General features: G+C 38.3%; 44 protein-coding genes (1 of these 44 only partly in view). 10 read left to right on the plus strand and 34 right to left on the minus strand.

What is annotated here, in order from left to right:
- Nucleotides 1–767: 767 nt before the first annotated feature.
- Nucleotides 768–2,132 (minus strand): formimidoylglutamate deiminase, encoded by a 1,365-nt coding sequence (locus V5N67_RS00220; protein ID WP_332059700.1) that lies wholly within the window; start codon nucleotides 2,130–2,132, stop codon nucleotides 768–770.
- A gap of 92 nt (nucleotides 2,133–2,224) precedes the next feature.
- Here V5N67_RS00220 and hutC point away from each other — a divergent pair, with 92 nt between their 5' ends.
- The 6 genes from hutC (at nucleotide 2,225) to hutG (ending at nucleotide 10,969) form a co-directional block, all read left to right on the plus strand.
- A complete protein-coding gene (gene hutC / locus V5N67_RS00225; RefSeq protein ID WP_332059701.1) occupies nucleotides 2,225–2,986 on the plus strand; it encodes a histidine utilization transcriptional repressor HutC in 762 nt (253 codons plus the stop codon).
- Between the two features lie 8 nt (nucleotides 2,987–2,994).
- Nucleotides 2,995–3,549 carry a HutD/Ves family protein gene (locus V5N67_RS00230; RefSeq protein WP_332060281.1) on the plus strand — a complete coding sequence of 185 codons (555 nt, stop codon included), beginning with the start codon at nucleotides 2,995–2,997 and terminating at the stop codon, nucleotides 3,547–3,549.
- Nucleotides 3,550–5,817: 2,268 nt separating this feature from the next.
- Nucleotides 5,818–7,494 carry a urocanate hydratase gene (hutU, locus tag V5N67_RS00235; protein ID WP_332059702.1) on the plus strand — a complete coding sequence of 559 codons (1,677 nt, stop codon included), beginning with the start codon at nucleotides 5,818–5,820 and terminating at the stop codon, nucleotides 7,492–7,494.
- Nucleotides 7,495–7,567: 73 nt separating this feature from the next.
- Nucleotides 7,568–8,935 carry a purine-cytosine permease family protein gene (locus V5N67_RS00240; RefSeq protein WP_332059704.1) on the plus strand — a complete coding sequence of 456 codons (1,368 nt, stop codon included), beginning with the start codon at nucleotides 7,568–7,570 and terminating at the stop codon, nucleotides 8,933–8,935.
- An 11-nt stretch (nucleotides 8,936–8,946) separates the two neighbouring features.
- Nucleotides 8,947–10,155 (plus strand): imidazolonepropionase, encoded by a 1,209-nt coding sequence (gene hutI, locus V5N67_RS00245; protein ID WP_332059706.1) that lies wholly within the window; start codon nucleotides 8,947–8,949, stop codon nucleotides 10,153–10,155.
- Entirely contained in the window at nucleotides 10,148–10,969 is an 822-nt protein-coding gene (gene hutG, locus V5N67_RS00250) for an N-formylglutamate deformylase (protein WP_332059707.1), read from the plus strand. Before hutI ends, hutG begins: the two co-directional genes overlap by 8 nt.
- Nucleotides 10,970–13,415: 2,446 nt before the next feature.
- On the opposite strand, the gene V5N67_RS00255 is transcribed toward hutG, so the two are convergent.
- The 4 genes from V5N67_RS00255 to V5N67_RS00270 form a co-directional block, all read right to left on the minus strand.
- A complete protein-coding gene (locus tag V5N67_RS00255) occupies nucleotides 13,416–14,174 on the minus strand; it encodes a BID domain-containing T4SS effector (protein ID WP_332059709.1) in 759 nt (252 codons plus the stop codon).
- A gap of 604 nt (nucleotides 14,175–14,778) precedes the next feature.
- A complete protein-coding gene (locus V5N67_RS00260) occupies nucleotides 14,779–14,901 on the minus strand; it encodes a hypothetical protein (protein ID WP_332059710.1) in 123 nt (40 codons plus the stop codon).
- A 197-nt stretch (nucleotides 14,902–15,098) separates the two neighbouring features.
- Nucleotides 15,099–16,250 carry an FMN-dependent L-lactate dehydrogenase LldD gene (gene lldD / locus V5N67_RS00265; protein WP_332059711.1) on the minus strand — a complete coding sequence of 384 codons (1,152 nt, stop codon included), beginning with the start codon at nucleotides 16,248–16,250 and terminating at the stop codon, nucleotides 15,099–15,101.
- Nucleotides 16,251–16,631: 381 nt separating this feature from the next.
- Complete coding sequence (locus V5N67_RS00270) at nucleotides 16,632–17,726, minus strand: 2'-deoxycytidine 5'-triphosphate deaminase (protein ID WP_332059712.1); 1,095 nt, start codon at nucleotides 17,724–17,726, stop codon at nucleotides 16,632–16,634.
- A 288-nt stretch (nucleotides 17,727–18,014) separates the two neighbouring features.
- Between V5N67_RS00270 and mutL the strand changes: the two genes are divergently transcribed.
- Entirely contained in the window at nucleotides 18,015–19,859 is a 1,845-nt protein-coding gene (gene mutL, locus V5N67_RS00275) for a DNA mismatch repair endonuclease MutL (protein WP_332059714.1), read from the plus strand.
- Nucleotides 19,860–19,990: 131 nt separating this feature from the next.
- The gene (locus V5N67_RS00280; protein WP_332059715.1) at nucleotides 19,991–20,227 is read left to right on the plus strand and encodes a DUF2093 domain-containing protein; all 237 of its coding nucleotides are present in this window, start codon (nucleotides 19,991–19,993) and stop codon (nucleotides 20,225–20,227) included.
- 36 nt (nucleotides 20,228–20,263) lie between these two features.
- Here V5N67_RS00280 and lpxK read toward each other — a convergent pair whose 3' ends face one another.
- The 7 genes from lpxK to V5N67_RS00315 all read right to left on the minus strand — a co-directional run bounded on the left by lpxK (nucleotide 20,264) and on the right by V5N67_RS00315 (nucleotide 28,448).
- The gene (lpxK, locus tag V5N67_RS00285; RefSeq protein ID WP_332059717.1) at nucleotides 20,264–21,286 is read right to left on the minus strand and encodes a tetraacyldisaccharide 4'-kinase; all 1,023 of its coding nucleotides are present in this window, start codon (nucleotides 21,284–21,286) and stop codon (nucleotides 20,264–20,266) included.
- Nucleotides 21,276–22,598, minus strand: a complete 1,323-nt coding sequence (gene waaA, locus V5N67_RS00290; RefSeq protein WP_332059719.1) for a lipid IV(A) 3-deoxy-D-manno-octulosonic acid transferase — start codon at nucleotides 22,596–22,598, stop codon at nucleotides 21,276–21,278. The genes lpxK and waaA overlap by 11 nt, the downstream gene beginning before the upstream one ends.
- Before the next feature lie 773 nt (nucleotides 22,599–23,371).
- Entirely contained in the window at nucleotides 23,372–23,614 is a 243-nt protein-coding gene (locus V5N67_RS00295; protein WP_332059720.1) for a DUF4170 domain-containing protein, read from the minus strand.
- A 45-nt stretch (nucleotides 23,615–23,659) separates the two neighbouring features.
- Nucleotides 23,660–24,463, minus strand: coding sequence for a 3'(2'),5'-bisphosphate nucleotidase CysQ (locus V5N67_RS00300; protein ID WP_332059721.1), 804 nt, complete (start codon nucleotides 24,461–24,463; stop codon nucleotides 23,660–23,662).
- Nucleotides 24,450–25,781 (minus strand): TldD/PmbA family protein, encoded by a 1,332-nt coding sequence (locus V5N67_RS00305; RefSeq protein WP_332059722.1) that lies wholly within the window; start codon nucleotides 25,779–25,781, stop codon nucleotides 24,450–24,452. The genes V5N67_RS00300 and V5N67_RS00305 overlap by 14 nt, the downstream gene beginning before the upstream one ends.
- Before the next feature lie 713 nt (nucleotides 25,782–26,494).
- Nucleotides 26,495–27,064, minus strand: coding sequence for a 16S rRNA (guanine(966)-N(2))-methyltransferase RsmD (gene rsmD, locus V5N67_RS00310; protein WP_332059724.1), 570 nt, complete (start codon nucleotides 27,062–27,064; stop codon nucleotides 26,495–26,497).
- Entirely contained in the window at nucleotides 27,045–28,448 is a 1,404-nt protein-coding gene (locus tag V5N67_RS00315; RefSeq protein WP_332059725.1) for a pseudouridine synthase, read from the minus strand. Before V5N67_RS00315 ends, rsmD begins: the two co-directional genes overlap by 20 nt.
- A gap of 271 nt (nucleotides 28,449–28,719) precedes the next feature.
- On the opposite strand from V5N67_RS00315, the gene V5N67_RS00320 reads away from it, so the two are divergent.
- Nucleotides 28,720–29,163, plus strand: coding sequence for a nucleoside deaminase (locus V5N67_RS00320; protein ID WP_332059727.1), 444 nt, complete (start codon nucleotides 28,720–28,722; stop codon nucleotides 29,161–29,163).
- Between the two features lie 403 nt (nucleotides 29,164–29,566).
- Here the strand turns inward: V5N67_RS00320 and V5N67_RS00325 are convergent, their stop codons facing one another.
- From V5N67_RS00325 to gshB, 19 genes are all read right to left on the minus strand, one after another.
- Complete coding sequence (locus V5N67_RS00325) at nucleotides 29,567–29,737, minus strand: hypothetical protein (RefSeq protein ID WP_332059729.1); 171 nt, start codon at nucleotides 29,735–29,737, stop codon at nucleotides 29,567–29,569.
- Nucleotides 29,738–30,017: 280 nt separating this feature from the next.
- Nucleotides 30,018–32,933, minus strand: coding sequence for an isoleucine--tRNA ligase (ileS, locus tag V5N67_RS00330; RefSeq protein WP_332059731.1), 2,916 nt, complete (start codon nucleotides 32,931–32,933; stop codon nucleotides 30,018–30,020).
- A 251-nt stretch (nucleotides 32,934–33,184) separates the two neighbouring features.
- Nucleotides 33,185–34,642, minus strand: a complete 1,458-nt coding sequence (locus tag V5N67_RS00335; protein WP_332059732.1) for an outer membrane protein — start codon at nucleotides 34,640–34,642, stop codon at nucleotides 33,185–33,187.
- A gap of 140 nt (nucleotides 34,643–34,782) precedes the next feature.
- Nucleotides 34,783–35,709 carry an outer membrane protein gene (locus tag V5N67_RS00340; RefSeq protein WP_332059734.1) on the minus strand — a complete coding sequence of 309 codons (927 nt, stop codon included), beginning with the start codon at nucleotides 35,707–35,709 and terminating at the stop codon, nucleotides 34,783–34,785.
- A gap of 230 nt (nucleotides 35,710–35,939) precedes the next feature.
- A complete protein-coding gene (locus tag V5N67_RS00345; RefSeq protein WP_332059736.1) occupies nucleotides 35,940–36,788 on the minus strand; it encodes an outer membrane protein in 849 nt (282 codons plus the stop codon).
- Nucleotides 36,789–37,100: 312 nt separating this feature from the next.
- Entirely contained in the window at nucleotides 37,101–37,937 is an 837-nt protein-coding gene (locus tag V5N67_RS00350) for an outer membrane protein (RefSeq protein ID WP_332059737.1), read from the minus strand.
- 252 nt (nucleotides 37,938–38,189) lie between these two features.
- Entirely contained in the window at nucleotides 38,190–39,023 is an 834-nt protein-coding gene (locus V5N67_RS00355; protein ID WP_332059739.1) for an outer membrane protein, read from the minus strand.
- A gap of 1,105 nt (nucleotides 39,024–40,128) precedes the next feature.
- On the minus strand, nucleotides 40,129–40,455 hold the full coding sequence (locus tag V5N67_RS00360) for a hypothetical protein (RefSeq protein ID WP_332059740.1): 327 nt from the start codon (nucleotides 40,453–40,455) through the stop codon (nucleotides 40,129–40,131).
- Nucleotides 40,456–41,032: 577 nt separating this feature from the next.
- Nucleotides 41,033–41,653: a ribonuclease D gene (locus V5N67_RS00365; RefSeq protein ID WP_332059742.1), complete on the minus strand. Its 621-nt coding sequence runs from the start codon at nucleotides 41,651–41,653 to the stop codon at nucleotides 41,033–41,035.
- Nucleotides 41,650–43,041, minus strand: a complete 1,392-nt coding sequence (locus tag V5N67_RS00370) for a dipeptidase (protein ID WP_332059743.1) — start codon at nucleotides 43,039–43,041, stop codon at nucleotides 41,650–41,652. Before V5N67_RS00370 ends, V5N67_RS00365 begins: the two co-directional genes overlap by 4 nt.
- Before the next feature lie 73 nt (nucleotides 43,042–43,114).
- A complete protein-coding gene (gene mutM / locus V5N67_RS00375; RefSeq protein WP_332059745.1) occupies nucleotides 43,115–43,990 on the minus strand; it encodes a bifunctional DNA-formamidopyrimidine glycosylase/DNA-(apurinic or apyrimidinic site) lyase in 876 nt (291 codons plus the stop codon).
- 57 nt (nucleotides 43,991–44,047) lie between these two features.
- Complete coding sequence (locus V5N67_RS00380; protein WP_332059746.1) at nucleotides 44,048–45,295, minus strand: aminopeptidase; 1,248 nt, start codon at nucleotides 45,293–45,295, stop codon at nucleotides 44,048–44,050.
- A gap of 32 nt (nucleotides 45,296–45,327) precedes the next feature.
- A complete protein-coding gene (locus V5N67_RS00385) occupies nucleotides 45,328–46,179 on the minus strand; it encodes a cell wall hydrolase (RefSeq protein WP_332059748.1) in 852 nt (283 codons plus the stop codon).
- 729 nt (nucleotides 46,180–46,908) lie between these two features.
- On the minus strand, nucleotides 46,909–47,631 hold the full coding sequence (phoU, locus tag V5N67_RS00390; protein WP_332059749.1) for a phosphate signaling complex protein PhoU: 723 nt from the start codon (nucleotides 47,629–47,631) through the stop codon (nucleotides 46,909–46,911).
- Between the two features lie 19 nt (nucleotides 47,632–47,650).
- Complete coding sequence (pstB, locus tag V5N67_RS00395) at nucleotides 47,651–48,409, minus strand: phosphate ABC transporter ATP-binding protein PstB (RefSeq protein ID WP_332059751.1); 759 nt, start codon at nucleotides 48,407–48,409, stop codon at nucleotides 47,651–47,653.
- Between the two features lie 42 nt (nucleotides 48,410–48,451).
- The gene (gene pstA, locus V5N67_RS00400; RefSeq protein WP_332059752.1) at nucleotides 48,452–49,744 is read right to left on the minus strand and encodes a phosphate ABC transporter permease PstA; all 1,293 of its coding nucleotides are present in this window, start codon (nucleotides 49,742–49,744) and stop codon (nucleotides 48,452–48,454) included.
- Entirely contained in the window at nucleotides 49,741–51,201 is a 1,461-nt protein-coding gene (gene pstC / locus V5N67_RS00405; RefSeq protein ID WP_332059754.1) for a phosphate ABC transporter permease subunit PstC, read from the minus strand. The genes pstA and pstC overlap by 4 nt, the downstream gene beginning before the upstream one ends.
- Before the next feature lie 62 nt (nucleotides 51,202–51,263).
- Entirely contained in the window at nucleotides 51,264–52,310 is a 1,047-nt protein-coding gene (locus tag V5N67_RS00410) for a substrate-binding domain-containing protein (protein ID WP_332059755.1), read from the minus strand.
- 140 nt (nucleotides 52,311–52,450) lie between these two features.
- A complete protein-coding gene (gshB, locus tag V5N67_RS00415; protein ID WP_332059756.1) occupies nucleotides 52,451–53,389 on the minus strand; it encodes a glutathione synthase in 939 nt (312 codons plus the stop codon).
- Nucleotides 53,390–53,477: 88 nt separating this feature from the next.
- On the opposite strand from gshB, the gene V5N67_RS00420 reads away from it, so the two are divergent.
- Nucleotides 53,478–54,266, plus strand: a complete 789-nt coding sequence (locus V5N67_RS00420) for a molybdopterin-synthase adenylyltransferase MoeB (protein ID WP_332059758.1) — start codon at nucleotides 53,478–53,480, stop codon at nucleotides 54,264–54,266.
- On the opposite strand, the gene V5N67_RS00425 is transcribed toward V5N67_RS00420, so the two are convergent.
- The 3 genes in view from V5N67_RS00425 to V5N67_RS00435 are tightly spaced (each overlapping or abutting the next) and all read right to left on the minus strand, a layout consistent with a single transcriptional unit that may run on beyond the window.
- Complete coding sequence (locus V5N67_RS00425; protein ID WP_332059759.1) at nucleotides 54,212–55,822, minus strand: ABC transporter ATP-binding protein; 1,611 nt, start codon at nucleotides 55,820–55,822, stop codon at nucleotides 54,212–54,214. The two genes, V5N67_RS00420 and V5N67_RS00425, sit on opposite strands and share 55 nt — an antisense overlap.
- Nucleotides 55,819–56,961, minus strand: coding sequence for an ABC transporter permease (locus tag V5N67_RS00430; protein WP_332060282.1), 1,143 nt, complete (start codon nucleotides 56,959–56,961; stop codon nucleotides 55,819–55,821). Before V5N67_RS00430 ends, V5N67_RS00425 begins: the two co-directional genes overlap by 4 nt.
- On the minus strand, nucleotides 56,961–57,671 hold the 3' portion of the coding sequence (locus tag V5N67_RS00435) for a microcin C ABC transporter permease YejB (RefSeq protein WP_332059760.1). Its footprint extends 408 nt past the window's final position; the window shows 711 of its 1,119 coding nt (coding positions 409–1,119); its start codon lies off the right edge, out of view; it ends in the stop codon at nucleotides 56,961–56,963. The genes V5N67_RS00430 and V5N67_RS00435 overlap by 1 nt, the downstream gene beginning before the upstream one ends.

Here is a 57,671-nt window from a genome sequence, read left to right on the forward strand (position 1 = left end):
GAAAGTTTGCTTATTACGACGCTAGATATTTATCCCCATTTATTTTTTTAAAAAGCTTTCGAAGGCAATTTTCTGAGCTTTCAAAAGCTTTTCATCCCCTCTCTCCTTTTTTGTATCCAATTTTGATTTTTACAATTTTTTGGCGTCAGAATCTAATTAATAAATAGTGCATTGAATAATAAAAATCATGCGTAAAACAATGAATTATTATTAATTCTTATCTAACCCTTACCTTTTTACACTTAGCGTAAAATCTCATATTAAATCACCTCCAATAAATCGGTAATAGGCTCTGCGATTTACACCGAGCAAATGACACAACATGGTGATGAATCATTTTGATTTAAGCTACGCAATTAACGAGAGCATTTTCTAAGATTCTTACTCATTAACACGGCAGTTTGCCTCACATCTCTTTTTTTGTTTCAAAATGCTTAATTTGGTGTTCTTATCTTTTAAATTTTGCATCGTCTAGCAGCAAAATAGCATCATCGAAAAACTCCAGTCTCTGAAATTCTCGTTTATATAACCCACTTCACTTATGAAAATGATCAAACTTAAGCCCTTGAGATACTTCATGCACATTGCATTAATATTTAATAATTTTCTCCATCACTTCCAATCAAACTTTAGGAAAAAAGCCTGTTTAATTTTACCAGTTTTAATTATGGTCCATCTGATTAAGATATTAACTTTAACAAAATTGGAATATCCAGAATTACTGAGCTACTATAGTCACAACCCTTATGTCTTTATTTCATAAACCACTACACGCGAGCTAACTGCATCATTACCTGAATAAAAGCTTGACGAAGTTGTTCTTCATCATGATGTTTACCATCCTTAATAACCCAATGCCCGCCAGTAATAACATGGCAAATAGGATTATGAGAGCAAGCAAAAATCCAGCGGTTAAGAATCATATCTTCAGAAGCTGTCGCAATAAAAGGATCCTCATCATTTAGAACCAATAAATCAGCGCGGTAACTAGGCTGAATCCGACCAATATTTTGCCCAAGAGCTTGTGCTCCACCACGCAATGCACTCTGATATAACACGTTTCCAATATTCGTTTCTCTAGGAAGAACTAGCCGGTTACGGCGCTGATCCTTAAGCCGTTGACCGTATTCAAACCAACGTAAATCTTCCGTTACGCTAACAGTGATATGGCTGTCTGAACCAATTCCCCAAATACCTCCTCTAGAAAGGAAACGCTGAGCTGGGAAAAGACCATCACCAAGATTAGCTTCCGTTGTCAGACAAAGACCGACAACAGCTCCAGAATCTGCAATACGATCCGTTTCCTGATCTGTAAGATGCGTTGCGTGAATCAAACACCAATTATGATCAACTGCCACATGATCGTACAACCATTCTACAGGGCGCTGACCACTCCAGACAAGACAGTCATCCACCTCTTTTTTTTGTTCTGCAATATGGATATGTATTGGCTGTGGTTCAGTATTATAATCCATTACCTGTTGAATTTGTTGTGGAGTAACCGCACGTAGTGAATGAAAACATAGACCCGTACGTTGCATGGGTTCATGAACTAATTTGCTGGTTATTTGCTCGTGGAGAACTAAGTAAGATTCTGTATCATTAATGAAACGCCTCTGACCTTGTGCAGGCTGTTGTCCTCCAAACCCAGCATGACTATAGAGCACTGGCAAAAGTGTCAATCCGATACCAGATTGACGAGCTGCTCTAGAAATCCGCAGTGCTAGTTCATCACAGTGGGGATAGGGATTACCGCTAGCATCGTGGTGCAAGTAATGAAATTCGGCTACGCAGGTGTACCCAGCTTTGAGCATTTCGACATATAAATATCGGGCGATAATTTCTAGCTGATCTGGAGTTATCTTACCAACCATGCGGTACATCAAATCCCGCCAACTCCAGAAACTATCACTTGGATCTGTAGCTACTTCCGTTAATCCAGCCATTGCACGTTGAAAAGCATGAGAATGCAAATTTGGCATACCAGGGACAACAATACCATTCAGGTGTTCTCCATCAGGTTTTGCATTAGGAACTACATCGATAATTTCCCCGTTATCAGATACATTAATTCTGACATTATCAGCCCAACCCTCAGGTAACAGTGCTTTTTTTGCAAACCAGACAGCCATATCATCACCTTATTACAATTATATATATATGTATATATACATATAATTAAACATAGAGTAAACTGAGACTATTATCCGAATGAGGATTGATTATGGTACAGAATGGCCAAGAAAAACTTATTGTTACAGATGATTCACTGAACAATCCGACTCCATTTTATGAACGAGTGAAGGCGATGATCAAAACTAAAATTCATAGCAATGTTTGGCCTGTAAATTTTCGACTTCCTTCAGAAAGTGAGCTAGTAAAGCTTTTTGGCTATAGCCGGATGACAGTAAACCGAGCCTTGCGTGAGCTGACTGCAGAAGGGTTACTTGTTCGGATGCAAGGAGTTGGTACCTTTGTAGCAGAAATACGCGGTCAGTCAGCATTACTAGAAATAAATAATATTGCTGATGAAATCGCCAGTCGTGGTCACCGACACCATGCTCGGGTATTCAGGCTTACAGAAATTAACGCAGATATTCAGCAAGCCTTCATTTTTGGAATACAGAAAGGGAGTAGCCTTTACAATTCTCTGATTTGCCATTATGGAAATGGTATCCCAGTGATGCTGGAAGATAGGCTAGTAAATACTCAGGTAGTACCTGACTATTTACAACAAGATTTTACCCGTATTACCCCTAATGCCTATCTCTCTTCTATTATTCCGATTGTTGAAGGGGAGCACATCATTGAAGCAGTAAATGTAAGCCGAGCTGAGAGTATTTATCTGGAAATCGATGAATTGACTCCCTGTTTGCTGGTCAATCGTCGAACTTGGATTGGTCATAAAGAAAAGAAAATTGTTACCAGTGTACGTCTTATCTACCCTGGTTCCCGTTATCGGCTAGAAGGAAGTATTCGTAAATGATTCGATTGATGCGTTATCAGGATTACCCTGCCATGTCATGGAAAAATGGTCAGGGAGTGACTCGAGAAGTTTATCGTTTCCCTGAAGGAATGAAAGAATATGAATGGCGTATCTCGATAGCTACTATTGCTAATTCTGGACCATTTTCCCGTTTTGATGGCTATCTTCGTAACATTAGTGTGCTGGAAGGTGGAGGGATGTACCTTATTATTAATGGTGAAAAGAGCCAACTAATCAACAGTTTTCAAGCCACAAATTTTAACGGTGAAGCCGTGGTTGATTGTCAAGTAGTAAACGGTCCACTTCTGGATTTTAATGTGATTTATCGAGCTGATCGCGTACAAGCATCTGTAGTCTGGGAAGGTGGAGGATGCTGGGACTATGAACGTGGTATACGGTTATTATTTAATGCAGGAGATAATCTGAGAGTCCAGATTGAAGGGAAAATGTTTGTATTGCAACGTTACGATTGCCTCGTAGTGGATAGTCAAGAATCACTGATGATTAGCGAATACTCTGACAAAAATGTTGCCAGAGTAACACTATTTAGCCATCCCACTTAATGAATATTCCTACGTAAAATAAGTATTAATGGCAACTCAGCGTTATTTAGAAGATTGCTCAGCGCTCCACTATGGATCAAATCGCGCACAGTATACAGACCTAGGTATAAAATTAAGTTTTGCTCTCTGAATGATGCTACTTTACATACGATCCTTAAAATGGACTCTGAAAATAATGAAACTCTAACGTTTAATAATCATAAAGCAATTCCACCTACGATATCTTAGACATTTTTCACTGCTTTCATGGCTTTACGAGCTGCAGATACACCCATACTGATATGGTTTCCTGTCCTGCATAAGTGGACACAGTATATACTGGTAGAACCTGCGAGATTACAGTCATAAGATATGATCACCATACCTAATCTGGCACTACAAAGCACAACAAAGCAGTTTGTAAAGCCATTAAATAATCATTGGTGAATCTATTAGGTCGTTCCTGTGGCGGCATTGAACTGACAATGACTATGCCAAAGCATCCAAAAACAAAAAAACTGAAGTACTATGACCATTGCCTCTTGGTAAAATAACTAGTTAATCGTTCTCCACTAAGAATAATGGATGACCTGCACACTATTAAGTTCTCTGGTAATAGTTTTTCACTGCAGTTATCAAATTAGCTAATCACGCACTACTCCATGAATTTTTAGTATACATCTACCGTAAGCTAAGAGTATACATACCAGACTTCGACAATATTTTTAGGTATCAAGAATTTCATTATCGCAAAATAGAGCACGCATTATACGAGCTGTTTCCCGTTTGCCAAAATGAGAAACATTGATGACAACGAATATCATAGCCACGAGTAATGAGCAGAGCGACATTAACCGAAGTAAATATTTCGGTATTAAATAAAGAAAAAAACAATACGAAAAGAGCAAATAATGAAATAACGTAGATCAAAATCAAACAGATTGATAATGATAGGATTCACCTTGGGTAGATTGCAGACCACTTGTCCCATCAAAAACGCCAGTAACAGCTCTATGGCTATTGATAAAGCGGCAAAGAACTATTCAAAGTAGCACTCAGTAAATAACACGAAGCGGTACCATCTTAGTAATAATGCTAATAATAATGAAACTTGCATCTCAATTTATATTGCGGTTCATTAATGCTTATCACCTGTTGAAGAATATTCAAAAACCAGTCTAAATTTTCCTACATGAATCATCAACAACCTAGCCAATCAATGGCTATTTGTTGCACCTAAAAGAAACCACAGCCTAGCCTCTGCATTCAGTTTTGTCGTAAAGAGTTATTTAACATCAATCTCTCGAAAACTAAGTTTACAATACCCTCAACCTTCATCAATAAAATCTGCCAATAAAAAGCATTTACGGTATATTCAGCAGTTCCTCAATGGCAATATGTGAGCCCAAACGTCCCTATGTTGCAATACAGTAGTGATCTAATTTCATCCAGTTTTATTGCCTCATTGATCGTAAGATACCATAAGATGACTTTGCTCATTGCCCACTAGATACGTGAAACTCATTTTAGAGCTATGAAAAACATCTGGCTATTGATTACATCAAGACAAGTTATCTCCAATAATGCTCCAGAACATTGGCAAGTCCTCGACTTAGGAACACCATTAAATATAACTGTCATAATAGCAATATTATAAAAGACGTTGCTATGGGAAATAATTTGATGCTCTAAGTTATATAACCAATGCAGCTGCGTAATTGCACGATATCTATTTGATGGATTGCTTCTTCAAGCAAACTCTATCCTGCTACAAATTTTACTAGACCATTGATTATCCCCAGTGGGATCTTTTTTTTCACAGCCATTATAGACAGACTAACAGTATATTTTCCCCCTTTGTGTTTTTAAATTCAAGCCATTTACTCCTTACCCCCACTGCAACCACAATGCTGGTTACATTTTAGAAAGTAATCATTTTCATGTACTATACGTTTGATGGATATTCCTCACTGAACAACAAGATAGCGTATAAAATATATATATGTAATATTATCAAATGCGCAACGTGCACTATCTGTACCGTTTATCACTCATTTCTGTTTTGTTTTTGACTTAAATTATTATTTAGATGATTTTTGTTTTCTATCTAAATGGAGGCAATCATGCTTTTTTAGCATTTTAAATTGTAGAAAAACAAAAGCAGTGAATATTTTTTAAAAAATTTTTTGCAACAAAATAATATTATATGTATATACAAGTACAGCTTATAGCATAAAATAAGTATTAACGTAACAAGTAACAATCCATATTTAAGGAGGTAAGGTGGTCATGAACAAGCAAACAAACCGTTTTCGTGATGTTGAGATCCGCTCCCCACACGGTTCTACACTGAATGCCAAAAGTTGGCTGACAGAAGCTCCACTACGTATGTTGATGAATAACCTCGACCCAGATGTAGCCGAAAACCCGAAAGAACTGGTAGTATACGGTGGCATAGGTAAAGCTGCTAGAAATTGGGACTGTTACGACAAAATTGTAGAGACTCTCAAACAACTTGAAGATGATGAAACGCTACTGATTCAGTCAGGTAAACCAGTGGGAGTATTCAAAACACATCGTGATGCACCGCGGGTATTAATTGCTAACTCCAATCTGGTGCCTCACTGGGCAAATTGGAAACATTTTAACGAGCTGGATGCTAAAGGGCTGGCAATGTATGGCCAAATGACTGCTGGTTCATGGATCTATATCGGAAGTCAAGGAATTGTGCAAGGAACCTATGAAACCTTTGTGGAGGCTGGTCGTCAGCACTATAACGGTAGCCTGCGTGGACGCTGGGTACTAACAGCAGGTCTAGGTGGTATGGGCGGAGCACAGCCTTTGGCTGCAACCTTAGCTGGTGCCAGCTCACTAAATATTGAATGTCAGCAATCGCGCATCGATTTTCGCCTGCGCACAAGATATGTTGATGAACAGGCTAAAGATCTAAACGATGCACTAGAACGATTAAAACGCTATACTGCTAAGGGAGAAGCAAGATCTATTGCCTTGCACGGTAATGCATCTGAAATATTACCTGAGCTAGTTCGTCGTGGTATACGACCTGATTTGGTAACTGATCAGACCAGTGCCCATGATCCACTAAATGGTTATTTGCCAGCAGGCTGGGATTGGGAAACTTACCGCGCCAAGGCTAAATTAGAACCAAATGAGGTAATCCAAGCTGCTAAGGAATCAATGGCTCTACATGTGAAAGCTATGCTTGATTTCCATGCTCAGGGAATTCCAGTATTTGATTACGGTAATAATATTCGCCAAATGGCCAAAGAGATGGGAATCGAAAATGCCTTTGATTTTCCAGGTTTTGTGCCTGCTTATATTCGTCCGCTGTTCTGTCGTGGCATAGGCCCATTCCGTTGGGCCGCTCTTTCTGGAGATCCGGAAGATATTTACCGTACCGATGCTAAAGTTAAAGAACTGATTCCTGACGATAAGCATTTGCATCATTGGCTGGATATGGCTCGAGAACGTATCAGCTTCCAAGGGTTACCAGCGCGCATTTGTTGGGTAGGACTTGGTCAGCGTGCTCGTCTAGGTCTAGCGTTTAACGAAATGGTACGTACTGGAGAACTTTCAGCACCTATTGTTATTGGCCGTGACCATTTAGATTCTGGCTCTGTTGCCAGTCCGAACCGTGAAACTGAATCTATGCGAGACGGCTCTGATGCAGTCTCTGACTGGCCACTGTTGAATGCGTTGCTGAACACTGCTAGTGGGGCTACATGGGTCTCTTTGCACCACGGTGGTGGAGTTGGTATGGGCTTCTCCCAACACTCAGGGGTGGTTATTGTCTGCGATGGTACTGATGAAGCTGCTGAACGTATTGCTCGGGTGCTGAGTAACGATCCTGCTACTGGAGTAATGCGCCATGCAGATGCTGGTTACGACATCGCTATCAAATGCGCCCAAGAAAAAGGTCTAAATCTGCCAATGATTACTGGCTAATGTAGATTATTGAATTTTTCCGTCAATCAACGTGTGGTTAAAACCACACGTTTAACGGTAGCGGAGTACCATTATGAGTAATAACAGCTATATAGAAACCCATTCTATTGAGCCGATTCCAGACAGCAAGCGCTATGGTAACATCTTCAGTCAGTTCACTTTGTGGATGGGGGTTAACTTGCAAATTACCGCCGTTATTACAGGTGCTTTAGCGATTGTCTTTGGTGGTGATGTTTTCTGGTCTCTGATAGGACTAGCTATCGGTCAGGTAACTGGTGGGGTAGTTATGGCACTTCATGCAGTGCAAGGGCCAAAATTAGGTATTCCACAAATGATAAGCAGTCAAGCACAGTTTGGTGTCTACGGTGCCTGTCTACCTGTTTTGCTGGTATGCTTGATGTATCTGGGCTTTATTGCAACTGGAGTCATACTCTCTGGACAAGCAATCTCTACACTATTTGGTATTTCGGAAAACAGCGGTATTCTGCTCTTCACTGTTGCAACATTAATTGTTGCTTATGTAGGCTACCGTCTTATTCATGTATTGGGAAAGCTTGCTAGCCTGATCGGTATTATCGCCTTTGTCTATCTGTTTTGGAAAATTAGTACTCTCCACCCTCTTACTGAATTGATAACCGTACAACCTTTTCGCTGGAGTACATTTTTAACAGCTGTTGGGTTATCTGCTTCATGGCAAATTACTTTTGGTCCTTATGTCGCTGATTATTCAAGATATTTGCCTCGTAATACATCACCATACAAAGTCTTTTATGCAGTGGGTGGTGGTTCGGTGATTGGCGCTCAGACTGCAATGACTATGGGAGTGTTGGCAGCAACAATTTTCCAAAACAAATTTATGGGACACGAAGTGGACTATATTGTAAGTCTAGGTGGAACTGGAGCGGTGGCTATCGTGCTCTACTTAAGTATCGTTTTCGGAAAACTGACCGTCAACACGCTGAATGCATACAGCGGCCTGATGTGCCTAACAATAGTGTACAGTTATATTAGCAGAAAGGGAAAAGTCAGCCAGTGGGAGCGGTTTATGATGCTAGTAGCGATTATTGTCGTAGCCACTGGAGCAGCGCTCCTTGGACAACATACCTTTTTAATCGCATTCAAATCTTTCCTGTTCTTTCTGCTTACATTTTTAACTCCTTGGAGCGCCATAAACCTAGTGGATTACTATTTTTTTAACCACCGAGCTATCGATATTGCTGCTCTTAATGATCCCAAAGGAAAATACCGAGCTTGGAATTTTACTGGTTTCGGAGTTTATATTCTAGGAGTAATCGTACAGATCCCGTTTATCAATAATGTTTTTTACAGTGGCCCAATGGTGGAAATCCTTGGTAATGTAGATATTTCGTGGATTATCGGACTGGTAATCCCTGCAGTTATCTATTACAACTTACGCAAACACCAATCCACTAACTATTAAAGAGGTTTTTCATGTATACAATTTGGCAACATTGCCAGATAGCTACTATGGTTGGTGGTCATTACAACCTGATTCAAAATGGCGCAATGCTAACTCAGGATTCTACTATTATGTGGGTGGGGGAGGCAAATGCCGTACCAGATTTCCCCGTTTCACGACAGATAGATCTCCATGGGAATCTGGTTACTCCAGGGCTAGTGGATTGCCATACCCATGCAGTATTTGGTGGCAACCGTGGAAAAGAATTTGAGCAGCGCTTACAAGGGGTAAGTTATGCAGATATTGCCGCTGCAGGTGGCGGAATTGCTAGTACAGTACGTGCTACTCGTGCTGCCAATGAACAACAATTACAGAATAGTGCTAGTCGGCGAATCAATGCCCTGCGTCAAGATGGTATTACAGCACTGGAAATTAAATCTGGATATGGTCTTGATCTTGAGAGTGAGCGCAAAATGCTGCGCGTGATTCGTCAGATTGGTGATACAATGCCATTAACTGTGCGTAGTACCTGTCTTGCTGCCCATGCTGTGCCACCAGAATATCAACAACGAACAGACGATTGGATTGACTATATTTGTCAAAAATTATTACCGGAGTTACATAAAGAAGGACTGATAGATGCAGTGGATGCCTTCTGTGAACATCTAGCATTTACAACAGCTCAGGTTGAAAGGGTATTTCAGGCTGCACAATCACTGGGATTACCAGTAAAACTTCATGCAGAGCAACTCTCATTACAGCACGGCGCCGCTCTTGCAGCACAATATCACGCTTTATCTGCTGATCATCTTGAATATCTTTGTGAGCAAGATATTGCTCTGATGGCAAAACATGGCACTGTAGCCGTATTGCTGCCAGGAGCATATTACTTTTTGCAAGAAACTCAAAAGCCACCACTGGATTTATTAAGACAATACCATATCCCCATAGCGATCTCCACGGATATGAACCCTGGAACCTCTCCCGTGCTTTCGTTGCGTCTGATAATGAATATGGCATGTACCTTATTCAGGATGACACCAGAAGAAGCTCTAGCTGGAGTAACTCTATTTGCAGCTCAGGCTCTGGGTTTAGAAGCAGTGTGTGGCTCACTGGAAAAAGGCAAAGAAGCTAACTTTGTTGTCTGGGATGCAGAACATCCAGCAGAATTAAGTTACTGGCTCGGAGGTACATTATCAAAACAGGTTATTTATCGAGGGAAGGAAGTTTATCATGACTGAACCATATAAATTATCCCAAGGAACAATTCCACTTTTGGTGAGTATGCCTCATCCTGGTACAGAGTTAACCTCGCATGTTGCGGCAGGACTAACCCCACGGGGTCAGCGTTTAGAGGATACTGATTGGCATATTCCTCAGCTTTATCAGGTTGTTGCAGATATGGGAGCCAGCATGCTGAGTGCTAATTATTCTCGCTACGTAGTGGATCTTAATCGTCCTTCAGATGATAAGCCGCTTTATAGCACTGCTACTACAGGATTATTTACTGATATTTTTTTTGATGGAGAACCACTATTTACCCCACAAGGTAAGCCAGATCAGCTTGCAAAAGAAAAGATTCTAAAAACAATTTGGCAGCCTTATCATGATGCACTAGCCAATGAATTAGCGCGATTACGGGATAAATTTGGCTATGTACTGTTGTGGGATGCACATTCAATAAAATCAGTGGTGCCGCGGTTATTTGAGGGGCGACTGCCAGATCTTAATTTTGGTACTGCGGATGGAACCAGTTGTGACCCTACTCTGAGTCAAATATTGCTGAATCTTTGTAAAAATCTCCCTCTAGGTATCCCACAATACAGTTATGTATTGAATGGGCGCTTCAAAGGAGGATATATCACACGCCATTATGGTAATCCTGAACGGCATATTCATGCAGTTCAATTAGAAATGGCTCAGTGTATTTACATGGATGAAACAACCTTTTCTTGGCTTCCTACACCAGCAGCTCAGGTACAAAAATTACTTAAGGTTCTCATTACAGCAGCACTCGACTGGGGGAAACAACGTTATCATGACTCTATTGAATAAATTTCATTTTTTGAAATTTAGACATTAATGCCTATTAGATAGATGTGTTTTACTTAAAGAAAAGAACCGTTACACAAAGAACCATATCTAAGAGATTGAAATTAGCTTAGACGTGAAGTGAAGAAGCTGAAAGAATACTATAAAAGTCCCAATTTTTATGCTGAAAAAATTTAAATTATTACCCTAACTTTCACAGCTAGATACATAAAAAACTTGTAGTTGATAAAAGAAAGTTTACGACTAATTTTTTTCATTGTGTAAAATTATAAGCAACATCTTCTAAAATTTCTAGCTATGCGAAAAAATAATTAGCTGGCTCCTCGTACAAATAATAAAGTTTATTGTCTATAAAATTGATAAAAGCTGAAAAAATAATAATGACTAATCCAGTTTATAACTATTTTGTACTATTTTATAGAGATACGATACAAAGTGACAATGTTGCATCAATTTATAATTACTCTGCCTGCCTACACAAATTGTGAGATAAAAAAAGCTATTAATTTTACAAAATCGCTGCTTGCTCAATAAATCCAATTATACTTGGTATATTGGATTTTTTATGACTAAATCTGAGCTACCACTATATCAAAAAAGTAGTGGTGGATTCGCTGTATTTTAAAAGACCAAATATGATGTAAATATCCTCCCTAAAAAAGGTACTTCATCAATCTTTATCTATATTTAGAGCAGTATACTAGATTTAACTACCTGAACACAGAGTGATACACTTATTCCAAGGGAATACAGATGATCTGATAAAAAGAAAAGGTTTCAGCGCAAAGCTCAAATGTGAATCAGCCCAGCTGACAAATTATACTGTTATTGAGTTACCAGAATCATGACTACTAGGCTTTTTATGATAATACGCTAGATAAACTAGCAACATGATGAATATTAGAACAAAACACCAGCAGCATTCCATTATATACAAACAGACTAAAATATGTGAACTGAGAAAAAACTTTAACATCATATTGAAATAGAAAATGAAATATTGGTATTTTTGATGTCAGAGTTTCTGAACAATTCTCCTTAATCACAAAAACTTAGGATACTAGCCTTCTCTCATGCTGATGAATGAGCTGAAGCTCATCAATTGTTAGCAACCTGTGTACCATTATAAACAAAAAATCAGGGACATGTCACTATCGTTGAAATTATCTTGATCTGTCAGTGCAATCACAAGACAAAATTTGGCGTAGTGTGAGGATATGAATTTTATTTTAAAAAGTCAGCACTAAACTTATCTTATAATAGTGCCTGATCTATTTTCTAGAAAGTTGGTTAGCAATCAAGCAATATGCTATCACTGACAAATAAGATAACAAAAACAACACTGACAATAGCTTAATAAATCTTGCTGAGATAATATTCTAGAGCTGCTAGTTGTAAATATTTTAGTAAGAAATACCATTCACTTTTAGAGATTTTCCGATACAATGAACGTATTTATTTATGGAAATTAGCATATATAGAATCTGATTCATTAAACATTCAATCATCTCCGTCCTGAAATCTATAAAGCTGGTTGCACAATTAAGGATATTTGCCGTTAAGCTTGGATCTTTTAAGCTTCATACCACAAATAAAAAGTCAAATGAGATAAATTTTCCTAAAGAAAATCTTACCCATTCCTATAAAATTTACCGTAAGCATCATAAAGAATATTTTCAATTATTTAGCTAATATTTAGCCAGCCTTCTTTTATTGCCAATATAAACAGCAAAAAATGTAACAGGATCAATCGATTTTAATGTTTCAGAATGAATTGTGTCTATTATTCGTTAACAATCTTTTACATAAAGTCACTTTCTTTTTGCTCTTAACCTTTGTTCCCTTTTCCAGATTGTTTATGTGGATCTCTTTACATACCAGAAATAGTTTTAATTCTTCAGCACTGGACACTTTTTATCACTACAACCTTTATTCTCTCCGATCTGATCCCTCTTCCTCACCAATCTTTGGTAAAAAATCAGATCAAAAATAAATTGAGCTGAAAACTAAACCATTCTAGCTATTCCACCATTGTATTTTACTATCTTTACCCTTATTAATAGCTTCTGCTACAGAGATATAAATACATTCTTTATCAACACCACTTTTTTATAATCCATTGCATTTTGCATCAATTATACAACCTCTTTGGTAATTTTTTTCCATAGAAATTCCCCTTATGCTACCCTTGTACATCTTAATCGAAGAGATGAATTTAAACGAAAATAAATAGCATAAGACATACCTTCTTATGATAAAACCCCTGTTGAACCAGCAATAACGCTACACCACCATCTTGAGTAAAACCTCGTACTTTAAATTTCACAAATAGACAACACTCAATACACAGGACGCCTCCCCTCCAATAAAACCGTACATAATTCTTCATGGGTAAGATTTTGCTTTAAATATCTCCTATGAAAAAAGAACACAAAGCTTTACACTCTTTTTAGCTTGCCATAGCCATTGCTTGTGAGCGATGAACTTTAAGCTTTTGGACGTGCTGGTGTGCTTCTTTGGTTTTCTGAATGATGCCCGTAACTTCCTCTGCTTGAACTAATGATATGCCAATGCTATCAGCTATTTTAGCATAATCATTTTCATTGATTGCTTTATAATCACTTGGTGAGAGACGATCTTTAACTTTACTCATAAAATCAGTGAGCTCTTTTTGAAGTACGATAGAAGATATTAAAGCTTCTTGTTGTGCTTCTTTTGACATGGTAAGAACACTTAGCAGCTGTTCACTTGGCATTTTTACCGTTTGTTCGCAACGCATTCTTTCTGTTTCATGTTTTTGAAGCGTTGCCATCTTAACAAAACTTACAGCATCTGCATAATCTTCAATTGCTTCGCTGAGTTGCGAAACATGTCCTTTAGCCTGTCTGCGCGCAGAATTTTTTACGCCTAACCGTTTAATCCCCGCAAGCTTAGAAATAGATTGAGGAGAACTTGCAATCTGGTCAGCAACCTCCTTGTGTGAACTTGGATCTACGTTAATCTTATCCACATATTGGCTCAGTATTCCTGGATTGCCATAGACCACTTTCGACAAACGCTGAATTTCTTTTTTATTTGATTGAACAAGGAGATCTGTTGTAACGACTTCAAAAATTTCCTCTCTGGTCAAAGGAGGGACTTCCTTTCTTGGTATGAGAATATTTTCAAGGTTTTTATCCATTAATGCTTCAGATTTGTGGCGTTTCATAATGAGAATCTTTCTTCTTGAATAAGCGTATTTTGCACTCATTCCATGGTTTCAATGCAAATAAAATACAAAATGATAATTATCGTGCTCATTTTTGGATATTTTATGACAAAATACTCTTCATTATACACATTATGAATGATAATGTACTGTCATCTTCTACTAAAATAGTGATTAAAAACTCGCAGGCGCTCTTCAGTATTATATTTAATGATAATGCCATTGGGAATAACATTAACCCAAAGATTGTAAGTAGATATTGTATTCAGGATTTTCCGAAACTATGCAACGCAGTTTACCGATATAGTTAAATGTTGGTTCTAAAAAGATATGGCTACGCAATAAAGAATACATCTTTCTTTACTCAACTTTACAATTTTCAAAAGCAACCAGACCAATCATCCAGTAAGTGGAGATTGCAAGTAGTTTTACGTTTTAACTTTTCTCGTTCTTTGATAAAATCACACCCTGTACGAACAACAATACTACTCCACTGCTCAGCTAATTTGTGTATTTTTTTCAAGAATATATACCTGCTACCATCTAACACCATTTCTCGATACCATCTATGGATGATATCGCATAACACCCACGCGATATCCCCTTACGCTTGTACAACCTGTAAGCCAGCACTCCTATTATATTTTCCGACAGCTAATGTTGTAACTACTCTTGCACTTAAACGGTTTATAGCTCCCCCCACAGCCAATCCACCTAAAAACCGCATCTTGTCAACTTATCCATGAACTCACCTTTCAGCTCGCTGATAAAAAACACTCTGTTGCCAAAAAACAGCACCATTTAGTCATTAAAAATAAAATATAATAATATAGGTCGGTTATCTTAATTTTAGCATCTATTAACCCACCGTTTATTTCATGCTAAATCTCACTATACGCCACACAAAGTATCTGCAAACATTCTTCATTGATCAATAATGCCTGCACTTGCTAAACTCTCGCGTGTGATTTCTTTAATTGCACGCACACCAGTCAATGTCATAGCAACCCGCATTTCACTAGCAAAGAGATCGAGAAGATGCGCAACACCTTTCTCACCTGCCGCAGCAAGCGCATAAACAAAAGCTCGACCAATCATGACAGCATCTGCACCTTGTGCTATCATGCGCACAACATCGAGACCAGAACGCACACCAGAATCAACTAAAATAGCCAAATCACCTTTTATAGCTTCCGCAATTGCCGGCAACGCTCGCGCAGTTGACAATACACCATCAAGCTGACGCCCACCATGATTAGAAACAACAATACCATCAGCACCAAACTGTACTGCTTCTCGCGCATCTTGCGGATCAAGAATCCCTTTCAGAATCATTTTTCCCTTCCAAAAATCTCGAATCCATTGCAGATCAGACCAACCAATTGATGGATCAAAATTTGCACCAAGCCAACCAATATAATCTTCCAATACAACTCTCTTCTGAAGATAAGTAGAAACGTTTCCAAGATCATGTGGTCGCCCCATAACACCAACATTCCAAGCCCAATGCGGATGAAGAATAGCCTGCAAAGTACGGCGTAAACCAGCATAAGGCCCAGACATCCCCGAATGTGCATCACGATAACGCGCACCTGGAACAGGCATGTCAACTGTAAAAACCAATGTGCGTACACCAGCTAACCAAGATCGTTCTAAAACATCTCGCATAAACCCACGATCCTTGAGAACATAAAGCTGAAACCAAAACGCATCTCCAACCTCTGCCTGCACTTCTGCAATGGAGCAAACAGAAACTGAGGACAGTGTAAAAGGGATGCCTTTCGCAACTGCAGCACGTGCAGCTTTTACCTCACCACGACGCGCATACATACCTGTTAACCCAACAGGTGCAAGCACAATCGGCAGATCAAGTGTTTGCTCAAAAAGTTTAATTGAAAGGTCAACTTCACCAACCTGCCGCAAAACCCTTTGACGCAGTGCAAGTGTTTGAAGGTCTGTACAATTACGTCGCATCGTTTCCTCAGCATAGGCTCCACCATCAATATAGTGAAAAAGAAAGGGAGGAAGCCGACGTCTTGCTGCTTTACGGTAATCAAATGTTGAGGAAATAATCATAATGGCACCATTGCTCCTGAATGAAATACGAAAACGCCCTAAAATTAATAAACCCCAACCCACACGCCTTCTATAAAATGTTCTAATAAAACATTCCATTCAGTAGTTGCAGGGAATAAAGATTGCAACCTAAAAAACTCATTGATGAAAATAATGTCTTTATTATTTTTTTCCAGATTAAAAGTTTAATCTGAAAAATTTTTGTTTTTTAAAAATTTATTACTGCACTATAATTGAAAATTAAATTATTTGTCCTCGAATATTATTGATACAAGATCATATATATCGTCATTTAAATTCTAAACATAACATAAATGTATCATATATGTAAAAAACTAAAGCTTTTCCTTTCATGAATACACGTTATCATAATCCATATTTTTAAACTTGTTTAAAGTGCTTAGATAATTTTAACCCCTGCGCTTGATAATGTGACCCAGCATGATGCCCATAAAGTACTGATGGACGATTAAGCATGCGCTCATATACTAAACGACCAATAATCTGACCATGCTCCAAAATAAATGGAACTTCATGGCTGCGCACTTCTAAAACTGCCCTCGCTCCTTTTTCACCAACCTCCATATGCCCAAACCCTGGATCAAAAAAACCTGCATAATGCACTCTAAACTCACCAACTAATGGATCAAAAGGCGTCATTTCAGCGGCATAAAGTGGAGGAACATGAACAGTTTCTCGCGAAACTAAAATGTAAAATTCATCAGGATCAAGGATCAGTTCCCTTTGACCACGATCGAAAAGAGGTTCCCAAAAGTCTAAAACGTGAGCAACAGCCCGTTTATCAATATCAATAACACTTGTATGGCGCTTCCCACGATAACCTACAAGCCCATTTTCATTCCCTTTCAAATTAATGGACAGCCCAACACCACCATCGCTAATATTAGGAAAATCATCCGATACCAGCATTTCATCCTTATGCAAAGCATGCAGCTCAATTTCATTTAAATAACTTTGCCCCTTGCGGAACCGAAGCTGAGCTAAATACGAACCAGTCCGCACCAAAATTGGAAATGTACGTGGACTAATTTCAAGATAAAGTGGCCCATGATAACCTGCGCAAATTTTATCAAATTCCTGAGCATTATCCGTAATAACACGTGTAAAAATATCTAACCGTCCCGTAGAACTTTTAGGATTAGCAACTGCAGATAAATTCTCTGGTAAAGCTAAACTTTCCAAAAGAGGAACAATATAAACACAACCTGTTTCCAGAACTGCCCCATCCTGCAAATTAAATTCGTGCAACTTTAACCGCTCGAGCTTATCCAAAACTTTTGTATCAGATCCTGGCATAAAGGAAGCACGTATACGATAAGCTTTCTCTCCTAACCGGAGATCAAGACTTGCAGGCTGTATTTGAGTTGTATTAAATGGCCACAAAGCTTTAACAATGTCATTATCAATTAAAGCCTGTATATCACTATCTGCCAAAATACCATTTACTCGCACCATGTATCCTGCCTTCTATCTTTATCTTGCTTCTTTTTTGCCCCAAATACTTGTGGGCAAAACTGTCTTAAAGCGATTTATTCTTTACTAACTTTCTAAGCCAATTCTATAATATAATAAAAACGATTTTTTGCCATAATCAAAAATAGAGCACCACACACGATGAAATAACACTTAAAAAGTCGCTCTTTTAAAGGATATCTTTTACGCTCTCTTATTCTTGGAATGTTGAGCAAATAATGTTATCATGGCTCAAATTCTTATAAAATCCGTTAGAATCCTTTTAGTCATATGCTTATACGCCATCTTAGCGAAAATATTATTAATCAAATCGCCGCTGGCGAAGTTATTGAACGACCAGCAAGTGTCGTCAAAGAGCTTATTGAAAATGCCATTGATGCTGGAGCAACCCGAATTGAAATTGTCACAGCAAATGGTGGAAAGAACTTTATAAAAGTAAGCGATAATGGCTGCGGAATTCCTGCAGATCAGTTAACTTTAGCGGTTTCTCGCCATTGCACATCAAAAATTACCGATGACGTGCACAATATCTGCTTCCTTGGTTTTCGAGGGGAAGCTTTACCTTCTATTGGTTCTATCGCGAAACTTAAATTGACCTCACGAACACAACATGCTGACAATGCTACTGAAATTACTGTAACAGCAGGACAAAGCGTAGGACCAAAACCAGCAGCCGCTAACCTTGGAACTATCGTTGAAGTTCGTGATCTCTTCTTTGTCACTCCGGCACGATTAAAGTTTATGAAAACTGATCGTGCCGAAACAAATGCTATCACTGATATAGTTAAACGAATTGCTATAGCATTTCCACATATCCGCTTTTCTCTTTCTGGTCCAGACAGAACTTCCCTAGAATTACCTGCTACGGAAAATAGTCCTCAAGGACAATTACAACGTATTACACAGATTATGGGAAAGGAATTCGCCTCTAATAGCATTATACTTAATGCTGAGCGTGAAACAGTTCGCTTGACAGGCTTTGCCTGTTTGCCATCCTTCAGTCGTAGTAATAGCCTTCATCAATTTGCTTATGTTAATGGACGTCCAGTGCGTGATAAACTTCTCTGCGGAGCAATCCGAGGAGCCTATGCTGATGTCATGGCTCGAGATCGCCACCCTGTATCCATTCTTTTCATTAATTTACCACCTGCTGATGTAGATGTTAACGTACATCCAGCTAAAGCTGATGTACGATTCCGTGATCCAGGGTTAATTCGTGGTCTAATTGTTGGAGCAATTCACGAAGCATTGCATCAGACTGGTGTTCGCCCCATTTCAACAAACTCAGAAGCAGCTCTGGCTGCATTTCAAACTTCACAGTCATTGGGAACTTTTAAAAACACGCACCAGACTTTTTCTTACAACCCACAAAAGCAGCATCTTGCATCAGTGTCTGCATCAACGATTCACAAACCATTAGAAGTTACAAATTCTTGCAACTTCAGAGAAGATCCCACTCCTATTATGGGATCCTTAGACATACCAAGCGGCGATGTATGTGCTGCAAGCACTATACCTTCATCGGAAGAGTTACATTATCCATTAGGAGCTGCCAGAGCACAAATTCATAAAAACTATATTATCGCTCAAACTCAAGACAGTTTGATAATTGTTGATCAGCACGCTGCTCATGAAAGATTGGTTTATGAAGCACTCAAAAATGCACTTTACTCTAAACCACTTTCTTCACAATTTCTGCTTATCCCTGAAATTGTAGAACTCTCTGAAGAAGATGCAGCGTGTCTTTTAACACACAAAGACGCTTTACAGAAATTTGGTTTAGGAATAGAACCCTTTGGACTTGGCGCAATCGTTGTGCGCGAAACACCTGCCATGTTAGGAGAAATTAACATACAAGCTCTTATCAAGGATCTTGCAGACGAAGCAGCTGAGTATGATACTACAGACAATTTAAAAGCGATGCTTGATTATGTTGCAGCAACTATGGCCTGTCATGGATCAATAAGATCAGGGCGCCTTTTACGTCCTGAAGAAATGAATGCACTTTTACGACAAATAGAAGCAACGCCCAATACAGGTACATGTAATCACGGACGTCCTACTTATATTGAACTCAAATTAGCTGATATAGAGCGGCTTTTTGGCAGAAAATAAATTACACTTTTCTAATAAAAGCTGTTTTAATAAAAAAGGGATATTTTTTAAATTCATTCTCGACTTTATAAAGCATCTTATGGCATTTTGTTTAAATCATCTCTCATATAGATAAAAAGGGGCTATAAAAAATGTTTTCCAACAGTGAACGTGAAGCAAAAATTCATTATTCCAACAGTGGATATAAAATCGTCAAATATGGAACTTATACTCTGTGCGCTGTTAGCGGACAAAAAATCCCTATAGACGATTTGAAATATTGGAATCATCACCGTCAAGAAGCATATGCCAGTTGTGAAATTTCTTATCATCGTGAAATTGAATGCAATCCATATCTCAGTCAATTGTTAAAAACACAAAAAAAATAATTGATCAAACACCATAAAAAAGTTCTATTATTGCCTTCAAAATTGCAAATTATTTCTTTTTGCAAAGCGTGTCATAACTTCTTCAAGGATTATACTGCAAAAATTTTTTTGAGCAAAATCGACTTTAACATCAAATATAATGAGATTTTTTAACTCTTTTTGCACACGATTTGTCTGTATACGTGCGTAGTCTTTAGCAGTTGTAGCCAGCCATAAATTTTGAGTTTTAGCCCTTTGTGCTAAATTCCTTAAATCTGTGTCGGTAAAAAAATAATGATCTGGGTAAGAGTACGTTTGCACAACATGACCAGATAGTTCTTTAATTGATCTGAAAAATTTATCTGGATTACCAATACCTGCAAATGCCAAAAATAATTTTCCTGCAACCTCATCAGAAGCTGATGATTTAAAGTATGCATGGTACAAAGGCTTGCCAGTCCTAGTGACAAGTAAAGTGACCTTATCATGAACATCTGAACAACCAATCAACAAAACACTGTCCATCAAAGAAAATTGTGTTTTTAACGATACACGCAAAGGTCCTGCTGGAAAAACAGCTCCATTACCAAAACCACGCATTGCATCTACAACAAGCAACGCATAATCCATGTAAAGGCGACGGCTTTGAAACCCGTCATCCATCAAAATAAGATTACACCCTTCCTTCTTAAGCCTTTGTGCCGCAGCATAACGATCAGAGGATATAGCTACAAAAGCATGCCGTGCCAGTAAAAGCGGCTCATCTCCAACATCACGCGCATTATCACATATCTTATTTACCAGATGCACCCCCTTAGCCGTTCCACCATAACCACGCGATATAACACCAGGGACTAAACCAAGCTCTTTTGCTACTTGGCAAAAAGCAATGACAACAGGTGTTTTACCTGCACCACCTAATGTAAAATTGCCAATACATAAAACTGGAAGATCAATAACAGGAGGTTTTCTTGCCATACGACAATGCGAGAAATAACCATATACCCAAGAAACTGGTGCTAATAAAAAACGTAAAAAGCTTTTATCTTTCCACCAAAAATGAGGTGCGCTAATACGCATACCTACCTCGACGCTGACTTAAACTTGTTTGTATTACAAGAGGTTGCAAAAATGGATCAAGAATTTTTAATGTGCGCTCGAGTGCACCAGCCATATCTGCAGCTACTTCATAAGCTTTATCAACCATTTCTTGCCGTAATGCTTCATTTGTTAAAAGCTTATACACCTGAATAGCAAGCTGTTTCGTATCTTGAACCATATATGCTGCATCGCGGGTTAAAAATTGTTCAAACATCTCTTGAAAATTTGAGACATGAGGCCCTGTCAAAATAGCTGAACCAAGAAAAGCCAACTCTAATGGATTGTGCCCACCGTCCCCACATAACGACTTACCAAGAAAAGTAACTTTTGATAAACGAAGAAAAAGTCCCATTTCTCCAATTGTATCTCCCCACAAAATGTCCGTATTCGCATCTGGAATAGTATTTTTGCTTCTACGAACGAAACGCAAACTCTCACTGGTACATTTCTTGATAAGATCTTCTGAACGCTCAGGATGACGGGGCACAATGATGGTCAACAAATCAGGCAAATAATTTTTAAGAATCTTATGAACTTCAAAAGCAATCTGCTCTTCCCCTTCATGGGTTGAAACCGCTGCCCAAACTGGACGACCGCCAATAGCATTACGATAATGCGCGAGCAATTCTTGATTTTCAATAAGCAAAACGTCAGCCTTGAGATTGCCAGAAAGTGCAACAGACTTGACTCCAAGCGTATGGTAATAAGTTACATCTCTTTCATTTTGACCAATAGCCATATCAATATGCCTAAAAATATATCTGGAAAGAACACGCCGTTTTTGCCAAGCTTTAAAAGAGCGTTCAGACATATGGGCATTAACCAAAATCTGTGGAATGCGCATTTCGGCAAGCTCTTTAATACGTAGAGGCCAAATTTCTGATTCACAAATCAGTGCTAAATCAGGCTTCCAGTGACTTATAAAACGCCGCACTGCCAAATTTAAATCCAATGGAGCATATTGATGAATGACTCGATTACCAAAATGCTTTTTCACTAAAGAAGAAGATGCTACAGTACCAGTTGTCAATAATATATTGATTTTTAATGATAAAACATAATTAATGAGTGGAACAAGAGCAAGCGTTTCTCCAACACTGGCCGCATGCAACCAAATTAACGAACCTTGAGGACGTGCCTGGTGGCTTTTACCTAAACGCTCTTTTTGACGACCCCACTCTTCTTTTCCACGTATAGCACGAAGCACCAAATAAAAAGGAATAACAGGACGTAAGCAAAAGCCAATCATCCGATAGATTAAAAGAGCTGCACGTGCCTTTAGTTCTATCATTTAAATCACCTCACCCACTTGTTTTGAGACACCTGTAAACTTTTTCTATTAAATGATTCACCATACCCGTTCATTATACCCACTTTTATTTTAGCAAAACACAACTTGAATTTTTAGAAACAAAAAACGTTTCCCTCACGCAAATGATTAATTATCCAAAGGGAAAGCATAATTGCAATTTTACGCTGTGCTCTTTCAAGAATCTTCTCCCATGAAAATACATGTATACAAAGCATGATAAGGTAAATAATTTAGTCAACAGAATAATCCATTTCCTAAATTTACACACTTTTCTATATGAAATATCCACAATTTAGCCATTTTGCTAAACTTAAGAACGTTTTGACTATGCTAATAGCGTCTGCTTTCACTTTTTTTAATATAACGCATTCACCTAGCTTCCCTGAACTACGCACACATTGAAGTTATAACTTTTTTGTAAATTATGCATTTATTTCTGGATTAAAAATAAAAAAACGAAACGATAAGATTTCATCATACCCCGCTCATGCAAAAAAATGATAATAAGCAGATTATAAGCGCTCTACGTTTTCCTTCATAACATCATTTGCACTTCTCAACAGCTGATTTATCCAATAAATAATGCAAATAACTTTTTAACACCTACTGATAAAATTTGCTAAAATCACATTTTCATCAATAAATGCCCTGTTTTTTGTGAACTATTTCACACACTCTAATATCAAATCTAAAAAATTCAATATTACTCCACACGCATAACGAAGAAAATAATAATCCAATATCAAGCTCTATTATGCATTACCTGTTTCAGAATCAAGAAATTGATGCAAGTCTACAATGTAATAACGCTGCAATGCATTATCTACACTGCTCTGCGCTTTCGCCTGCCATGCTTCTTGAGCTGACTGATAATCTGGAAAAATACCAACTACATCTAAATCATCCAGATTCTTAAACTGATTACTATTCAGATCTTTCAACTCTCCCCCAAATACAAGATGCAAATATTGTTTTTTTTCTCTGGATTCCGTCATGTGTGCCTCCATAGCATTAAGAAATTTGAGCATATTTTTATGTGATTAAACTAACTTCGCTTGATGAACAACATCTATCATATTTTGACAGCAATTACTTTTACCAGCAATCAAAAATCCATATTGATAAGGTTCAATCCCATAAGATATAAAAGGGGCATCAAGTGATAGAAAACGTCCCCCGCATTCCTGCAAAATAAGATCAGCAGCCGCAATATCCCACTCATGACAATTCGGACGAACCAACACGATGTCGATCTCATCCTGAGCAACAAGAACAATACGATAAGCAAGAGAAGGAATGTGAGGAGAAAAACTGACCTGATTACGAAAATCATCTGGCAATTTTTGAGCTATCGATTTATCAAGCGAAACTATATATTTGCGATTAATCTGAGATGCCAAAAGAGGAATTTTTATGCCATTTAATGTCGCCCCTCCGCCAGTAACAGCTGCATAAACATTCCCTTGAGCTGGACACTGCAAAACACCCACAATAGGACGACCATTCTCAATGATGGCAATCGAAATGCACCAATAAGGACTACCAGAAAGAAAGCCACGAGTCCCATCAATAGGATCAACCACAAAATAACGTTCATAAACCCGTTGCCTTCGCTTATCTTTTGTTTCTTCTGAAATCCAGCCATAATTCGGACGTGCTTCAAGAAGTCTTTTTTTTAAAAAATGATCAACTGCAAAATCTGCTTCACTAACTGGTGAATTTTCATCTTTAATCCAAACGTCTAACGCACATCCAAAATACTTCATTGCTAAATCCCCTGCCTCTCGACAAACATCAAGCAAAAGGTTTAGATCAGAAGAATGATGCATGTTATTTTCCTGCAAGTGTCATCCCTTCAATTAATAATGTCGGAGCAGCTACACCATAACGCCGATCAATATCATTCGCAGGCGTTAAATGCGCTAACATATGTAGCAAATCAGAACCCAGTGTTACTTCGCTCACTGGATAAGCAATTTCACCGTTTTCAATCCAAAAACCAGAAGCGCCACGACTATACTGACCCGTAACAAAATCAATGCCATGTCCAAATAATTCTGTAACATAAAAACCATTCTGCAAACTTTTTATCATATCGTGAGGTGATACTGAACTTGGTTCAATAGCAAAATTGGTACTTGCAGGCTGAACTAATGATGCCGAACGCACACCGTGACCATTGGTTTTCAAACCCAATTCACGCGCTGAAGATGATGAAAGAAGCCAATTTTTTAAAATCCCATTTTCAATAATATTCAATGCTTGCCCCTCAACCCCTTCTCCATCAAAAGGACGAGAAGAATTTCCACGCAAGAGTAACGGTTGATCTGTCACATTAACATCAGGCTTCATCACTGCTTTGCCCAAAAAATTTTGTAAAAGACTCGTTTTGCGAGCAACCAATGCTCCATTGACCATACATGCGATATGTCCAGCAATTCCACGAGCCATACGCGGGTCAAAAATAACATCAATAATCCCAGTAGCTGCACGAACTGCACCTAAGCGCCGAACCGCACCTAACCCAGCATTTTTTCCCACAGCTTCTGCTGCTTCTAAATCAGAAAAATGTAAAGCTGTTGTGTAGTCATAATCCCGCTCCATCGCAGTACCTTCACCAGCAAGCGCACTACAAGAACGTGAAAAGTAACTAGAACGATAGGCTCCACAAAAACCATCGCTGGTCACAAGAACAAATCCACTACGACCATAAGCTGTCGCAGCTCCACCAGAATTGCTTACCCCTTTAACATCAAGAGCTGCTGCTTCCATTTTCAAAGCATCCTCTGTTAAAGAATGACTGTGCGGAACAAAATTATCAAAAAGATCAAGATCTTTAGGGCAAGTAGCTAAACACTCTTTATCTGCCAGACCTTCAAATAAACTGTCAGGAGAAACTTTAGCCATTGCAACAGCACGTTCTGCTAATTCTTGTGGGTAATTCGCTAAATTAGCAGAAACACTTGCAACTTTCTTCCCAACAAAAACCCTTAGTGTAAAATCATCGCTCTCTGAAGATTCTGTCGCTTCAACTTTCCCGAAACGAACCGATACACGCAGAGAATGTGTGCGCACAATAACAGCATCAGCAGCATTTGCTCCAAAACGCTTTGCCGATTCAACCAACGAAGCGGCTTTATCAATCTGATCCTTCTCAGTCATCATGGACTCCATCACATATTGATCATTACGTTGATAAACAACCTGACAAATTTATACAAAAATGTAATTCTTGTATGCTTATCAATAAAAATTATGCGCCATTAATACATTCTTTTTTCTGCAACGAGTCGAGAAACTCCTTTTAGATTCTTTCTGAAAAAGCGCAGTATGTTATAAATTTCCTTGGTTTCAACCTTTACCTAAAATCTGCTTTTGTCATTCCAAAAACCAATCCTCCACTTATAATTAATCCAATAGAAGGTTATGGTACAATGACGTTTGATTTTAATCCAAAATTCTCAAACACTTGAGCAATCAAAAGATCACTTAAATTACATATCTTTCAGTAACTAAGAGCTAAATCTATCCTCATCATTATCTTTCCTATAGCATTCTTTCATCTCTACGTAAGTGTAAAAAACACTTCACTGTAGTGCTCCTTTTATATTTCATTAATCCTCGCGTAAACTGACAGAAAAGTATATCAATTCTTTATTCAAGATTTTTTTTACAATTGATATAACTTGATTCCAAATAACAGCGTTGATTTTATCTCCACATATTTTTGTATAATTAATCAGGGCTTATCAGAATCTTTCATTGGATTAAAGAAAAGTTTTGCACTCACGAAGCACTCTATCTATACGAGAAGTACAATAAAAAGACGTATAGAATCCATTTTTTCATCCTATTGGATAAAAATCAATTCTCTCTTAAGATCGAATCCATGATCGCAGTTTATAGAGACGTATTGCTGTATCACCATAAAAACGCTCATCATCTAAACAAAATATATCAGGTAACTGAATAATCGCATCTTTCTTTTCTTCAAGCATAAAGAGTGTATCAGCTTTTGCCCACCCCCCGTTTAGAGCTTCTACAAAAGCACGCTCTCCCAGACAATAACCATAGGGAGGATCCGCACAGATAACATCAAATGGAAGCATTGTCCCAATACTACCAAGTTTAGTTGCATCACGACGCAAGATCCGCCCAACTGATTGCAATTCAAAAGATTCAATATTTTTTTGAATCAGCCCACGCCCCTCAACGGAATTTTCAACAAAAACAGCAGCCTTTGCACCACGCGAAAGTGCCTCAATACCTAAAGCACCAGTACCAGCAAAAAGATCAAGAATACGTTTGTTGATCCAAAATTGTTCTTCTCGGCTAGAAAGAACATTAAAAAGACTTTCACGCGTACGATCACTCGTTGGGCGAATTGACTGGCCAACAGGTGCAAACAAAACACGTCCCGCAAATTTACCGCCGATGACCCGCACGAGATCCTCCAAATGCCTTTGATGTTTTTGTACCACCGCTATACGGTTTAGATTTTCTTATGGTACTATTAAATGATTTCGTTCTTCGTTTACTCTCAACAGAACGCCCATCATGACCACTTTTAATAACCTTTCCTTCTTTCTTTAAAAAACGATCCTTTTTGCCAGAAACACGCACCTCACCATAAGATGTTTTTCCACGCTTTTGATCAAGATTAACGCCCTTATCTTTCCGTAACTGGATTTCTTGTGGTTTTTCTTTGCCTCTATGAAAGACTCTCTTACTGGAAAAATCGTTCTTATGGTCATGAGAGCTATCCTCACTAAGGAAAGACTTTTTACGCACATTCTGCGGACGCGCACCAAGAGCCATCCAAACATTAGAACGGCGAGAACGAGGCAAAAAACGTTCTGCTTTTTTATCTTCACTCTTCTCTTTACTCACAAATTTACCATCAGGCTTTGTGCTTAGCCGTGCCCGACCGTGCTCAGCAAAACTGCCTCTGTGTCTGCGTTGCACATCTCTACCACTTGAAAAAACCCAATCATCCTTTTCAACAGAAAGATCTTTACTACCTCGCTTTTCCATAATAGTTGCAGAGTTTGAAAATGGCTTAAGAATAGGAGAATCAAAATCTGCATTCGCTTGCATAATTAAACGCTCACCCAATTGATCACGCAACATCCGACCTTTTAACTCACGAACTGCTCCTTCTTCTAAGTCAGATAACTGAAATGGACCATAAGATATACGAATTAAACGATTAACTGATAGTCCTAACGCACCTAAAACATTTTTTATTTCACGATTTTTTCCTTCACGCAAAGCCACAGAAAGCCATATATTAGACCCTTGTTCACGTTCAATTGATGCTTCAATCGAACCATAAAAAATACCATTAACCGCAATACCATTTTTCAGGCTATCAAGTGCACTTTGTTTTACTTTTCCATGAGCACGAACCCGATATTTGCGCACCCATCCCGTCATAGGAAGCTCTAATACACGCGCTAAACCACCGTCATTGGTTAACAGTAAAAGCCCTTCTGTATTAATGTCAAGCCTGCCTACAGAAAGGACACGAGGCATTCCTTTCGGCAAATTGCTAAATACTGTTGGTCTACCTTCAGGATCACGGTTAGTGGTAACAAATCCTGCTGGCTTATGATAAAGCCATAACCGCGTTCGTTCTATAGGAGACAAAAGTTTTCCATCAACTTTAATAATATCAGAGCGGGTAACATTAAAAGCAGGCGTTGTCACAACTATACCATTAACAACAACGCGACCAGCAATAATCATCATTTCTGCGTCACGACGTGATGCAACACCTGCACGTGCTAACCTTTTAGCAATCCGCTCATTTTCACGGTTTTCATTCATTTGCTTTTCACACCAACCTCTTCCATATATTCAGCTAATTGTTCACATGCACCATACTACTTACCTTGAGATAGGGGGAGTAGCACAATCATTTATTATTTTCTATCCTTTAGCAGTAATAATGTATCTGTTTACTTACAAATTGGTTTTAAATATTTTTAAAAGCAAGGGTGTCTCTTTCATTATAAAATGATAATAGCTTTACCCATTCTACAGCATCCCTCTATAGAAAAAAGCCTTTTGGCTTTCTATATTTTATAGAAAGAATATTATGACTTTAACTCCCATGGAAATAGCCCTTTTAGAAGCACAATGGGCAGAAAAAAAAAATGAAGTTCCCGTAGGCGCCGTCATTACACGTGGAAAAACAATTATTGCGCGCGCTGGCAATTACATAAAATCCGCATATGACCCTACAGGACACGCAGAAATACGCGTTATCCGTATGGCGTGTGAAACATTACAGAGCGAAAGACTTCCTGACTGTGACCTTTATGTAACACTTGAACCTTGTGCAATGTGTGCTGCAGCGATTTCATTCGCACGTATACGACGCCTCTATTATGCAGCAAACGATCCTAAAGGTGGCGCTATCGAACATGGTCCATACCTTTACCAACAGCCCACCTGTCATCACAAACCCGAGATCTATTCTGGTTTCAAAGAAAAAGAAGCCGCTCAGTTGCTTAAAGGCTTTTTTGCACAAAAGCGGTAAAATAATTCCTACCCTCTTATTCACAACACGCACTTTTTTAAGAACATAATTCCTTTTTTAAAAGGCTATTGAATATTTTGAATGGAATCCATTTTTGAGATATTTATTTTCTTACATTATTTTAGTGTTGCGTCTTTACCTATTAACCAACATATGCACTTTTTACTGATTGGTGATAACTTATATAGGAATCGAGACGCTTCACACCACATCCTCCCTCACTCTATTCTCACGACGTAAGCATTCCTATAGTTACTTTGCATTAAGCTGTAAAAACCTCTCGAACCGAAAATATCAAAGTACCTTTTAACTTATGATTCTATTTTGTAAAAAATAAAATCTCAGCCACCAGAGTACCACTGCAATGTTGCTGTTCTATCGAAAAATTACTTTGTGCTCTATCTTACTGAGGCAAAGGTAAAGCCGTATGAGAGTCAACATTTGGCAACACAAGTTGCGGATGAGGTTTCAAAACAAGCGGGTTATTGTTATTTTTTGATTTTAGCGGAGAAGAGTTAGCAATATCTTCTAAAAACTGCACCGAAACTGCACTCCCCGTGCCATAGGTAGGCACAGATAAACTACATCCTGTTAAGATAAAACATACACTCAAAATGCTCGTTAAAAATATTCTTACTTTACGTTTTTCCACTGCTGAACCATTTGCTTAAGTATATGACTGATTAATATTCCCGCAACTTATTAAAAATCAGCCTGCACACAACCGCCCCCCCCCACAGATAAAACAGTGGGATTTACCCATACCATAAAAGGTCATACCCATCAATGATAGAATTCAAATAATAATACTATTTATAACCTTTTACCTCTGTACCTCTCTTAATTAAAATTCTTTAAACTCTGCCGAGCATCTGTAATTCTCGCAAAGCAGCTGCATCGCGAGCAGATACATCAGGATAAGCTGGATCGCTCCCAACATCTTGTGTATAGCGCCATGATCGAGCACATTTTGTACCTACAGCCTTCCCTGGATACACACCAACGCCTTCAACATCATTTAGAATAAAAGCATCCGAAGGAGGAGCATCTTGAGTAACTGTTAAAGCACTGGTAATACAAATTTCTGCCATATCCAAATTTTCTAACGCCTTCAGTAAAACTGGATTAGAAATAAAAACAACAGGCGCTGCCTCCAAAGATGACCCAATATGCTTGCTAGCACGCTCAAGCTCTAAAGCACCTGTCACAACTTTACGAACCTGTCGAACTTTTTTCCAGCGTTCAGCCAAAGATTCGTTCTGCCACTCATCTCGCGCAGGGCGAAACTGCTCTAAGTGCACTGATTGACTTTCTGGGTAGCGTTCTAACCACGCTTCTTCCATTGTAAAAGGCAACATTGGAGCAAGCCACGTTACCATCCGCTCAAAAATTTCACGAACAACTTGCAAAGAAGCTTTGCGTTTTTTTGATGAAGGTGCGTCGCAATAAAGAGAATCTTTGCGGATATCAAAATAAAATGCCGACAACTCAATAATTGAAAAATCTAATAACGCACGCATAATTTTCTTAAAATCAAACTCGTCATAAGCTCTATTAATCAGCTGATCAAGCTCAAAAAGCCGATGCAATATAAATTTTTCAAGATCTGGTAATGCACAATAAGATATTTCTTCTCCTTCATCATGCGCTAAAGTTCCAAGCATCCAGCGAATTGCATTACGCAATTTACGATACGAATCTACATTCGTTTGAAGAATTTTTTTGCCTAAACGCTGGTCTTCCCAATAATCAGTTGTCATAACCCAAAGACGAAAAATATCGGCACCAGATGTTTTAATAACCTCTTGAGGAACAACTGTATTTCCTAGAGATTTAGACATTTTTTTGCCATTTTCATCTAAAGTGAAGCCATGCGTAATCACCGCTTTATAAGGTGAACGTGTGCGCGTACCGCAGCTTTCCAAAAGAGAAGACTGAAACCACCCACGATGTTGATCGGATCCTTCAAAATAAACATCGGCAGGCCACTGTAAATCATCCCGATCTTCTAATACAAAACTATGACTTGTTCCAGAATCAAACCAAACATCAAGAATATCACGAACCTGAACCCACGGTTCATGTGCACGCTCACCTAGAAAACGTTCACGCGCTCCTTCAGCAAACCATGCATCTGCTCCTTCTGCTTTAAAAGCCTGCAAAATACGCTCATTTACACGCTCATCTTTAAGAATAACGCCATCCTCATTCGCAAAAATACAAATCGGCACACCCCAAGCGCGTTGGCGAGAAAGAACCCAATCAGGACGATCTGCTATCATGGAAGCCAGACGATTCTGACCAGAAGAAGGAACAAAACGCGTCATCGAGACAGCTTCTAACGCCCGGCTACGCAATGTTGACCCATCTCCAAGATCTTTATCCATCGCAACAAACCACTGTGGCGTATTACGGAAAATGACTGGTTTTTTTGAACGCCAACTATGGGGATAGGAATGTTTTAAACGACCGCGTGCAAATAATCGATTTACTTGAATAAGAGCATTAATAACCTCTTTATTAGCATCACCCATTTTTCCATTATCATCAATAACGCGCACGGCTCCCCCTTGACGATCTGGTCCAAAACCAGGAGCATCCTTCGTGTAAAAACCAGCATCATCAACAGGAAATGGTATAGAAGAATCAATCCCAGCTTGCTCCAATATAGGCTTACAAGCATTCCAAATTTCAAAATCTTCACGCCCATGGCTGGGAGCTGTGTGAACAAAACCTGTGCCAGCACTCTCTGTGACGTGGGAACCATCAAGCATTGCAATCTTATAATTATAACCTCCAGCCAGACCTTTGAGTGGATGAGAAAGAATCAGAGTTTTAAGCTCATCAGTAGAAATAACACGCAAATGCTTCAAAACAAGTTTTGCTTTTTCTGCACAACTCATAGCCAAAGCATCAGCAAACAGGAGCTTTTCTCCAGCTTGAGGACCAAAATCATTTTCTGTGCTTTCAACTTCATAAACACTGTAAGAAATTTGTGAAGAATAACTCACTGCGCGATTACTAGGAATTGTCCATGGAGTTGTTGTCCAAATCACGACATAAGCATCATGTAAATCACTAGCATCTGTTTCCAAAATAGGAAACTTAACCCAGACAACCTCTGATTCATGATCATGATATTCAATTTCTGCTTCAGCCAAAGCTGTACGCTCAACAACAGACCACATTACAGGCTTTGAGCCACGATAAATCTGATCTGACATAGCAAACTTCATCAATTCACTAGCAATGCGTGTTTCTGCATGAAAAGCCATTGTGGTGTAAGGGGTATTAAAATCCCCGACAACGCCAAGACGCTTAAACTCCTCGCTTTGTACATTTATCCAATATTGTGCAAATTCACGGCATTCTTGACGAAATTCATTAAGAGGAATATCATCTTTATTTTTCCCTTGTGCACGATATTTTTCTTCAATTTTCCATTCAATCGGAAGTCCATGACAATCCCAACCAGGCACATAATTTGCATTAAAACCACGCATTTGAAATGAACGGACAATCACATCTTTTAAAACTTTGTTTAAAGCATGCCCGACATGGATATGACCATTCGCATAAGGTGGACCATCATGAAGAATATAAAGTGGACGATCTTTTGCTTGCTGACGCAATTGAGTATAAAGCCCCATATCTTCCCACCGCGCCATCAGTTCAAGCTCTTTTTGTGGCAAACCTGCGCGCATAGGAAAATTTGTTTGTGGTAGATAAAGAGTTTTCGAATAATCTATTGTTTCATTTTTCACAGTCATTGTGAAATATTCCTGTCCACTTTTACGATCTTACTTTTGCATAACACCCCTGAACCTCACAACTTTAGCTTTTTAATCTCTAAAAAACCGCACCTATCACTTATATCAGGCAACATTCAAGGAGATATATTATTTATGCTTTATGGGACTTATCATGAAACAATAAAAAAAGGAAACATCAAAATGATCTTCTTAAAAAATAAAGGCCCCACCACTGCAGAGCCTCTTAGTAACTTAAAGCTTATAACAAATTAAAATTTATAAGCGACACCAACACGAAAATCATTGGTTTTGAAGTTAATTTCAAATTTTTCTTTTGCAAATTTCTTTTTACCAAAATCCGAGTAACGATATTCTGCACGTACCAAGATGTTGTCAGTCATTGCAAAATCAACACCTCCACCAAAAGTATAACCAACCATCGTCTTCGTTTCATCCGTCAGGTTTTTAGAGAAAATCACTTTTCCATCTGGATCTTTAAACGAAACCGATACGATATCTTGAAGCTGCGTATAAGCAACACCACCAGCAACATAAGGCATGATGCGATCAGCAGCAAAGCCGATACGTAACCGTGTAGCTCCAAACCAATGTTGTTTTAAAGTATGACTAAAAGTCCCTATGTTCTCTCCTTGGTCAATATCAAAGGAAGAAACCATATTTTTAACTTGCTCTACATTGTATTTATTCTTTCCATCTGCAGCTTTTTGTGCATTATGTCCTGCTCCAGCAGCATGAGATGCATATGGATTAGCTACTTTTCCACCTACACGAGGGGCAGCGTGCGAACTAGCAGAACCATGCGCGCTACTGTGTCCACCTCCACCATGAGAACCATGTCCACCGTGTGCACTATGTTCCCCATTTCCATGACCAGCCCTATGATATCCATGGGAATTCCCAGAACCACCATGCGATGCTTCTGCTGGCTTTCCATTCTGTGAAGCTTCTACTGTAGCTGATCTTGCTAATACTAATGACCCTCTTTCTGATTTTGTTGGCGCATCTGCTGGTTTTTTTGATTCTACTGTTGATTTTACTGAAACTTCTACTGATTTTTCTGGCGTCTTAGCATCTTTGTGCTCTACTTCTGCTACTGGCACTGACAACACTGCTGGTGCTAATGATGCTTTTTCTTCTGTCTTTTCTTCCGGTTTTGCTACTGCTTTTACTTCCGTTGCTTTTTCTGATCCTGCTGGTGGCGTTAATGTCGCCGTTTCTGTTGTTGTTGGTAGTGGTGTCGTTGGTGCTAATGTTGGTGTTGGCGTTTGTGTTACTGTTGTTGCTGATCTACGAGCCCTTCTTACTGCACTTTCTACCTCATCATCATTAAATGTGTCTAACGTAATCGTTTTTGTGTGCTTTCGTCCAGACAACATTAAATCCGTATCAATACCAAAAATGAAATTATCTCCAAGATCAATATTAGATCCCGCATAAAAACCACCGACGAAACCTGAAGGTTTAGGCGCCAACTCTTTATTCAGCAGTGCATCTTCGTTCTCACCAGTAATACTCATATCAGTTTTACTTGAAAAACCACCAACTTGGCCACCAAAATAAAAACCCGTCCATGTAAAAGTAGGTGCCACAATAGTTGACGGAACAGCAGGTGCTGGTTGATGAGGAATCACTACATCAGCTGCCTGTGCTGCAGAAGCTGAAATCAAAGCAAAAACGGATGCCGTTACTAAACGTTTTGTATTCATAATCCATCTCCAAATATCCAAAAGGAGGTTTTTTATAAGCCATCCTCTTTGAAATATCTGTAGTAAAAATGACACAATCACAAAAAAATAAAGGCTCCGTCAAAGACGGAACCTTTTAATAATTAAACTTTTTTAAAAAATTAGAATTTGTAAGCTACACCAACACGAAAATCGTTAGTTTTGTAAGCAATTTTAGATTCAAAATCATCTAAAAATTTCTTCTTACCAAAATCCGAGTAACGGTATTCTGCGCGCAAAATAACATTATCAGTCATCGCGAAATCAAAACCAGCACCAAGAGTATAACCAACCATTATATTAGTTGCATCTAATAGGTTAGCAGAGTATGTCGCACCTAATGTAGTGCCAGCGCTTGCTTGAGTTATAACATTTTGGCTTTCAGCATTTTTGCTATCATCTTGATTTTTACCCGCATTTTGGCTTCCACCTGTATCATTACTCTTTACTTTTGTTACAGAAACCGTATTTATAAACTGCATCTGTGCATAAGCAATACCACCAGCAACAAAAGGCATAAAACGTTCAGAAATTGCAAAACCAAGACGTACCCGCGTAGCACCAGACCACTTTTCCCTTAAAGTAAAATCATCTACTACTTTGTCACCTATCGCAAATTTGTCTTCAGCAGGCACATTAGCACCCGCACCTGCAAACTGCGTACCAAGATTATTAGCCCAATCCTCATTATTAAGGGTTGCTGAACCAATTTGTTTTATGTCTTCATGATCAGCCCAAACTGCATCCGTCTCAACCCCTAAAATAAGACGCTTTTCAAGATGGACATTGGAACCTGCATAAATACCACCCATGAAACCTGAAGGCTTAGGTGTTATATCTTTATTGAGCTTATCTTCCCCTTCACCAATATTTACCTTACTGGAAAAGTTACCAAGCTGACCACCAAGATAAAAACCTGTCCAAGAAAATGTAGGAGTAAAAGTGACAGCTGATGGCACTTCTCTAGGCATTATAATATCTGCAGCTTGCACAGCAGAAGCTGAAACCAAAGCAATAGCAGAAGTCGCTACTAAACATTTTATATTCATAAATTTTGCTCCTAAATTAATTATAGCACCATGATATACAATTACACAAAAAAAATCTGTGATAAAAATAACACAGTAACATAAAATAAAAATTTCATTAAAATGAAATCTTGATTAACTTAATTTAACCATAATTTAGAGAAAATTTAATCTCTTTTACGTGCTTTTATTGAATAAATTAAAGGCTCTGCCAAAGACAGAGCCCCTTAATAACTTAATTGTGCAACAAATTAAAATTTGTAAGCTACACCAACACGGAAATCATTGGTCTTGTAAGAAGTATCATATTGCTCATTTAAAAATTTCTTTGTACCAAAATCAGAATAGCGATATTCTGCACGCATAATAATGTTATCAATCATTGCGAAATCAACACCAGCACCAAGAGTATAACCAACCATCATCTTTGTTTCATTAAATACCTTACCAGAAACTGCTTTTGGAGTGCCTGAAGTTCCAGTTTCCTTTACCGAGACCATATCGATACCACGTAACTGCGTATAGGCAACACCACCTGCAACGTAAGGCATAAAACGATCAGCAGTTACAAAACCAAAACGTATCCGCGTAGCACCAGACCACTTTTCTCTCAAAGTAAAATCATCCGTTCTCGTGCTATTTTCTTTAATTACATCATTTACATTATCAGTAATTTTAGCATTTACAAAATCTTGCTTAAGACTAGCCGCTGCATCTGCACTCAGTGAAACATCTGTAGCAATTTGTTTTGTATCTTCTTGATTAGCCCAAACTGCATCCGTTTCAATTCCAAAAACAAAACCGTTTCTAAGATCTATATTGGAACCTGCATAAAGTCCCCCCATAAAACCTGAAAGCTTAGGTGTCGCATTTTTCTTAACATCCCTGAGCCCCTCACTCATATTAATTTTACCTAAAAAATTACCAACTTGGCCACCAAGGTAAAAGCCCCCCCAAGAGAATCTAGGAGTAAAGGTGACAGAGGATGACGCTTCTCTATATCTGGTAATGTCTCTATATGTCGTAACATCTGCAGCCTGCACCACAGAAACTGAAATTAAAGCAATAACAGCAGTTGTTACTAAAGATTTCATATTCATAAAATTTGCTCCTCATTAATATAGTGCAATGATACACAACTCACACAAAAAAACTGTGATAAAAATGATACGAGCTTAGAAATAAGCGTTTTATTGCGCAAAGAAATTTTTATATCCTTAATTTTACCATAATTTTAAAATTTCCGATTCTTCTACATTACTCAAACTCAAATTTGTCCTTTACATATCCCTTTTCATTAACACCTGAAATGATACTGAGTGATGATATGCGAAAAATGTTGTTAACCACAAAAAAACAGCAAAGGCTCTGTCAAAGACAGAGCCTTCTTAATAACTTAATTGTGCGACAAATTAAAATTTGTAAGCTACACCAACACGGAAATCATTGGTTTTGTAACCAACTTCATATTTATCCTTTGCAAATTTCGTTTTGCCGAAATCTGAGTAACGGTATTCTGCACGCAAAATAACATTATCAACCATTGCAAAATCAAAACCAGCACCAAGGGTATAACCAACCGTCATTTTTGTTTTATCAAACAGATCACCAGAGAGTTTTATAGGTTTTTCATCCTTATCGGTTACCGTAACGTGATTGATACCCCGCAACTGTGTATAGGCAACACCACCAGCAACATAAGGCATAAAACGATCAGCAACTGCAAAACCAAGACGTACCCGCGTAGCACCAGACCATTTTTCTCTCAAAGTCAAATCATCTGCTACTTTACTTTCCGCCACAAATAATGCCGTTTGATCACCATCGATCTTAACATTAGCATTTTCAAAATCTTGCTTAAGATTAGCTGCATCTGCAGCATCAACCAAACTCCATGAGTCGACATTTTTTGTGTCTTCACGATCAGCCCAAACTGCATCCGTTTCAACCCCAAAAATAAAACCATTTCCAAGATCTACATTGCTACCTGCATAAATACCGCCCATGAAACCTGAAGGTTTAGGTGTAAACTCTTTCTTAAGAGCGTCTGTTACATTTCTTCTATGTACATCATTCTTGCTTGAGAAATTACCAAGCTGACCACCAAGATAAAAACCTGTCCAAGAAAAAGTGGGAGTAAAGGTGACAACTGATTGTGCTTCTCTAGGCATCATAACATCTGCAGCCTGCACAGCAGAAGCTGAAACTAAAGCAATAACAGAAGTCGCTACTAAACATTTTATATTCATAAATTTTGCTCCTAAATTAATTATGACACAATGATACATAATTACACAAAAAAATCTGTGATAAAAATAACACATATATTAAAATAAATGCTTCTTTAAGAACAAAATTTTTTATTGGCTTAATTTTGCCATAATTTTGATTGCTTTTATCCTTTTCGCTTGAGAGCTTTGGCAAGAAAAAACATTATAAATTAAGAAAAAGCAAAGGCTCTGCCAAAGACAGAGCCCCTTAATAACTTAATTGTGCAACAATTAAAATTTGTAAGCTACACCAACGCGGAAATCATTGGTTTTGTAAGAAACGTCGTTTTTGTCTTTTGCAAATTTCTTTTTACCGAAATCTGAGTAACGATATTCCGCACGTACAATAACATGATTGGTCATTGAGAAATCAACACCTGCACCAAGGGTATAACCAACCAATGACTTTTTTTCATCCGACAAGTTACCAGAAGCGATTACTTTACCTGTATCACTTTTTGTTACTGATATCGATGCAATATCTTGAAGCTGTGTATAGGCAATACCACCAGCAATATATGGCATAATGCGATTAGCAGCAAACCCAACACGCATACGTGTAGCACCAGCCCACTTTTCTTTAAAAGTGAAGCTACTAGCACGCTTATCATCCTTTTGGATATCATCATCGCTTATCTGGATTCCTGCATCTGTCAGTATCCTCTTAATATATGGTATATCAGCTTCATTAATATTGTATGCTCTTCCCATCTTAGTATCACTTTTATCAGACCAAACAATATCTGTATCAACACCCAAAACAAGACCATTGCCGAGATCAACATTGGAGCCCGCATAAAAGCCACCCATAAAACCTGAGAGCTTGGGCAAAAGATCCTTATTAGCAGAAATCCATTTTCCTTGACTGAAAATATCCATTTTCGTTTTGCTAGAAAAACTACCAATCTGCCCACCAAGGTAAAAACCTGTCCAAGAAAAAGCGGGGGCAACAATAACTGGCGCAATTGGTGCAGGATCACGAGGGACAATAACATCCGCTGCCTGCGCCGCAGAAGCCGAAACTAAAGCAAAAGCAGAAGCTGTTATTAACCATTTCATATTCATAATTTCTCTCCATAGCTGATATTTGAACACGCAATCTCATATAGAGCCACAACTGCAGATATCTGTAGTAAAAATGATACACTCATAAGAAAACACACGTCCTATCAAACCTATTACGCCACAAACTCTTAGTAATTTATCTGTAACAATAAAATATTTGTAAGCTACAACTCACGTAAAAATCATCAATCTTTTTGTCAAATTCAACTTTGTTCTTTATGAATTTTCATCAAAATTTAAACTAAGAATACTTTCCATATCAAACAACGCTGCTAATCATTGCAAAATGCAACACAAAAACCAAAAATATAAACGAACAGAACTTTGGCTTTAATTATCAAATACGCTAAATTAAACTGTCTATGCCTCATCACACCAAAAAGGAAAGCTTTTATTTGTACATAAGCGACATCCCTAGCAATATAAAAACATGACTAGCAAAACCGTAATACTCAAACACTGCCCTTCATTTTTTAAAATGAGAATGCGCATTGGACTGACTATTTTATTAAATATAATTTCTTCCTTCTAACAAATTTTCTTTAAAAAAATTTGCTCAATTCTTTATTATTATTAAATTATCTCCTTGTCTTTTTATGCTCAATAAGACAGCGCTAGCATTAATATTGTATCTACAAAACTTAGATAAAATCTCTTAAAAAATGAGGAAATTTTCTTCACAACCTTCAGCATAGGCTCACTTAAAAAATCACCCATCTGACTTCCACTCTCCTCAAAAAAAATTCGTGCTAACGCACAAAAAACAACCCATCCCTTTATTTTGCGCGAAATACAAATCCAAAAAAAGCAATAAACCCCTTTAAAATAGAATCTTGTACCACTTTACAATCTACAACAAATTAAACTGATAGATCATACTCAAAACTCCATGAAATCCACATTTTCCCCTCATGTTCACCTCTTACCTAAATTTAATTCTCCCCCTCTTATATGAAAACACCGCCATCAATCACTCTAAAACTCCCACCCCGACAAAGCACATACCATTATAATGCCTCCACATTCTCAAGCTATAAAGCCCCCCTTCCGACTTTACTTATGGCCGAAAGGAAAGATCCCCCTCTTAACACTACTTCTTTGCTTGCTAAAAACTCATCGGACCACGAGAAAACTTTGGTCGTTGTTTTTGCCTTCCTCCCCACAATCCAGAACCTGCTCTCCTTCTACTTGGAAACGATACAGATACTGACTTAGGAGCTTTTGTCCATTTATTATTATCAGTATAAGAAAATTTCTCTCGAATAATTCTTCCCCAAGAACTGCTAACCTTTTCACTAAAAAGAAAATCTCTAGAAGGAATAGCAGAAGAAGTGGTTCGCACTAACTTTTGAGGGATGATAAGAGCAGCTCCTTGAACCAAAAAGAGTGAAGCAAAAGCAGAAGCTGCAATAAAAAAAGATTTTATATTCATAAACCTATCTCCATGTTAAAATACATAATGTATTTTACATAGGAAGATTACCTCAAGCTTCTATAGGAAAAAAATAATATTTTATAAATTTCAAAAAAAATCCCTATAAAAATAGAGCTTTGCAGCATTCTTATTTCAAAATAAGCAGACTTGTTAAGTTGCGCTAACACAAAAATCACTGATTTTGTAACAAATAAATACAATATGAAAACCAGATATTAAACTCACTCTACAGATCTACGCCAGCTCACTTTCTTTAACAGAAGCCTTTCATCCCATATTGTCCAATGCGATTTCAGCAGAATTTGTATGCCAAACTTTGATACAGCATTTACCCATGTCTATTTACTGCCATCCTCTTAAAAACAGTTATAAACATAAGAAAGCACATGCTCACCGATACTTCCATTATGCAATACTCAAATTAAACAGCACCTATTACACGAAAATTTTACCATAAAATACCGGAATAGAAATAAACGAAAAAACACTATCATCCATCTATCGTATATGAGTATTTTGTTTTGTTGCTTCGATAGCTTTTCCTATTATCGGTTAAAAGATGATTTTTTTGAACTCAACTATGTGCAAAAATATCAACCTCTGGCCATCCCAAAAGATCGAGCTTTGCCCTCATAGGCAAAAATTGGAAACATGCTTTTGCAACATTTTCGCGCTCTTCACGTCTTAAGCGTTCTTCAAATATACCTTTTAAACGATGCAAATATAAAACATCTGATGCGGCATATTCAATTTGTGCAGACGACAAAGTTTCTGCTGCCCAATCAGAAGATTGTTGCTGTTTAGAAATATTCACATTTAATAATTCACTACAAATTTCCTTTAGTCCATGACGATCTGTATAGGTACGAGTGAGTTTTGAGGCAATTTTTGTGCAAAAAACGACATCTGGCATAACACCAAATGTATGCGCTAAAATAGCAAGATCAAAACGTCCAAAATGGAATATTTTAGTAATCGCCTTATCTTCAAGCAATTTAACCAAATTGGGAGCACTCTTTTGCCCCTTAGCGATCTGTACAACGTCAGCAGTACCATCTCCAGAAGAAAGCTGAACAACACACAAACGATCACGATGCGGCTGTAACCCTAAAGTTTCTGTATCAACTGCAACAGCATCAACTTTATAATTATCTAAGTTTGGTAAATCACCTTGATGAACACGAACCTTTGTCATCTATACTCCTTTTTTGCTAAAGTTGTAAGAATACGCGCCCAAGACCGCTGCCCTTTATGAAACGATTTTAGATTATATTTTTCATTAGGCGAATGAATACGGTCATCATCGAGTGCGAACCCAACCAAAACGGTTTCCATATCAAGAATTGACTGAAAGTCTCCAACAACTGGAATCGATCCCCCCATAGCAGTTAATAAAGCCGGCTTGCCCCACTCTTGCGATAAAGCGTCCCTCGCTGCCTCAATAAAAGGTGAATCATAGGGAAGCTGAATCGCTGGAGAAGCACCATGCTCTTTAAATGTAACTGTACAGTCAGCAGGAATAAAACTGCGCACATAGTTGCGAAAAGTTTGACGTATTTTTTCTGGATCTTGCTTATGCACCAAACGAAAAGAAACTTTTGCACTTGCTTTTGAAGCAATAACTGTTTTAAATCCTTCACCTTCATAGCCACCACTAATACCGTTAATTTCTGCCGTAGGACGAGCCCATATTTGTTCCAAAATACTCCGTCCCTTTTCACCTGTAGGAATGGAAAGGCCTACAGGGCCTAAAAATGTCTCAGCATTACACTCAAGCTTATTCCATGATTGCAAAATATGCGGCGGTGTTTCTTCCACACCATCATAAAAACCAGAAAGTGTTACGCGACCATCTTCGTCGTGAAGTTCTGCTAAAATTTTGGTTAAAATACGAATAGGATTGGCTGCTGCACCTCCAAAAGACCCAGAGTGCAAATCACAATTAGCTGCCGTAACAATGATCTCTTCTCCTAACATCCCCCGCAAACCAACTGCAACCGACGGTGTATTCACATCCCACATTGATGTATCGCAAACCAATGCGCAATCAGCCTTCAACTCATCAATATTTTCTTTTAAAAAAGGAATCAGCGAAGGAGAGCCACTTTCTTCCTCACCCTCAAATAAAATTGTAACCTTAACAGGAAGCTGTCCTGTCTTCTGTTTAAAAGCGCGACATGCTTCAATAAAAGTCATAAGCTGACCTTTATCATCTGAAGCACCACGAGCACAAATAACCTTCTCTTCTCCTCGTTCTTTTAAAGAAGGCTTAAATGGATCATCTTCCCATAAATTCAGCGGATCAACAGGTTGAACATCATAGTGTCCATAAAAAAGCACATGCAAACAATTTTCCGAAGGTCCAGGATGATGACCAACAACCATTGGATGACCAAGTGTATCACGACGTGAAGCATCAAAGCCAATGCTTTTTAAATCCTCCACTAACCAATCGGCTGTTTTACGACATACATCTTTATAGGATGGATCTGTAGAGATTGATGGAAAACGCAAAAGCGAAAAAAGGCGCTCGAGGCTCTTTTCTATATTTTCATCAAGATGTGTCAGTACTTTATTCAGCATAAAAACCTCTCAAGCCTCGCGCAATTGCAAATATGACTTTAAGCCTCTTATTAAATTTTGCAAGATACCTTATTCATTTTTGACACTGTGGACAGTAAAAACTCGAACGTCCTGACTGCAAAATACGTACAATAGGCGTTCTACATTGCAAACACTCTTTTCCTTCACGTCCATAAACCGAAAAAGCGTGTTGAAAATAACCAAGTGAGCCATCAACATGCATATAATCACGTAAAGAAGACCCACCAGACAAAATTGCTTCAGCAATAACATCGCGTATATTCTGTGCTAAAGAATCTGCAAACTTACGTGCACGTACAGTTTTCAGTGCCAATGTAAATGCACCGCGCTGTGGGGATAAGCAACTACGCCAAAGTGCCTCGCAAACATAAATATTTCCAAGACCTGCAACAATAGACTGATCAAGTAAAACTCCTTTAAGGGATATTTTCTTATTTAAAAAAGTCTTTTGTAAATAACTACCAGAAAACACATTACTCATAGGTTCAGGCCCTAGCTTCTTTAGAAGTGGATGCTCATAAAGCTCTCTTGTTCCCACTAAAAGCATAAAACCAAAACGACGAGAATCATTATAAATAAGACGATAAGCTTTACCGTTTTTTGCCTGAACATCCATTATAAAGTGATCATGCGCCACCAATTTACCCATCAAAAAAGATTCTTTTCCTAAAACTCTGTCCTCTATACGCCACGATCCTGACATGCCTAAATGGCTTAAAATCGTTTCATCTTGTGAAAGATGAAACAGTAAATATTTCGCACGCCGACCAAGTTCTAAGATCACTCTCCCCACAAGCCGTTTAGAAAATGCTTCTGGAAAAGGAAACCGCAAATTTTGACGATTAAGTGTGACAGATACAATCCTTGCGCCAGTCAATACCGGATCAAGTCCACAACGAACCGTTTCTACTTCAGGAAGCTCAGGCATCCACCTTCCAAATAACCAAGCATTGACAAACAATATGTTGTTTAAAATACCACAATATTAAGCCCACTCACCTTGGCGAAACACAGGAACTCTCATGCCATCTCGCGTAATGCCATCTATGTTAGTTTCACTTGATCCAATCATCCAATCAATATGAATCATACTTTTATTACCACCACGCGCTGCAATCTCCTCCGCCGTTAATGATGCTCCATCTAAAAAGCATTTGGAATAACATTGCCCTAAAGCAATATGGCATGCAGCATTTTCATCAAACAATGTATTATAAAAAAGGAGGTTGCTCTTAGAAATCGGGGAAGAATGTGGAACAAGAGCAACTTCACCTAACCGGCTTGCACCTTCATCAGTTTGTAAAATCTGTTGCAAAATTTCCTGACCTGTCGAAGCGCGCGCATCAACAATACGTCCCGCTTCAAAACGCACCTCAATATTATTAATCAGTGCTCCTTGATAGGAAAGTGGTTTTGTTGAACGAACAAAACCTTCAACCTTATAAGCATGAGGAGTAGTAAACACTTCCTCTGTTGGAATATTAGGATTGCAAACAACACCATTTTGAGCAGCCGACGCACCACCATGCCATTCATGATCATCTGCTAAACCAATCATCAAATCAGTTCCTGACCCTGTAAAATGCAAAGCAGCAAAACGCTGCTCATTAAGCCAAGACGACTGTTGCTTCAAAGTTGCATTATGTACACTCCACGCACAAACTGGATCCTCTTCTGTAACACGTGAAGCAGCAAAAATTGCATCAGCTAACTTCTTAATCGCTTCATGAAGAGGTAAGGAAGGAAATATAGCTGCAGCCCATCCTGCTGTTGGATAAGCAACAATCGACCAATTTATGGCAAAATTCGATATTTTTTTAAGGGCAGGCTGATACGCCATCGAGGTAGCCTTATTTAAACGTGCAACTTTATTTAAATCTTGATTGGAAAGCAGCAAAGGGTCATCACCAATGATAGCTAAACGTGCAGCTCCATTTTCAAAAGCTTTTGCCATTCCTTCATAAAGCCAAAAAGGCGCGCAATCAAAACTGGCAGTACATGCATTTTCAAAGCGTGTAAGCGACAATACATCATCATTTAAAAGTGGTGTAACTACACCAGCGCCAGCTTTATAGGCATGATATGCAATACGCCGAACCAAAGGTAATGCAACGACTGGAGCAGTTAGAACAAGATCCTGCCCCTCTTGTAAATTGAGTCCTACTTTCACCGCAACTTCTGCGAGACGGTTAAGCATTTCAGATGAAACCGCATCATGGATATCAAGATGCATTACCAATATCCCTTTCCTAGATTATGAAAGAATTATCGACCTCTGTACCGCTCTTCTAACATGGCAACAACTGCATTTAATTGATCTGATGAGGGCACAGCATATGCTATAACTGACTTGCTTTCCACTCTTCGATTGGTGCGATAAGGCGCATTTATAGGAATAGGAACTTTGTCAAGTTGTGCAACAACAAAAGGTTCTTTCTGTGCTTTTTTTGCCTGTGCTATATCTATCGCAAGAGACATATTTTTCTTTTCTTCTGCTTTTACTCCCTTACTTTCTAAGCTCGCATCCATGAAAATCGGCGCATTACCAGCACGTTCTTGAGCAAAAGCAAAAGCAACATCATAAGGGCGATTATTAGCAGGAACTTGACGCGATCCATCACGCGCGCGCCTTTCATAAAAAGCATTTCCCCCTGCAACACGAACATAGTGCATATTTTTATAAGGAAAGGATAAACCAGCAGTATGAAAAAACATAGCATCTTTCACTTTCTTATCCCGTTCGCCACGTAAAACAGCATCAGCAGCCTCTTTAACACGAGCAACAGATGCCGGCTCAGTCATAGGACGTGTTAAAACACCAGGAGCAAACTGCTTATACTGACCAACAACACCACAAATTGTTTTTGGGTAGGCGGTTGAATTGACACGATTCATCACAACAGTTCCAACTGCAATCATTCCTTCACGGCTTGTACGATTTGATTCAAAATACATTGCTCGCATCAAGCATTGGCGTTCTGTCAATGGATACACCACTGTTTTCGCTTTTTTATTATTATTCACTTTCCCAAAACCAACACGATTTGAAGCACAACCCACAATAACCAACGGTGCTATGCAACAGATAATAAAAACAGTCCAACAATTTTTTTTCATCGTGTGCAATACATTCCTATGTCTTTGAAAATTCAAAATCTAAGTAAGTTCTAAATACATCTTGAAAATATACAGCCAATTATTACTACTTAGTAAACTTTTAATACAGGCAGTAATTTAAAGAATGTTTATGTGAAAAAAAATAAAAAATTCTTAATTTAAAGCATAGATCATTTCATAAGCTGTACAATTTAATTTTGCCATTACTCATCGTTGTATATGAATACCAAAATAAAAATCTTCTCATTGCTGTTTTCAAAAAATAATATTTATGAATATTATCCAACAATGATGCATACGAGAAAAATGAATTAGAATATAGATAAAAAATTTCAGCTAAATCCAAGATATAATTGAAATACTACCCCGCCCTCAAAACAGTATGCAGCCATACCATTCATTTAAACCGACAATGGGGTACTAAAACTATCTGCACTCATATTGAAGCGACCTAAATGAATATTTTTCATCACAAACTTTAACACAATGACAAAAAAACAAAAAAGAATCTTCTCTTCTAACTTCAAAGCGTAAACGACAATACAGCTCAAAACCTAAACATCTCGCACCAAGAATCAAAAAATCCACAATAGTCAATTTAAAAAAACTTTTCGCTTTTTCTCCATTACCCATAATACACATACTACACCTCCCGCTTATGTTGAAAAAAGCGTTTAGTGTTCTTCATCTTTAATAACAAAATCATTTTCTGCGTCTAAGACTAAAACCTTAATTTGTTTTCTTTTCCTCTACTCCCACCTTATATGTAAGATCATCACGGGGACGATCATAAGACATATGGTAACCTGTTATAATATAGTGTAGCATTTCAGCAATATTGGTAACATGATCACCAATTCGTTCAATGTTTTTTATACAAAAAAGCAAATGCGTACAAACCGTGATATTGCGCATATCTTCCATCATGTAACTCAAAAGCTCACGAAAAAGAGAAGTATACAAAGCATCAATTTTATCATCACGCTCGCGTACTGCATCAACACGATCCAATAAGCGGCTAGTATAGGCATTTAATACTTCCTTTAACTGATTGAGTGCTAAAGCTGTGATCGTTTCAAGTCCACAGTAAAAAGCTGCAGATTGACGTGCTTCTGAAATAGCAACCGTACGTTTAGCAATATTTTTAGCCATATCCCCAATCCGCTCAAGATCAGAAGAAATGCGAATAGCACCAACAATTTCACGCAAATCAACAGCCATCGGTTGACGCTTACAAATAATCGTAATAGCTTTTTCATCAATATCGCGCTCTGCTTTATCCAAAAATAAATCATCGGCAATCACTGTTGTCGCAAGCTGAGGATCGTTATGCACAATTGATGCTACAGAACGTTGAATCATTTTTTCAGCATGATCCCCCATTTCCATAATTTTTTCTTCCAAATATTTTAGTTCTACATCATAAGAACGGACAGTATGGTTCATAGACATATCATATTCCTCTATTCACTTACCCAAAACGCCCCGTAATATAATCTTGCGTACGTTGCTCTTTTGGTGAGGTGAAAATCGTTTCAGTTGCACCAACCTCTACCAAATGCCCCAAATGAAACATGGCTGTATACTGAGAAACACGTGCTGCCTGCTGCATTGAGTGTGTTACAATGACAATTGTATAATTTTTTCGTAATTCGTCGATAAGCTCTTCAATACGTGCCGTTGCAATTGGATCAAGAGCCGAACAAGGCTCATCCATTAAAATAACTTCAGGATTAACCGCAATGGCACGAGCAATACACAAGCGCTGTTGCTGTCCTCCTGACAAGCCTGTTCCTGCCTCATAAAGACGATCTTTCACTTCTTCAAATAAACCTGCCTGCCTCAAACTCTTTTCAACAACATCATGCAACTCAGCACGCGATTTGACTAAACCATGAATACGTGGACCATAAGCGACATTTTCAAAAATAGATTTTGGAAAAGGACTGGGCTTTTGAAAAACCATCCCAACACGCGCACGCAACTCTACAACATCAATCCGCGAATCATAAATATTTTCTCCATCTAAGGTAATAAGACCTGTTATTTTAGCACCTTCAATCGTATCATTCATACGATTAAAACAGCGCAAAAAAGTTGACTTTCCGCAACCAGAAGGACCAATTAAAGCGGTAACCTGATGTTCAGGGATATCAAGAGTAACACCATGGAGAGCTTCTTTGCCTCCATAAAGAACCTTTACATCCTGACCACGCATTTTAATCTTCATTACAAAACTCACTTTGACTTTAGAACATAAATTTTATCGAAGTTACTGGCGTCGTTCAAATCGGCGACGTAAAATAACAGCAAAAATGTTCATAGCAACGAGAAAAATCATTAAGACAATAATAGCACCTGATGTCTTTTCAACAAAAGAGCGTTCTGCTTCACCCGCCCACATAAAAATTTGGACTGGTAAAGCTGTTGCTGGATCCATTGGTGTAACAGGAATATTCGCAACAAAAGCAACCATTCCAATTAAAAGCAAAGGCGCAGTTTCACCCAGTGCTTGAGCTATACCAATAATCGTACCAGTTAAAATGCCTGGCGCAGCTAAAGGAATAACATGATGAAATACCATTTGTGTTTTCGAAGCTCCCAACCCTAAAGCTGCTGCACGAATAGAGGGAGAAACAGCACGCAAAGCAGAACGCGTTGCAATGATAATCGTTGGAAGTGTCATAAGAGCTAAAACAAGCCCACCAACAAAAGAGGCTGAACGTGGCAACCCTAAAAAATTAACAAAAACAGCAAGCCCTAAAAGACCAAAAACAATCGAAGGAACAGCTGCAAGGTTATTGATATTAACTTCTATAAAATCTGTAAACTTATTTTTGCGAGCATATTCTTCAAGATAAAGAGCCGTTGCTATCCCTATTGGGAGTGAAATGACTAAAACTATAGCCATCATATAAAAAGAACCAATTATCGCAACAGCTAATCCGGCAGTCTCAGCGCGACTTGAAGCACCAAAAGTAAAAAAACCAAAATTGAATGTTTTATAAAGTGCACCTTCATGAGCCAAATGTTTCATCCATTCTACCTGACGATCTGACACTTTTCGGTTTTTTTCTGGAACACGTAAATCAATATGCCCCTTAAATGCAGCATCGATATCCGCAGCCGCTAAGACTGTGACTTTTTGTGTTGTTCCAATCAATTTTGGATCTTTTGTTACCATTTCACGTAGCTGAACGCGTACATTGCTCGAAAACATACGGTTAACATCCCGCAGCAATGCTTGATCATTTTGATCTAAATTCAATTTTTTTGCCAAAGAGTTACGCACAAGAAGTGGATAATTCGCCGTTATAAGTAGTTGTGGATTTTTTTCACGCTGTCTATTTGGATCAATGATTTTTTCATCTAAATAAACCGATAATATCATTTCGCTTTGAAAAAAAGCTGTATACCCCTGACTGATAACAGACCACAAAAGAGCAAACAAAAAAAACAAACCAATAAAAATAGCAATTAAACCATACGCACGGAAACGAAGTTCAGCCCTATATCTACGTCTGAGACCAATATTGCGACGATGCGAAAGACAAGCCTCATTCATTCATATTGTTCCCGATATTTACGCACGATGTAAAGAGCAAGAATATTCATCAAAAAAGTTACAATAAAGAGCGTCATCCCCAAAGCAAAGGCTACAAGAGTTTGTGGAGAATTAAACTCAAAATCACCCGTTAATTGATTAACAATCTTAACTGTCATCGTAGTCATCGCTTCAAATGGATTAAAAGTTAAATTTGCTGCAACGCCTGCTGCCAAAACCACAATCATTGTCTCCCCAATTGCACGTGATGCTGTCAACAAAATCGCACCTATAATCCCTGGAAATGCTGCTGGTATGACTACTTTTTTAATCGTTTCAGATTGCGTCGCTCCTAAACCATAAGACCCTTCACGCAAAAAACGTGGAACAGCCGTAATCACATCATCTGACAAAGAAGAAACAAAAGGAATCAACATAATCCCCATCACAAACCCAGCTGTCAAAACACTTTGAGCCATAACAAAACCAGTCCCACCAGAGAGAGAAACAGAAAGATCACGTAAGAATGGCCCAACAACCTTCAAAGCAAAAAAACCGTAAACAATGGTTGGAATACCAGCAAGAACTTCCAATAATGGCTTTACAATTGATCGCAATCGGGTAGAAGCGTATTCAGCCATATAAAGAGCTGAAAATAATCCAATAGGAACAGCAAAAAGCATTGCTACAAACGCAATATAGAGTGTGCCAGCAAGGAGCGGTATTAACCCAAATTGCCCTACTTCATCTCCTGAACCGCTAGCTGAAAAGCGTGGATCCCAAACCGTTCCAAAAAAGAAATTTGAAAAAGGTACAGACTGAAAAAAATACATCGTCTGAAAAAACATAGAAAGTGCAATGCCGACTGTCGTTAAAACTGCAACTATAGATGCACAAACCAACCCAATAACAATCAAACACTCAACTTTATTGCGCGCACGTTGACGTGGAGTAATTTGCACAATCCCACAGATAAAGCCACAAAGTGCAATTACAAAGAGTAAACTATGACCAGTAAATTCCAGCTTCGCAGCAGAGGCGTACCATAACTGTGCTATCTTTAACACATCATCTGGTGCTTCACTAGGTAAAATGAACCCCTTCGTAAATAATTGCGCCCGCACTTCCTTATATGAAGCAGTAGCAATATCTCCTTCAAAGCGATGAATAATTTTGGCTAAACTGCGGATAGTTCCCAAAATAAGGTCATGATTAACAGTCTCTGTCATGTGCGCTATATACGCTTCAATCTCTCGCGAAGCGCTATACTCTAAATAAATTGCACTTCCACTATCCCAACAAATTAAAAAAACAAGAGCTGGAATAACAGTTATCAAAAATGTCCACCAGCCATAATAATACGCACGAGAATGCATCTTACATTGTGCATATTCAAAAGAGCGAGCCCGTATATACGAAATACAAAAGCCAACAAAACCAAAAGTCAATAACAAAAAAATCATGAAGGAAATGCGCATATTGTCTTTCAATTTTTACAAAAAAGCAGCACAAGCAACTTTTACACTGCAAATTCAGAAAACTATTTCAAAGTCATCACGATACCATTAGAAAAAGCAGAACGCTGCGCCTTTCGCTCCTTTTCAGACGCAACAACCAAACCATATTCAGCCAATGGGCTATTAAAACCAATCATTTGATCAGAAATAAAAAAATCAACATATTCCCGCAAACCTGGAACAATACCTAAATGCGCTTTTTTAACATAGAAAAAAAGTGGACGAACAACCAGATATTCACCATTAGAAATTGTTTCAACAGTTGGCGTAAAACCATTAATATCTGCAACTTTTAGCCTATCTGCATTATTTTCATAAAAAGACAAACCCAAAACACCAATCGCTGTTTTATTAGAAGTCAGACGTGCAAACGTTTCAGAATAATCACCATCAATGTCAACAGCCTTTCCATCCCTACGTACAGCAATACAAGCAGCATTAATCGCCTTATCATCCATCCCCAAAGACTTCATTGCTTCAACTGCTCCACTAGCTTTACAACCCACAGCAAGTAATTTTTCTTCAAAAACTTCACGCGTTCCATGCTTTTCTCCAGGAATATAAGCTACTATCGCCCAATCAGGAAGAGTACTATTGACTGCATTCCACTTAGAAACTGTATTTGGCTGCAATTTTCCGTTCACAACAACCTGAGCAGCAAGTGCCTTATAAATATCCACTGGCTGCAATTGCCAATCAGGACCATTGATATCTGTTGCCAAAACAATTCCATCATACCCTATGAGTATTTCTTCAACATCTTTTACACCAGCATCAAAACAAGATTGCAATTCGCTTAGCTTCATTGCCCGTGAAGCATTAACAATGTCAACTGTGTGTTCTCCAATACCACGACAAAACTCTTTAATACCAGCACCTGAACCACCTGATTCGATAACTGGAATCTTAAAATTAGAGTAAATTTCTCCAAATATTTCAGCAACAATTTTTTGATAAGGTAAAACTGTAGATGAACCCGCAATCCGAATTTGATCACGTGCGTTACTAACATTCCCTGATAACAGGGCTACAAAAATGATTCCTATGCAAACTGATAACAATCTGCTCATTCATAAACTCCACCAAATGTGAATCCAGATCTCTGATATACACCATATAATCATCTGAATTTTAATTCACATTTGCAGCATAATAAATATAAATTTATTTTCCTGATAAAATCATATTTCAGTTCTCTGTTTTAAAAAATTTAATTTGAACGTTTAAATTCAATAATATCCCAGAAAAGATGCGCAATATCTGCACCACCAAAGTGTTTAATTTCACGAATTCCAGTGGGAGATGTAACATTGATTTCTGTTATATAATCTCCAATCACATCAATCCCTACAAGAAGAAGACCACGCTTTCTCAAAGTTGAACCAATGCGCTTGCAAATCTCATGATCACGTTCTGTTAAATCAATATTTTCCGCGCGACCTCCAACATGCATATTGGAGCGAAAATCCATTTCTGCCGAAATTCGATTAATTGCTCCAACAGGCATACCATCAAGCAAAATAATCCGTTTATCCCCTTTTCGCACTGCATCCAAATAACGCTGAACAATAAAAGGTTCGCGATAAATTTGTGCAAACATTTCCAAGAGTGATGTTAAATTGCAGTCATCTTGTTTTATATAAAAAACACCTGCTCCTCCATTACCGTAAAGCGGTTTAATGATAATATCACCAAATTTAGCTCGAAAATCCGTTATTTCTTCAACATCTTTCGTAATTAATGTTTCTGGCATCAAATCAGGAAATTCAGTAACAAAAATTTTTTCTGGACTGTTGCGTACCCATACTGGATCATTCACAACTAACGTCTTAGGGTGAATCCGTTCCAACAAATGCGTTGTGGTAATATAATTGAGATCGAAGGGTGGATCTTGGCGTAGAAGAACCACATCCATATCTGTCAACTCTTTACATACAGGCTTTTCCAATTGATAATGGTATCCTTCTTCATCATATACCGTTAATGGCTCTAATCGTGCAATCACACAACCATCGCGCATAGATAAACGATCTGGTGTATAATGAAAGAGAGAGTGTCCACGTTCTTGCGCTGCTAAAGCAAGCGCAAATGTAGTATCTCCTTGAATTTGAATCGTTGAAATATGGTCCATCTGAATAGCAATCTTCATGAATAAAACCTCTCTATAAATAAAAGTGGACTGGTCTATGCGCAATAAACTTAGTAAATAATAAAGGAACTATGACAAGAGAAAGCCTATGATACAAGACACTGATACAAAATTAAGCGACGAAGAAATCAAGCGTTACGCACGCCACATCATTTTGCCTGAAATTGGTGGCGTAGGACAGCAAAAACTCAAAGCTGCACGCGTTCTTGTCGTTGGAGCAGGTGGTCTTGGTGCTCCTGCTTTAACTTATTTGGCTGCAGCGGGCGTTGGTACCCTTGGAATTGTCGATGATGATATCGTTTCGCTCTCCAATTTACAACGCCAAATTATTCACAAAACAAACACAATTAATCAACCCAAAACCGACAGCGCTAAGTCCACTATAAAAGCAATAAACCCCCATATTACGGTTGAAAAACACAATCTACGTTTGGATAAAGATAATGTGGATAAACTGCTAAACACTTACCACATCATTATCGATGGTAGCGATAATTTTTCTACACGCTACCTTCTCGCTGATCATGCTGCCCAGTGCGAAAAACCTTTGATAAGTGGCGCTGTAGAGCGTTTCAACGGCTCACTGACGGTGCTTATGCCTTATAAAGACAACAATCCTCACTATCGCGACTTATTTCCCAATCCACCAGATCCTGACACGATCCCAACATGTGCTACAACTGGAATTATTGGTGCTTTACCTGGAGTCATCGGAACACTACAAGCAATGGAAGCTATAAAACTTATTACAAACACTGGTGAACCTTTAGTAGGGAAAATTCTTCTCTATAATGGACTGTTAGCGCAATTTAATGTCATTACCTATAAACGGTCAGATTCTAGTGCGAATGCAGCAGTCAGCAGAGTTTGCGTATAAGGTTTTTGGGGACAAGAAAAAATACGATCAGCAGGACCATGCTCAACCATTTCTCCATTACGCATAACAATCACTTCATGTGCCAACGCTTTCACAACTTTCAGATTATGACTAATAAACAAATAGCCTAAATGATATTTTTGTTGCAAATGACGCAAAAGATCAATGATTTGCGCCTGCACACTTACATCAAGAGAAGAGGTTGGTTCATCCAGCATAAGAAAGCGCGGCTTAAGGATTATTGCACGCGCGAGAGCAATCCGCTGTCTCTGTCCACCAGAAAACTCATGTGGATAACGATGACGCGTAGAAGGATCGAGATCAACCTCACGCAATGCTGCAATGACACGATCATCGCGTTCAGAATAAGAAAGCTGGGATTCATGGATTAATAATCCTTCAGCGATAATTTCACTGATAGACATACGTGGAGAAAGAGAGCCAAAAGGATCTTGAAAAACAATCTGGATATGACGGCGTAAAGAGCGCATCTTCCTGAAAGTAAAGTTGCTAATGTCTATATTGTCAAAAGTAATTTGCCCTTTGGAAGACAACATCCGTATCAGCGCAAGCCCCAATGTTGTTTTTCCTGAACCAGATTCACCTACAACACCAAGCGTTTGACCAACACGAATTGTAATGTCTATATCCTGAACAGCCTTCACATAATCTATTGTTCGCCGCAATAAACCTTTTTTAATCGGAAACCAGACATTAACTTTCTTGCCTTGTATCAAAATGGGTGCATTCTCATCAACTTGAAGAGGATGACCTTTAGGTTCTGCTGCCAATAATTGCTTCGTATAGGGCTGTTGGGGATTTTTGAACAATCCGTCTGTTGAACCACTTTCAACAATTTTTCCTTTTCTCATCACATAGACACGATCTGCAATACGGCGCACAACAGCTAAATCATGGGTAATAAAAAGCATTGACATATTGTTGCGCTTTTTAAGTTGCATCAAAAGCTCAAGAATTTTTGCTTGAACAGTCACATCAAGTGCTGTTGTCGGCTCATCAGCAATCAATAATCGTGGGTTATTTGCAAGTGCCATCGCAATCATCACCCGTTGCCGTTGTCCACCAGATAATTGATGAGGAAATGAACTCAAACGTTTTTGTGGTTCACGAATTCCTACCTGAGTCAATAAATCAATAACACTTGTTTGTAGTGATTGATCTGATATATTTGAGTGCATTTTAAGAACTTCACCTATCTGGCGCTCTACATTATGCAAAGGATTAAGAGCGGTCATAGGTTCCTGAAAAATCATGGCAATATCTTTACCACGAATTTTACGCAAATCTTCTTCTTTCTGCTTCAATAAATCCTTATTGTTAAAAAGAATTTCACCCGACTGATAAAGCGTTTTCAAAAAAGGCAATAATTGCAAAATAGACAGTGCCGTTACCGATTTTCCAGAACCCGATTCCCCTACCAAAGCAACCGTCTCTCCTTCTTTAATCTCGAAAGAAACTTGTTCAATAATGTATTTTTTTTCTTCCGCTTGGTGGAATGCAACTGAAAGATCACGTACTGAAAGCAAATTTGTCATTTTAATGTCTTTCGCGGGTCAAAAGCATCTCGCGCAGCTTCACCAATAAACGCCAACAACGATAACATAACAGCAATAACAACAAACCCTGTAATACCAATCCAAGGAGCATTTAAGTTAATGGTAGCTTGCCGCATCAATTCACCTAAAGAAGCATAACCAGGAGGAAGACCAAACCCCAAATAATCAAGTGATGTAAGTAATGAAACTCCCGATGTTAATAAAAAAGGCATATAGGTCAAGGCAGCAACCATCGCATTTGGCAATAAATGCCTCACCATAATAGTGCTATTAGGAACCCCTAAAGCACGCGCAGCATCAACATAGGTAAAATTGCGCGCACGTAAAAATTCTGCGCGCACCACACCAACTAACGTTACCCATTGAAAAAGAAGCATAACTCCCAACAACACCCAAAAACCCTGTGCCAAAACTGCTGCCATGATAATAACCAAATAAAGTGATGGCACAGAAGACCATATTTCAATCAAGCGCTGAAAGATTAAATCAACCCAACCACCAAAATATCCTTGAACAGCTCCTGCTGTAACACCGATGATCGTGGAAATAACCGTTAAAAGAATGCTAAAAGTTATTGACACTCGGAAACCGTATAAAACGCGTGCAAAAATATCACGTGTCAGATCATCTGTTCCAAGCCAATTCCACTGATCTATTGTACATTCTGGATCAGCGCTTCCTTGAGCATAATTGACACAACGTTCTTCTTTACTTTGAAGCCAAAAAGGTGGCGCTAACGCTACAGTTCTATTTCCCATTACTGTGTTATAAGAATAACGCACCGGCGGCCATAACGCCCAACCATGTTGCGCAATTTCATTTTGAATAAAAGGATCACGAAAATCTGCTACAATTAAGCTTCCACCAAATTTTTCATCAGGATAATCAAAAAAAATAGGAAAGAGTAGCTCTCCTTTATAAGAAGCAATAATTGGACGGTCATTGGCAATAAATTCTGCCGAAAAAGAACAAAAACACAAAAATAAAAAGAACCATAATGACCACCAACCGCGTCGATTTTTCTTAAAGTTGCGCCAACGACGCGCATTCAATGGAGAAAAAAAAGGTTCTTTCTGCAACTTAGAACTATGCGCACTATCATGCCCTACTTCCTGCATCACAAATCCTTTTTATCAAAATCAATACGTGGATCAACTAGCATATAAACGACATCAGAAATGAGACTAACAATCAGACCAATAAGTGAAAAAATATAGAGAGACGCAAATACAACAGAATAATCACGATTGACAATAGACGTATAACTTAAAAGCCCCATACCATTTAACGAATAAAGCATTTCAATCAACAAAGACCCACTAAAAAATGATGCCATAAAAGTTGCAGGAAAACTGGCAACCACAACTAAAATTGCATTGCGAAAAACATGACCATAAAGAACTGAGCGTTCACTTAATCCCTTAGCGCGTGCTGTGGTGACATACTGTTGACGAATCTCTTCTAGAAAACAATTTTTTGTCAGCAATGTCGTTGTAGCAAAAGAAGAAATGATCATTGCCGTTAACGGAAGAACCAAATGGTAAAGATAATCTAATATTTTTCCCCCAAAAGATAATTGATCAAAATTATCAGACGTTAAATGGCTTAATGGAAACCAATTGAAAAAAGACCCTCCAGCAAAGAAAACCATTAAAAAAATACCAAAGAGAAAACTTGGAATGGCATAGCCAATGATGATAATAGCGCTTGTCCATACATCAAAAGCTGTCCCCTCTTTAAGAGCTTTACGGATTCCTAATGGTATAGAAATGGCATAAGAAATCAGCAATTGCCAAAACCCGAGCGAAACAGAAACGGGTAAAGCGCT

Origin of the sequence: Bartonella rhinolophi (assembly GCF_036576165.1) — a bacterium.
Classification (GTDB): Bacteria; Pseudomonadota; Alphaproteobacteria; order Rhizobiales; family Rhizobiaceae; genus Bartonella.

Coding starts and splice junctions, on each gene's coding strand:
- hutU (WP_332059702.1), top strand. CDS start 5,818: ATGAACAAGCAAACAAACCGTTTTCGTGATGTTGAGATCCGCTCCCCA.
- lldD (WP_332059711.1), bottom strand. CDS start 16,250: ATGATTATTTCCTCAACATTTGATTACCGTAAAGCAGCAAGACGTCGG.
- mutL (WP_332059714.1), top strand. CDS start 18,015: ATGCTTATACGCCATCTTAGCGAAAATATTATTAATCAAATCGCCGCT.
- V5N67_RS00385 (WP_332059748.1), bottom strand. CDS start 46,179: ATGAAAAAAAATTGTTGGACTGTTTTTATTATCTGTTGCATAGCACCG.
- V5N67_RS00360 (WP_332059740.1), bottom strand. CDS start 40,455: ATGAATATAAAATCTTTTTTTATTGCAGCTTCTGCTTTTGCTTCACTC.
- V5N67_RS00365 (WP_332059742.1), bottom strand. CDS start 41,653: ATGACAAAGGTTCGTGTTCATCAAGGTGATTTACCAAACTTAGATAAT.
- V5N67_RS00240 (WP_332059704.1), top strand. CDS start 7,568: ATGAGTAATAACAGCTATATAGAAACCCATTCTATTGAGCCGATTCCA.
- V5N67_RS00260 (WP_332059710.1), bottom strand. CDS start 14,901: ATGCGGTTTTTAGGTGGATTGGCTGTGGGGGGAGCTATAAACCGTTTA.
- V5N67_RS00295 (WP_332059720.1), bottom strand. CDS start 23,614: ATGACGGAATCCAGAGAAAAAAAACAATATTTGCATCTTGTATTTGGG.
- pstC (WP_332059754.1), bottom strand. CDS start 51,201: ATGCGCATTTCCTTCATGATTTTTTTGTTATTGACTTTTGGTTTTGTT.
- V5N67_RS00315 (WP_332059725.1), bottom strand. CDS start 28,448: ATGAATGAAAACCGTGAAAATGAGCGGATTGCTAAAAGGTTAGCACGT.
- V5N67_RS00270 (WP_332059712.1), bottom strand. CDS start 17,726: ATGGTGCGAGTAAATGGTATTTTGGCAGATAGTGATATACAGGCTTTA.
- pstA (WP_332059752.1), bottom strand. CDS start 49,744: ATGAATGAGGCTTGTCTTTCGCATCGTCGCAATATTGGTCTCAGACGT.
- V5N67_RS00420 (WP_332059758.1), top strand. CDS start 53,478: ATGATACAAGACACTGATACAAAATTAAGCGACGAAGAAATCAAGCGT.
- ileS (WP_332059731.1), bottom strand. CDS start 32,933: ATGACTGTGAAAAATGAAACAATAGATTATTCGAAAACTCTTTATCTA.
- V5N67_RS00230 (WP_332060281.1), top strand. CDS start 2,995: ATGCGTTATCAGGATTACCCTGCCATGTCATGGAAAAATGGTCAGGGA.
- V5N67_RS00320 (WP_332059727.1), top strand. CDS start 28,720: ATGACTTTAACTCCCATGGAAATAGCCCTTTTAGAAGCACAATGGGCA.
- V5N67_RS00280 (WP_332059715.1), top strand. CDS start 19,991: ATGTTTTCCAACAGTGAACGTGAAGCAAAAATTCATTATTCCAACAGT.
- hutG (WP_332059707.1), top strand. CDS start 10,148: ATGACTGAACCATATAAATTATCCCAAGGAACAATTCCACTTTTGGTG.
- gshB (WP_332059756.1), bottom strand. CDS start 53,389: ATGAAGATTGCTATTCAGATGGACCATATTTCAACGATTCAAATTCAA.
- V5N67_RS00380 (WP_332059746.1), bottom strand. CDS start 45,295: ATGCATCTTGATATCCATGATGCGGTTTCATCTGAAATGCTTAACCGT.
- mutM (WP_332059745.1), bottom strand. CDS start 43,990: ATGCCTGAGCTTCCTGAAGTAGAAACGGTTCGTTGTGGACTTGATCCG.
- V5N67_RS00220 (WP_332059700.1), bottom strand. CDS start 2,132: ATGGCTGTCTGGTTTGCAAAAAAAGCACTGTTACCTGAGGGTTGGGCT.
- lpxK (WP_332059717.1), bottom strand. CDS start 21,286: ATGCGTATTAGCGCACCTCATTTTTGGTGGAAAGATAAAAGCTTTTTA.
- phoU (WP_332059749.1), bottom strand. CDS start 47,631: ATGTCTATGAACCATACTGTCCGTTCTTATGATGTAGAACTAAAATAT.
- V5N67_RS00335 (WP_332059732.1), bottom strand. CDS start 34,642: ATGAATACAAAACGTTTAGTAACGGCATCCGTTTTTGCTTTGATTTCA.
- V5N67_RS00345 (WP_332059736.1), bottom strand. CDS start 36,788: ATGAATATGAAATCTTTAGTAACAACTGCTGTTATTGCTTTAATTTCA.
- hutI (WP_332059706.1), top strand. CDS start 8,947: ATGTATACAATTTGGCAACATTGCCAGATAGCTACTATGGTTGGTGGT.
- V5N67_RS00425 (WP_332059759.1), bottom strand. CDS start 55,822: ATGACAAATTTGCTTTCAGTACGTGATCTTTCAGTTGCATTCCACCAA.
- hutC (WP_332059701.1), top strand. CDS start 2,225: ATGGTACAGAATGGCCAAGAAAAACTTATTGTTACAGATGATTCACTG.
- V5N67_RS00305 (WP_332059722.1), bottom strand. CDS start 25,781: ATGACTGAGAAGGATCAGATTGATAAAGCCGCTTCGTTGGTTGAATCG.
- waaA (WP_332059719.1), bottom strand. CDS start 22,598: ATGATAGAACTAAAGGCACGTGCAGCTCTTTTAATCTATCGGATGATT.
- V5N67_RS00340 (WP_332059734.1), bottom strand. CDS start 35,709: ATGAATATAAAATGTTTAGTAGCGACTTCTGCTATTGCTTTGGTTTCA.
- V5N67_RS00370 (WP_332059743.1), bottom strand. CDS start 43,041: ATGCTGAATAAAGTACTGACACATCTTGATGAAAATATAGAAAAGAGC.
- V5N67_RS00410 (WP_332059755.1), bottom strand. CDS start 52,310: ATGAGCAGATTGTTATCAGTTTGCATAGGAATCATTTTTGTAGCCCTG.
- V5N67_RS00355 (WP_332059739.1), bottom strand. CDS start 39,023: ATGAATATGAAATGGTTAATAACAGCTTCTGCTTTTGCTTTAGTTTCG.
- pstB (WP_332059751.1), bottom strand. CDS start 48,409: ATGAAGATTAAAATGCGTGGTCAGGATGTAAAGGTTCTTTATGGAGGC.
- V5N67_RS00430 (WP_332060282.1), bottom strand. CDS start 56,961: ATGCAGGAAGTAGGGCATGATAGTGCGCATAGTTCTAAGTTGCAGAAA.
- V5N67_RS00255 (WP_332059709.1), bottom strand. CDS start 14,174: ATGAAACGCCACAAATCTGAAGCATTAATGGATAAAAACCTTGAAAAT.
- V5N67_RS00350 (WP_332059737.1), bottom strand. CDS start 37,937: ATGAATATAAAATGTTTAGTAGCGACTTCTGTTATTGCTTTAGTTTCA.